The sequence below is a fragment of the Streptomyces sp. NPDC054866 genome (assembly GCF_053610745.1).
Window position 1 is genome coordinate 1 of sequence record NZ_JBSGZA010000011.1, and the last position, 56,997, is coordinate 56,997.

A 56,997-nucleotide genomic window follows, 5' to 3' on the forward strand; every position below is an offset into this window, starting at 1 on the left:
CCGCGAGTGGCGGGCGAGATAGCGCAGGTGCTCGCTCATCTCCGCCGGACCCGTCGCGCAGTTCAGGCCGATCATGTCGATGCCCAGCGGCTCCAAGGCGGTCAGCGCGGCGCCGATCTCCGAACCAAGCAGCATCGTGCCCGTCGTCTCGACGGTCACCGAGCAGATCACCGGCAGATTCGCACCCGTAGCCTCCAGGGCCCGGCGGGCGCCCAGGATCGCCGCCTTGGTCTGCAGCAGATCCTGCGTGGTCTCCACCAGCAGCGCGTCCGCACCGCCCGCGATCATGCCCTCGGCGTTCGTCTGGTAGGCATCACGCAGCACCGTGTAGGGGGCATGGCCCAGGGTCGGCAGCTTGGTGCCCGGACCCATCGAACCCAGCACCCAGCGCTGCTGGCCCGTCGACGCGGTGAACTCATCGGCCACCTCACGGGCGATACGAGCCCCCGCCTCGGACAGCTCGAAGTTCCGCTCGGGGATGTCGTACTCGCTCAACGCGGCGAAGTTCGTGCCGAACGTGTTCGTCTCCACGCAGTCGACACCGACCGCGAAGTACTCCTCATGCACCGAGCGCACGATGTCCGGCCGGGTCACGTTCAAGATCTCGTTACAGCCCTCAAGCTGCTGAAAGTCCTCAAGCGTCGGGTCCTGCGCCTGGAGCATCGTGCCCATCGCACCGTCGGCCACCACTACGCGGGTGGCGAGGGCTTCGCGGAGGGCATCGGCTCGGGTTCCGTTCGAGGCATTCGAGGAACCGGTCGAGGGGGTCGGCAACGAGGCCATGAAAGAGCTCCCTGAGGTGCGACGGCTGTCGGCTTTGCGCTTCGGAGGAAGGCGCACTCGGTCAGGGTAACGGGACGAAGGTCCACAGCGCGCGAGTGTTCACAAGGCGGACGCCCGGCGGGTCCGGCCCCTCCCGGGGGCGTGGCGCGGCGCACGGCGGGGAACAGCGAGAATCCTGCGGGGAGTCGGCGAGATCCGGCCAGAAACACAGCCTGCCGCTCTGTCGCGGGAGGTCGACAACGACCGATAGTGTTCAGCATTGTCGAACGTTGGATTCAGAGGGGACGGAGGAGGGGGCTGCGATGGCACGGAACATCCAGTCGCTCGAGCGGGCGGCCGCGATGCTGCGGCTGCTCGCGGGCGGAGAGCGACGGCTCGGCCTCTCGGAGATCGCGTCCGCCCTTGGCCTGGCCAAGGGCACGGCTCACGGCATTCTGCGCACCCTCCAGGCGGAGGGCTTCGTCGAGCAGGAGTCCGCGTCCGGCCGCTATCAGCTCGGCGCCGAGCTCCTGCGCCTCGGCAACAGCTACCTGGACGTGCACGAGCTGCGGGCCCGCGCCCTGGTGTGGACCGACGACCTGGCCCGGTCCAGCGGCGAGAGCGTCTATCTCGGCGTCCTGCACCAGCAGGGCGTCCTGATCGTGCACCACGTCTTCCGGCCCGACGACAGCCGCCAGGTCCTTGAGGTGGGGGCCATGCAGCCGCTGCACTCCACGGCCCTGGGCAAGGTGCTCGCCGCCTACGACCCGGTGGCGCACAGCGAGGCCGCGGAGGCCGAGTGGCCGGCCCTGACCACCCGCACCGTCGTGGACCCGGACGACTTCGAGGGCGTCCTCGACATGACCCGCGCGCGCGGGTACGCCGCCGACATCGAGGAGACCTGGGAGGGCATCGCCTCCGTGGCCGCCCCCATCCACGACCGGCGCCGCATGCCGGTCGGCGCGGTCGGCATCACCGGTGCGGTGGAACGGGTCCAGAAGGACGGGGAGCTGCGTCCCGACCTGATCGCGGCCGTGCGGGACTGCGCGCGCGCCGTGTCGCGGGACCTTGGCGCCGGGCGTTTCTAGGCCCTCGCCCCCGAACGTCTCTGCCCCCTGTTCAACATGCAGGGGGCACTCTTCTGCGCGAACATCGGTGAACGGCTTTCACCCCGTGGCGACCCCCGCCACGACCGATAACCCGGAACGATCAATAACGATCGTGTTTTCAATAACGGAACTCTTGACGGGCTGGTAACCCCGGGGTGAGACTCGCGTCCATCGGTCGGCATTGTCGAACACCTACCGGCATTACGCGCTAGAGTGTGACAAGGCCAAGGGCCGGCAACGACCTCACCTGAGGTCGCGGACCACCGGAGGGACCCGGGGTTCGCCTTCCCCTGGACGAAGGACAAAGGAGTCGCGGGTGTCCAGCTCCGACATCTTCATCGGCGAGACCATCGGTACCGCCATACTCATCCTGCTCGGCGGTGGCGTCTGCGCCGCCGTCACGCTCAAGGCCTCCAAGGCCAAGGACGCCGGCTGGCTCGCGATCACCTTCGGGTGGGGCTTCGCGGTGCTCACCGGCGCCTACCTGGCGGGTGGCGTGTCAGGCGCCCACCTGAACCCGGCGGTGACCATCGGTCTCGCCATCGAGGGCGGCACCAAGTGGAGCAATGTTCCGCTCTACCTCGGCTCGCAGCTGCTCGGCGCGATCATCGGCGCGATCCTGGTCTGGCTCACGTACATGGGTCAGTTCAAGGCGCACCTCACCGACCCGGCGATCCTCGCCGCGCAGCCGGTGGACGAGGGACTCGTCGACCAGAAGGCCGCGCCCAAGGCCGGTCCGGTGCTCGGCATCTTCTCCACCGGTCCGGAGATCCGGAACTACGCGCAGAACGTGCTGACCGAGGTCATCGCCACCGTCGTGCTGGTCCTGGCGATCCTCACCCAGGGCCTGAACGACAACGGCAACGGCATCGGCGTCCTCGGTGCGCTGATCACCGCGCTCGTCGTCGTCGGCATCGGTCTCTCGCTCGGTGGCCCCACCGGCTACGCGATCAACCCGGTCCGTGACCTGGGTCCGCGCATCGTGCACTCCCTGCTCCCGCTGCCCAACAAGGGCGGCTCGGACTGGACGTACGCATGGGTGCCCATCGTCGGCCCGCTGATCGGCGGCGCCATCGCGGGCGGTATCTACAACATCGCGTTCAAGTAGGACCGCGACAGCTACCGATGACCGCCTGAGACAGACCGCCGAGCAAGAAATCAGGAGCACACCGTGACCACCGACGCACACACCGCCGGGCCCTTCATCGCCGCGATCGACCAGGGCACCACATCGAGCCGCTGCATCGTCTTCGACAAGGACGGCCGGATCGTCTCGGTCGACCAGAAGGAGCACGAGCAGATCTTCCCGAAGCCGGGCTGGGTCGAGCACGACGCGACCGAGATCTGGACCAACGTCCAGGAAGTCGTCGCGAGCGCCATCTCCAAGGCCGGCATCACCCACGAAGACATCAAGGCGATCGGCATCACCAACCAGCGTGAGACCACGCTGCTCTGGGACAAGAACACCGGCGAGCCGGTGCACAACGCCATCGTCTGGCAGGACACCCGTACCGACGCCCTGTGCAAGGAGCTCGGCCGCAACGTCGGCCAGGACCGCTTCCGCCGTGAGACGGGCCTGCCGCTGGCGAGCTACTTCGCCGGGCCGAAGGCCCGCTGGCTGCTCGACAACGTCGAGGGCCTGCGCGAGCGCGCCGAGGCGGGCGACATCCTCTTCGGCACCATGGACTCCTGGGTCATCTGGAACCTGACGGGTGGTGTCAACGGCGGCAAGCACGTCACCGACGTCACCAACGCCTCGCGCACCATGCTGATGAACCTGCACACGATGCGCTGGGACGAGAAGATCGCCGAGTCCATCGGCGTGCCGATGGCGATGCTCCCCGAGATCCGATCCTCCGCCGAGGTCTACGGCGAGGTCACCGGAGGCAAGCTCGGCGACGTCCTGCCCGGCATCCCCGTCGCCTCCGCGCTCGGCGACCAGCAGGCGGCCCTCTTCGGGCAGACCTGTTTCGCCAAGGGTGAGGCCAAGTCCACGTACGGCACCGGCACCTTCATGCTGATGAACACCGGCGAGTCGGCCATCAACTCCTACTCGGGCCTGCTGACCACCGTCGGCTACCAGATCGGCGACCAGAAGCCGGTCTACGCGCTCGAGGGTTCCATCGCCGTCACCGGTTCGCTCGTGCAGTGGATGCGGGACCAGATGGGCCTGATCAACTCCGCCGCCGAGATCGAGACGCTCGCGTCGTCGGTCGAGGACAACGGCGGCGCGTACTTCGTACCGGCCTTCTCCGGCCTCTTCGCCCCGTACTGGCGTTCCGACGCCCGCGGTGTGATCGCCGGTCTGACCCGGTACGTCACCAAGGCGCACATCGCGCGCGCCGTCCTGGAGGCCACGGCCTGGCAGACCCGTGAGATCACCGACGCCATGACGAAGGACTCCGGCGTCGAGCTCACGGCCCTCAAGGTCGACGGCGGCATGACCTCCAACAACCTGCTGATGCAGACGCTCTCGAACTTCCTCGACGCACCGGTGGTGCGCCCGATGGTGGCCGAGACGACCTGCCTCGGCGCCGCCTACGCCGCCGGTCTCGCCGTCGGCTTCTGGTCCGGCACCGACGAGCTGCGCGCCAACTGGCGCCGGGCGGCGGAGTGGACCCCCCGCATGGACGCGGACACCCGCGCCCGTGAGTACAAGAGCTGGCTCAAGGCCGTGGAACGTTCCATGGGCTGGCTCGACGAAAGTGGCGAGGAGTAATCAACATGACCACCCTGCAGAGCGTCCCTGCCCTCGGGACGCATCCGGCTGCCGGTTCCCACCCGAGCCGCGCCGAGACCCGGGAGCAGCTTTCCAAGGCGACGTACGACCTCCTGGTGATCGGCGGCGGAATCCTGGGCATCTCCACCGCCTGGCATGCCGCGCAGTCGGGACTGCGGGTGGCCCTGGTGGACGCCGGTGACTTCGCCGGCGCCACCTCCTCCGCCTCCTCCAAGCTCCTCCACGGCGGTCTGCGCTACCTGCAGACCGGCGCGGTGAAGCTGGTCGCGGAGAACCACTTCGAGCGTCGCGCGGTGTCGCGTCAGGTGGCCCCCCACCTGGCGAACCCGCTCACCTTCTACCTGCCCGTCTACAAGGGCGGCCCGCACGGCGCCGCCAAGCTGGGCGCGGGCGTGTTCGCGTACAGCGCCCTTTCCGCGTTCGGCGACGGCGTCGGCCACCTGCTCTCGCCCTCCAAGGCCGCGCAGGACGTGCCGGAGCTGCGCACGGACAACCTCAAGGCCGTCGCCGTGTACGGCGACGACCAGATGAACGACTCCCGCATGGCTCTGATGACGGTCCGCGCGGCCGTCGAGGCCGGCGCCGCCGTCCTCAACCACGCCGAGGTCACGGGCCTGCGCTTCACCAAGGGCCGGGTCACGGGCGCGGAGCTCAAGGACCGCATGGACGGCGCCGAGTTCGGCGTCAACGCGCGGCTCGTGCTCAACGCGACCGGACCGTGGGTCGACCACCTGCGCAAGATGGAGAATCCCGACGCGGCCCCCTCCATCCGCCTCTCCAAGGGCGCGCACCTGGTCCTCAAGCGCACCGCCCCCTGGAAGGCCGCGCTGGCCACGCCGATCGACAAGTACCGCATCACGTTCGCCCTGCCGTGGGAGGACATGCTGCTTCTCGGCACGACCGACGAGGTCTACGAGGGCGACCCGGCGGACGTCAAGGTCACCGAGGCGGACACCGCTCAGATCCTGGACGAGGCCGCGTTCTCCATCCGCGACCAGCAGCTGTCCCGCGATCTGATCACGTACTCCTTCGCGGGTCTGCGGGTGCTTCCCGGCGGTCCCGGCGACACCTCGAAGGCCAAGCGCGAGACGGTCGTCACCGAGGGCGCGGGCGGCATGCTGTCCGTCGCTGGCGGCAAGTGGACGACCTTCCGCCACATCGGCCGTACGGTGATGAAGAAGCTGGAGTCGCTGCCGGGTCACCCCCTCGGCGACGACTACGAGCCGATCTCGCAGCTGCAGAAGCGTCTGCCGCTGCCCGGCATCGCCAACCCGCGCGCGGTCGCGCACCGTCTCCTTGTCGACGGTCCGGCGCCCGGCCCGCGCATGGCCGCCGACACCGCCAAGCACCTGGCGACGCACTACGGCTCGCTCTCCTTCGACATCGCCCGCCTGGCGAACGAGAACCCGGCGCTCGCCGAGCGCGTATCGCCGGACGCCCCGGAGATCTGGGCGCAGGTCGTCTACGCCCGTGACAACGAATGGGCCGAGACGGCGGACGACGTGCTGCGCCGCCGTACGACGCTGACGATCCGCGGCCTGGACACGGACGACGTCCGCGCCAAGGTGCAGGACGTGCTCGACAACAAGTAGGCAGAGTAGGCAGTGGCTTGACCGAGGGGCGGCTCCCGCTGGGGGCCGCCCCTTCGGCGTACCACCCGGCCGGGCTGCCACACCACGTACATACGTGTGCAACAGGGCGCCGGAAGAGTGGGGCCCATGAAGTTCCAGGTGCTGTCGATCATCGGTCACGCCCCGCACCCGCTGACCGGTCAACTCTCTTCATCCGCCGACCGGTTGGCGGACGTGATCGAGGTCGGCGTGGCCGCCGAGCGACTCGGCTACGACGCGTACGCCGTGGGCGAGCGGCACGCGGGCGCCTTCCTGTCGTCGAGCCCCACGGTCGTGCTGGGCGCACTCGCCGCGCGGACCACCCGTATCAAGCTGCTGACCGGTGTCACCGTCGTGGCGATCCTCGACCCGGTGCGGGTCGCCGAGGACTACGCGACACTGGATCAGATCTCGCGCGGACGCGTCGAGTTGGTGATCGGCAAGGGTGCCGAGGCAGGGCACTTCGCTCTCTTCGGACTCGACGAGGAGCGGCAGTGGGATCTGCAGAAGGAGAAGTACGAGCTCCTTCGCCGCCTGTGGACCGAGGAGAACGTCGACTGGGAGGGCGAGTTCAGGCCCGCACTGAAGGACGTGACGACGGTCCCGCGCCCGTACGCGGGCCCACCGCGGATCTGGCACGGCTCCGCGACGTCCCTCAACTCCCCTGATCTGGCGGCCAAGCACGGCGATCCGCTCTTCACCGCCAACGCCGTCCAGCCGCGTGCCGCGTACGCGAAGCTGATCGCGCACTACCGCGAGCGGTTCGAGGAGTACGGACACGACCCCGCGCGCGCCCGCGTCGCGGCGGGCTCGGGAGGACTGCTCATCGCGGACTCCGCGGAGCAGGCGGTCTCGCGCTACCGCGAGCTGTACGAGGCGAAGGTGCGCCAGGCCTTCAAGCCGCACCTGGAGGGGAAGGCGGGCTACAACACGCCCTTCCGCACGATCGAGGAGGCGATCGCCGACGGGCCGCAGCTCATCGGCTCGCCGCAGCAGATCATCGACAAGATCCTCGGCTGGCACGAGGTGTACGGGCACGACCTGCAGTCGGTCACCGTGGACGGCTTCGGCCTGGGGCGGAGCGAGCAGATCGAGACGCTCCAGCGGTTCGCGGAGGAGGTCGCACCGGTGGTCCGCGGGGCCGCGCCGTCCACGCTGTGGGACGGCGCGTAAGCGCGGCTGACGTCTGCTGACCGGGGAGTTACGATCCCCCGTACCCACCTTGTCCCCTTCTGGAGCGAGCCATGACCCTCCTGACGACCTGGCCGGAGTCCGGCCCCGAGACCGTCGTACGCCGCACGGCGGACCCGGTCGAGATCGCCGCCGCGCTCGCCCCCATCGGCGTGCGCTACGAGCAGTGGCCGGTGCGCGATGACGTGCCCGCCGACGCGGACAGCGACACCGTCTTCGCCGCGTACCGCGCGGAGATCGACCTGCTGAACGCCGAGGAGGGCTTCCAGACGGTCGACGTGGTCGCGCTGCACCCCAGCGACGACCCCGAGTGGCCCGAGAAGGCGAAGGCGGCCCGGCAGAAGTTCCTCGCCGAGCACACGCACGACGACGATGACGAGGTGCGGTTCTTCGTCGCGGGCTCGGGCATCTTCTATCTGCACGTGGGAGGTGAAGTGCACGCGGTCTACTGCGAGAAGGGCGATCTGCTCGGGGTGCCGCGCGGCACGACGCACTGGTTCGACATGGGCACCTCCCCCTCGTTCACGGCGATCCGCTTCTTCCACGAGGAGGACGGCTGGATCGGCACGTTCACGGGCAGCCCGATCGCGGACCGCTTCCCGGACTTCGACGCGATCCACGCGGGGTACGTCGCGTGACCGCTCAGTTCGACGCGGGCTCCGTCGACGCCGTGGTGCTCGACATCGAGGGCACCACGAGCGCCACCGGGTTCGTGGTGGATGTGCTGTACCCCTACGCGCGCGAACGCTTCGGGGCGCTGCTCGCCTCGCGGGGCGATGAGCCGGAGGTGGCGCGGGCCGTCGCGCAGGTGCGGGAACTGGCCGGTGAGCCGGACGCGGATGCCGGGCGGGTCGAGAAGATCCTCGCCGAATGGGTCGACGCCGATCGCAAGGCGACTCCTCTCAAGACGCTCCAGGGAATCCTCTGGGCGGAGGGCTTCGCGCGGGGCGAGCTGGTCTCGCACTTCTACCCGGATGTGATCGACGTGCTCCGGGGGTGGGCGGCTGCCGGGGTGCGGTTGTACGTGTACTCGTCCGGGTCCGTGGCGGCGCAGCGGGCGTGGTTCACGTACTCGCCCGAGGGCTCCCTGATGGACCTCGTGAGCGGCTTCTACGACACCGAGAACGCGGGCCCCAAGCAGGAGCCGGACTCCTACCGGGCCATTTCGGCCGCTGTCGGGGTGGACCCCGGCCGCGCGCTCTTCCTCTCCGACCGGCTCGGGGAGCTGGACGCTGCGCGGGACGCCGGGTGGCGGACCGTGGGGGTACGGCGGGCCGGGGAGCCGTACTTCGCCGCTGGGGTGGGCGGGCATGCGGAGGTTTCGGCCTTCGATGAGATCAGGCTCGGGTCTGCCGCGTCGGAGTCGGAGGTGGATCTGGAGGAGGCGGGGGCTGTCCTCGCTGCCGAGGCCGCGCGCTTCGCTTCGTTCGGGTGGATGCGGGGTACGTCCGGGAACCTGTCCGTGGTCCTCTCGCGTACGCCGCTTCAGCTGGCCGTGACGGCGAGTGGGCGGGACAAGGGTGAACTCACCTCCGCGGACGTGGTGTTGACGGACGCGTCCGGTGCGGCGCTGGGCGCGGGGCGTCCCTCTGCGGAGGCGGCACTGCATGCGCGGGTCGCTGCGCTCACCGGGGCGGGAGCTGTCGTCCACGTCCATACGGTGGCGTCTGTGGCGATGGGGCAGCGGAAGCCGGGCGGTGTGGCGTTCCGGGATCTGGAGATGCTGAAGGGGCTTGGGCACGGGACGCATGAGGTTGCTGTGACGCTGCCGGTGATTGAGAACAGCCAGGACATGGGGGTGCTCGGGGATCGGCTTGAGGCGGCGCTTCAGCCTGGGATGCCTGCGGTGGTTGTCGCTGGGCACGGGCTTTATGTCTGGGGGGCGGATCCTCGGGAGGCGCGGCATCGTACTGAGGTGGTGGAGTGGTTGCTGGAGCTGGAGCTGACGCGGGGCTGAATTTCCCCAACCCCGCCCCTTCCCGAAAACCCGCTCTGGCGCGGGGGCCTTGGTTGCCGTCAATCACCGGCTTCGCCGAGTTCGTCCTCAAACGCCGGACGGGCTAGAGATAGCCCGGCCGGCGTTTGAGGCCATCTTGTACGGGGTCTGGGGCGGAGCCCCAGGTAGGCCCGGGGCGCAGGCACGGTTTTCGGGAAGGGGCGGGGTGGGGAAGGAATTGCTCTTAGCTCAGCCCGGTCGACGGCAACTCGCCCCCGGCGACCTCCAGCACGCCCCGCTCCGTGACCAGCGCCGTCACCAGTGAGCCCGGCGTCACGTCGAAGGCGGGGTTGTGGCCCCGCGACCTAGCCGGAGCAGTACGGACACCGGACCACTCCAACACCTCATCCTCACCCCGCAGTTCAATGTGGATCTCGGAACCCGTCGCCGTGGCGAGGTCCACCGTCGTGGTGGGCGCGGCCACCATGAACGGAATGCCTGCGTACGCGCACGCCAGCGCGATCCCCACCGTCCCCACCTTGTTCGCCGTGTCACCGTTCGCGGCGATCCGGTCCGCGCCGACGATCGCCGCGTCCACCTCACCCCGCAGGATCGTGCCCGCCGCCGCCCCGTCCGCCTGGACGAAGTGCGGTATCCCCTCCTGGACCAGTTCCCACGCGGTGAGCCGCGCGCCCTGGAGCAGGGGGCGGGTTTCATCGGCGTACACGGTCTCCAGGCGGCCACGGCTGTGGAGTTCGCGTATGACCCCGAGCGCCGTGCCCCAGCCCGCCGTGGCGAGCGCGCCCGTGTTGCAGTGGGTGAGGATCCTCAGCGGACGGTCCTCGGACACCGGCAGACGCTTGACCAACCAGTCAGCTCCGTACGCGCCCATCGCATGGTTCGCCTCCAGGTCCTCCCGCACGATCGCGTCCGCCTCCGCGAGCACCGCCGAAAGGCCCGCGTCGATCAGCGAGGCGACCCTGTCCACGCACACCATCAGGTTCACGGCCGTGGGCCGCGCCGCACGCACCCGTGCCACCTCCGCGTCCAGACGCGCGCGGTCCCAGCCCTCGCGTTCGCCCTGGGCCATGGCGAGCGCGACGCCGTACCCGCCGGCCGCGCCGATCGCGGGAGCGCCGCGGACGACGAGCCGCACGATCGCGTCGATCAGCTGGTCGACGGTGGTGACGTCGAGGCGCTCCAGGGCGTGCGGGAGCGCCGTCTGGTCGATGAGGGAGAGGGACGGGGCGCCGCCCTCCGCGGTCTCGGTCCAGGTGACAGCGCGCAGATCCTGGCTCGTCATGGTGCTCAACTCCGGGGAAACAGGGGCGTTTGTGGCCATGCGGGGAGGGGTGCCGTCACCGTACCTGACGTGCTCGAACCATATTTCGAGACGTTCGTGCGGCTGTCCGAAATCCGGTGTTACCCTCACCGCCACCCAGGACGGATCGACCCACGGTGCGAGGAGGACGGCCATGCGCGACGCCAGCAACGGCACGGACGTCATGCGCTGCCCCGCCGTGGCCGTCGGCGGCGGCCGAATGTGCCGCTGTCGCTCCTGCCGCCGCTGAGCGACGCCGCTCCGCACCGTCCGACTCCCCGCCACGGCCTGGGCTCACCAGGCACCTTCGAGAAGGCGCTCCCCTATGTCTCTCTCCACGCGTACCTCCCTGCGCATCACCGCCGCCACCGCCGCCACAGTCGGTGCCGTCCTCCTCGCCACCGGCTGCAACGCGGCCGCCGGCAAGGGCGGTTCCACCGGCGACAAGGGGGCCAAGTCGTTCACGCTCGTCACGCCCGACCCCGTGGCGCAGAACGAGTTCCTCAAGCTGGCCGTCAGCGGGGTGAAGTCGGCGGCGAAGGCGCAGGGTGCCGGGGCGCCGAAGGTCTTCCAGAGCAGCGACACCTCCTCGCAGCAGCAGAACGTGCAGTCGGCCGTGGACTCCGCGCCCGATGTCATCGCGCTCGTCGGCTTCGAGTTCGCCGACATCGCGGCCCAGCAGGCCGAGGCGCACCCCGAGCAGCAGTTCCTGCTCGTCGACGCGTGCACGAAGAAGACGTACAAGAACGTCACTTGCGCGGTCTTCCGCGAGCACGAGGCGGTGTATCTCGCGGGCGCCGAGGCCGGTCTCCTCACCAAGAGCAAGAAGGTGGGAGCCGTCGACGTCCTCGACACCCCGCAGTTCCGCCGCTACAGCGAGCCGTTCGCGGCCGGTGCGAAGAAGGTGGAGGCGGGGGTCAAGTCCCGCACGCTCTTCGTCGGCGGGCAGTCGCCGTTCAATGACGCGGCGCGTGCCAAGGACCAGGCGGCCACGCTCGGTTCCGGCGGGGTCGACCAGGTGTTGGCCGCCGCCGCGGGCGGCAACACCGGAGTCTTCCAGGCCGCGAAGGCCAAGGGCTTCGAGGCGTACGGCGTCGACGCGAACCAGTGCGTCGGCAACCAGGGGGTCGTCGTCGACAACGTACTGAAGAAGACCGATGTCGCCGTCGAGAAGGGCATCGCGCAGATCCTCAAGGGCAAGGGCGGCACCACGGTGTCGTACGGCCTCAAGGAGGGCGGCATGTCGCTGACCGGCCTTGAGCCCGGTGTCGCGGACTCCAAGTGCCTGATCGCCGACCACAAGGACGTGCTCAAGCGCGTCGAGTCGCTGCGGGACGAGATCGTAGCGGGGAAGCTGAAGGTCGATGACCCCGCGGCCTGAGTCCACCGTGGTCCCCACGGCCGCCTCCCCCGCCGTCGAACTCCGCGGCATCACCAAGGAGTACCCGGGCACCCTCGCCAACGACCGGGTGGACCTGACCGTCGCGCGCGGTGAGATCCACGCCCTGATGGGCGAGAACGGCGCGGGCAAGTCGACGCTGATGTCCGTGCTCTACGGACTCCAGCGGCCGGACGCCGGGCAGATCCTGCTCGACGGGCGCGAGGTGACGTTCGCGAGCCCGAGCGAGGCGATCGCGGCGGGGCTCGGCATGGTGCACCAGAGCTTCAAGCTCTTCCCGTCCTTCACGGTCGCCGAGAACGTCGTGTACGCCGCCGAGCCGCGCCGTTTCGGTCTGACGGACCGGGCCGAGGCGTTGCGGCGCGTGGGTGCGCTCGCCGATGAGCACGGCCTCGCGGTGGACCCGGCGGCGAAGGTCGGGGACCTGCCGGTGGGTGTGCGCCAGCGCGTGGAGATCCTCAAGCTCCTTTACCGCGGCGCTCGTACGCTGATCCTCGACGAGCCGACGGCGGTCCTGACCCCGGCGGAGGCCGACGGCCTGTTCGGTGTCCTGCGGTCCCTCGCGGACGACGGGCGCACGGTCCTCCTCGTCACCCACAAGCTGCGCGAGGTGATGGAGGGCAGCGACGCGGTGACGGTCCTGCGGGACGGCCGGGTCGCGGCACGCATGCGGACCGCGGACACCACCGCGGACGGGATCGCCGCGGCGATGACCGGGCGAGCGGTGGAACTGGACCGCGTGCACCCGGCGGGGGCGCCGGGCAGTGAGGTCCTTCTCGTCGATTCCCTGTCGACGGAGGCGGAGACGGTGCGCGCGGTCTCGCTCTCCGTCCGCGCGGGCGAGATCGTGGGCATCGCGGGAGTGGCGGGCAACGGCCAGAGTGAACTGGTCGAGGCGATCGCCGGGTTGCGGCCGCCCTCCTCCGGGCGGGTCACGCTCTCCGGCCAGGACATCACGGACGCGTCGGCGGCGGGGCGCCGCGCGGCGGGTCTCGCGTACGTCCCCGAGGATCGTGTGGCGGTCGGTACGGCGCCGGCCGCGACGATCGCGGAGAACCTGGCGATGGGCCATCACCGGGGGCACGGCCTCCTGCGCCCGTCCTGGCTCCGCGAGCACGCGCGGGTCCTGATCGAGCGCTTCGGCATCAAGGCGGCCTCGTCACGCCACACGGCGGGCTCGCTGTCGGGCGGCAACCTCCAGAAGTTGGTGATCGGCCGCGAACTCGCCCACGATTCCCCCCTGTTGATCGTCGAGCAGCCCACGCGTGGCGTCGACATCGGCGCCATCCAGACGATCCACGACCAGTTGATCGCCCACCGCGACGCGGGCCACGCGATCCTCCTGGTCTCCGCCGAACTGAGCGAGATCCGCGGCCTTTCGGACCGTGTCCTCGTGATGTACGAGGGCCGGGTGGCCGCGGAGTACGCCCGCGAGGACGCGGACGAGCGAACCCTCGGCCTCGCCATGGCGGGCGGGGCCCTCCAGGAGGCCGTGTCTGCCGCGTCTGCCGCGCCTGGCACCGGCACCGGGGCTGCGGTTGCGGCCGCGGACCCGCCTCCCCGCGAGAGCGACGACCGCCCCGCCCCCGTGAAGGAGGTCCCCTGACATGGCGGCCAAGACACAGAACCCCGGCTCCGGGGCGTCGCTCGGCGCGCGCGTCCTGCGCGCGCCCGCACTGCACTCCGTCATCGCCGCCGTGATCGTCGGCGCGCTCTTCCTGATCGGAACGGGGGCCGACCCCGTCGGGGCGTACGGCTCCGTGGTCAGCGGGGCACTCGGGCCCGACGGCATCGGGTCCACGCTCACCACCGCGACCAGCATCATCGGGCTCGCCGTCGCGCTCGCGATCCCCATGCGGGCGGGGCTGCTCAACCTCGGCGGGGACGGGCAGTTGGTGCTCGGCGGGATCGCCGCCGCTGCCACCGGGCTCTACTCACCGCTGCCCGCGCCCCTCACCGTCGCCGCCGCGCTCCTCGCGGGGATGGCGGCCGGGGCGGGTTACGCGGCGCTCGCCGCCGTGTGCCAGAACCGGTTCGGGGTGCCGCTGCTCGTCAGCAGCCTCCTGCTGGGCTATCCGGCGATGTCCTTCGCTTCCTATCTCGCGCGCTTCCCGTTGAAGGAAGAGGGGTCGAGCCTCCCGCAGACGCGGCGGCTGCCCGAGGGGGTCGAGCTGCCCGCCTTCGGGTCGTCGACCGTCACCGTCGGTCTGCTCCTCGTGGCCGTCGCGGCCGCCGTCTTCCTGTTCGCCGACGCCCGCACCGCCACCGGTTACGAGATCCGCATGACGGGGCTCAATCCGCGATTCGCCGCGTACGCGGGGGTCGACAGGCCACGGCTCACGCTGCGGCTCATGGCGCTCTCCGGCGCCGTCGCGGGCCTGGTCGGCGCCATCGGCGTACTGAGCTTCCCCTATCGCTTCATCGACGGGTCACTCACCGCCGCCGGGCACACCTGGACCGGTCTCACGGCAGCGCTGCTCGCCGCGGCGGCGCCCCTCGGGACGGTCCTGGCCGCCCTGTTCTTCGCGGCGCTCGAAGTGGGCGGGCTCGCCATGGAGCGGACCACCGAAGTGCCGCGCGAGCTGACGCAGGTTCTCCAGGCCGTCGTCATCGTCTTCCTCGCGGCCCGGCTCAACCTGACGTGGCGACGGGCCAGGAAGAAGACAGCGGAGCTGCCCGACGCCACGAAGGACGACACGAAGGAAGTGAGCGTGCGATGAGCATCGACTCCGCGCTGTTCCACTCGGCGCTCCTCGCCCTCACCCCGATCCTCCTCGCCGCGCTCGGCGGCGCGATCTGCGAGCGCGCGGGCGTCTTCAACATCGGCCTCGAAGGCATGATGCTGATCGGCTGCTTCAGCGGCGTCGCGGGCAGCTGGTTCACCGGGAGCGCCTGGCTCGGTGTCGTCTTCGCCGCCCTCGCTTCGGCGGCGTACTCGATGATCCTGGCCGTCGGGACGATCTCGCTGCGCGGGGACGCCGTCGTACTCGGCGTCGCGCTCAATCTCCTCGCGGTCGGTCTGACCGGGTTCCTGCTGCGGACGGTCTTCGGCGTCCAAGGTACCTTCTCCGACCCGGAGTTGGCCGGTCTTAGCGGCATCGACATCCCGTTCGCCGGGGCGATCCTCTCCGGGCACTCCGCGCTCGTCTACCTCTCGTGGGCCGCCGTCGCCGTGGCCGCGGTGTTCCTGGCCCGCCACCCGTGGGGCCTTCGGCTGCGCGGCGTCGGCGAGGCTCCCGACGCGGCGGCGACGCTGGGGGTCAGCCCCGCCAAGTATCAGTACGCAGCCGTGCTGACGTCGGGTGTCCTGTGCGGTCTCGCGGGCGCCCAACTCGCTCTCGGCAACGTCACGTTGTTCTCCGAGAACATGACGGCCGGGCGTGGTTGGATCGCCGTGGTGGCCGTGATGCTGGGCCGCGCCCTGCCGCTCGGCGTCCTGCTCGCCGGGCTGCTCTTCGGCATCGCGGAGGCCGTCGGCTTCCGTCTCCAGGGGCTCGGCATGCCGCAGCAGGCGACCGACGCCGCCCCGTACGTGGTGACCCTGGCCGCCCTCTTCCTGTCCACGGCGCGCAGGCGCCGCCGCAAGCAGCCCCTGGTAGGAGCACCTTCATGACGACCGACGCCCGTACGCCCAGCGACGCGCTGCCCATCACCCGCGTCCCCCGCACCGGCCTGCCGAGCCAGGCGGTCGTGGTCGGCGACCCGGCGCGCGCCGCCGCCGTCGCCGACCTCCTGGACGACGCGAAGGAGGTGTCGTACCACCGCGAGTACCGCACCTTCACCGGCAGTTGGCAGGGCACCCCGGTCGTCGTCGCCTCGCACGGCGTCGGCGCCCCCGGCGCGATCCTCCTCTTCCAGGAGCTCGCGGAGGCGGGCGTCAGCACCATCGTGCGGCTCGGCACGGCGGGCGCGATCCGCCCCGGCATCCGCGACGGCGACCTGGTCATCGCGGACGCGGCGGTACGCGACGACGGCGTGACGCAGCAGCTGATCCCCGCCGAGTACCCGGCGTTCGCGACTCCGGAGGCCGTCATCGCGCTCCAGCGGGCGGCCCGCGCGGCCGAAGCCCCGTACCACCGTGGGGTGGTGTGGACGCGGGCCGCGTTCCAGCCTGGCTTCCTGCCGCTGCCCGGTGAGGCGTACACGGCAGCCGGGATCGCGGCCATCGAGATGGAGCTCTCGGCGCTGTACGTCTTCGCGTCCACGCACGGCCTGGTCGCGGGCGGCGCGCTCGTCGTGGACGGCGCCAACGCCGATGAACTCGTGGACGAGGAAGCGCCTTTCTCGACAGGTGGCTACAACCCGCACCGCAACGTGGTGGCCGAAGGAGTCGACCGAGGCGCCCGGATAGCCTTGGACGCGCTCCGGCTCCTTGCCGCCACGGAGCACTGAGCAGCCACCCGAACGACCCTGTGGAGAACGGAACCGATGCACCCCACTGACCTGCCGGCCCAGGACCGGGGCGGCTCCATAGATCTCCTGGTCCACGGCGGCGACGTCCTCACCGTCGACGCGTCCGGCACCGTCGTGAAGGACGGCGCCGTCGCCGTGCGCGACGGCCGGATCATCGACGTCGGCCCGGCCGAGCGGCTGCGCGCCGCCTACGAAGCCGCCGAAGAGCTGGACGCCGGCGGCTGTCTCGTCCTGCCGGGTCTGATCAACACGCACACGCACCTGGCGATGACCCTGTTCCGCGGCATCGCCGACGACCTGACGCTGCAGGGCTTCCTGGCCCGCGTGATCCCGGCCGAGGCGGCGCTGCTCTCCCCCGAGACGGTGACGGCGGGCATCCAGGGCGCGATCGCCGAATCCGTACGGGGCGGGGTCACCGCCGCGCTCGACATGTACTGGTTCCACGAGGCGGCCGAGGCCGTGGCCCGCGATGCCGGGTGGCGCCTCCTGACAGGGCCCACGTTCATGGACGTGCCGGGCCCGCCGGACGGCCGCCCCTACGCCGACCGGCTCGGCTGGGCGGCGGCGGACCTGGCGGCGCGCACCCCGGCGCCGGGCACACGCCCGGTGGTCTTCGCGCACTCCGCGTACACCCTGGTGCCCGAGCAGCTGACGGCGATCAGCGCGCTGGCCCGCGAGCACGGCGCCCTGCTGCACATCCACGCCGCCGAGAACGCGGGCGAGGTGGAGATGGTCACCGAGCAGCACGGCATGCGCCCGGTGGAGCTGCTCGACTCGCTGGGCGTGCTCGGCCCGGACACGCTGCTCGCGCACGCCGTCGACCTCACGGACGCGGAGATCGGGACCCTGGCCCGCACCGGCACGTCCGTAGCGCACTGCCCGGTGTCGAACCTGAAGCTGGGCTGCGGCATAGCGCGCGTCCCCGACCTGCTCGAGGCCGGCGTCACGGTGGGCCTCGGCACGGACGGCGCGGTGAGTTCCAACACCCTGGACCTCCTCGGCGCGGTCAAGGTCGCGGCGCTCGTGCACAAGGCGGGCGGCGACCCGACGGCGGTCGGCGCCGAGCAGGCCGTGCGGATGGCGACCATCGAGTCGGCGCGGGCACTGGGCCTCGGCGACCAGCTCGGCTCCCTGGAGCCCGGCAAGCGCGCGGACCTGATCGTCCTCGACCTCACCCGGCCGCATCTCACGCCGCGGCACGACCCCTGGTCGATGCTGGCGTACGCCGCCGCGTCCAGTGACATACGGGACACGGTCGTCGACGGCCGGGTCCTGATGCGGGACCGTACGCTGGTGACACTGGACGAGCGGCGCGCGCTGCGGGCCCTCCAGGACGCGGCGGGCTCCGCGGCGCCCGTCCCCACGAGCACGAATAGCACTACAAGCACGACCGGCACCTCCGAAGTGGCAAGCACCGTATGACCGTCGAACCCACCCGCGGCTTCACCGGCCGCGCCCGCGCCGCCGACCGCGACCCACGGCTCCCTCCCGGGCAGTACGACGCGGCGGACGGCTGGCCCGTCCTGTCCGCCGAGGTGACGCCCCAGCTGGCGGCCGCGGACTGGACGTTCCGCGTGGACGGCCTCGTCACCACCCCGCACACCTGGACGTGGGACGAGGCGCACGCGCTGCCCGCCTCCGAGTACCGCGGCGACATCCACTGCGTGACCAGCTGGTCCAAGTTCGGGGTGCGCTTCGGCGGGGTGAGCCTGGACGCGTTCCTGGACGCCGCCGGGCCGCGCCCGGAGGCCACGCACGTCGTCGCGTACTCGCACACGGGGTACACCACGAACCTCCCCCTCTCCGACGTGACGGGCGGGAAGGCGTGGATCGTCTGGGAGTACGGGGACGGCCCGCTGCCGCCGGAGCACGGCGGTCCGGCGCGCCTGATCGTGCCCCACCTCTACTTCTGGAAGAGCGCGAAGTGGGTGGCGGGGCTGCGGCTGCTCGACCACGACGAGCCGGGCTTCTGGGAGCAGAACGGCTATCACCACCGGGGGAACCCCTGGCGGGAGGAGCGTTACTCCGGTGACTGAGACTTTTGTGCCGCCGACGCGGTTCGCGGTGCCGGGGCGGATCGCGGTGAGCAATCGCGCGGCGTCCGAGTGGCAGCAGGCGACCGTGGTGGACGTCCGCAGGGAGAACGCCGCCGGAACCGTCTCGACCTTCCGTCTGAAGGTGTCCGACTGGCAGGGGCACCTGCCGGGCCAGCATCTGATGCTGCGGCTGACCGCGCCCGACGGGTATGTCGCACAGCGCCACTACTCGATCGCTTCAGCCCCGGATGACGCTTCGGGGAGCGGCGAGATCGAGCTGACCCTGGACCACGTGCCGGGGGGCGAGGTGTCGGGGCATCTGCACACGGTCGCCCGCGTGGGCGACGTGGTGGAGGTGCGGGGGCCGCTGTCGGGCTTCTTCGCGTGGCCCGGCGACCGACCGGCTCTGCTTCTCGGGGCGGGGTCGGGCGTGGTCCCGCTGATGTCGATGCTGCGGCACTGGCGGGGGGCGGGGCGTCCGGTGCCGCTGCGGCTTCTCGTCTCGGCGCGTACGCGTGAGGATCTGATCTACGCGGATGAGTACGGAGACGAGACGACCGTGGTGCTGACGCGGGCGGAGGGCCGGCTTCGCGCCGAACACTTGGCGCCGTTCCTCGGCGCCGGTCAGCCCGAGGGGGGCTGGGAGGCGTACATCTGCGGCTCGAACGGGTTCGCCGAGCACGCGTCGCGACTGCTGGTGGCCGGGGGCCAGCCGGTGGATCGCATCCGCATCGAGCGGTTCGGGTAGGGACGGCACGCCGCTGGTCGTACGAACACAGAACGCGCACAGGAACAGGGATATCGCCCGGACCCAGGTACACAACAGCCCAGGAACACGCCATAATCATCCGATACATCGGATGTCTTCTGTCTTGTGAGGCGAGGTCCCCATGGCTGTCACCGACGAAGCCATCGAAAAGATCAAGGGCATGATCGTCTCCGGCGCGCTGCGCCCCGGCGACCGGTTGCCCAAGGAGAGTGAACTCGCCGCCGACCTGGGCCTTTCCCGCAATTCTCTGCGCGAGGCGGTGCGCGCACTCTCGCTGATCCGCATCCTCGACGTACGACAGGGCGACGGCACGTACGTGACGAGCCTGGACCCGCAGCTCCTGCTCGAAGCCCTGAGCTTCGTCGTCGACTTCCACCGCGACGACACGGTCCTGGAGTTCCTCGCGGTGCGCCGCATCCTGGAGCCCGCCGCCACGGCGATGGCCAGCGCCCACATCACCGAGGCCGAACTCGACGTCCTGACGGCGCAGTTGGACGCCCTCGGGGCGGCTCCTTCGGTGGAGGAGCTGGTCGCCTGCGACCTGGAGTTCCACCGCGGCATCGTGCAGTCGTCCGGCAACTCGGTGCTCTGCTCGCTCCTCGACGGCCTCTCCGGACCCACCACCCGGGCCCGCATCTGGCGCGGCCTCACCCAGGAGGATGCCGTGAGCCGCACCCTGCACGAGCACCGCGCGATCCTCACCGCGCTGCGCGACCGCGACGCGGAGGCGGCCAGGTCATGGGCGACGGTGCACATCGCGAGCGTGGAGCAGTGGCTGCGCTCCACGCTGTGAAGCACGGGGGCCGTGGGAGTGCGCGGGCCTCCCGCGGGGCAGTGATCCGGTCATCGAAGCCCGCGCAAGGGGGCTGCGGAGGGCCCCGCCGGACGCCGTAAGGTTGGGGCGTACGTAAAGGACGTCGGAAGGAGGCCTGGGTGATCGAGCTCGAGGGGGTACCCGAGCTGGTCGACCCGGTCATGGTGGCCGCGTTCGAGGGCTGGAACGACGCCGGCGACGCCGCCTCCACCGCGGTCGCGCATCTCGACAAGGAGTGGAAGGGCGAGGTCTTCGCGGCGCTGGACGCCGAGGACTACTACGACTTCCAGGTCAACCGCCCCACGGTCTTCCTGGAGGGCGGCGTCCGCAAGATCACCTGGCCGACGACCCGGCTCTCGGTGATCCGCGTGGGCGGTGACAAGCCGCGCGACCTCGTGCTGGTGCGTGGGATCGAGCCGTCGATGCGCTGGCGGTCGTTCTGCAACGAGATCCTCGGCTTCGCCCATGAGCTGGGCGTGGAGCTCGTGGTGATCCTGGGCGCACTGCTCGGCGACACCCCGCACACCCGCCCCGTCCCGGTCAGCGGTGTCACCTCCGACCCGGACCTGGCCCGCACCATGGACCTGGAGGAGACGAAGTACGAGGGCCCGACGGGCATCGTCGGCATCCTCCAGGAGGCGTGCACGCACGCGGGCGTCCCGGCGGTGAGCCTGTGGGCGGCCGTCCCGCACTACGTCTCGCAGCCGCCGAACCCGAAGGCCACGCTGGCCCTCCTGAACCGCCTCGAAGACCTCATCGGCCTGCGGATCCCCCTCGGCGACCTCGCCGAGGACGCGCGCGCCTGGCAGGTGGGCGTGGACCAGCTGGCGGCCGAGGACAGCGAGGTCGCCGAGTACGTCCAGTCGCTCGAGGAGGCGCGGGACACGGCCGAGCTGCCCGAGGCGACCGGCGAGGCGATCGCCCGCGAGTTCGAGCGCTATCTGCGGCGGCGCGACGGCGGCGGTCCGCCGCAGCCCGGCGGCCACGCGACGGAGGGCGGCGACGCCGCCCCGTATCTGCGTGACAGCCCCGGCGACCGCACACGGCCGCCGAAGCCGCAGACGCGTCCGGACACGGAACCCGGAGCGGGGACGGGGACTGGGACTGGGACTGGGACTGGGACTGGGACGGGTGAGGAGAGCAGCGGCGAGTCCGAATCCGGACCGTCTGATTCCTCCGAGGACTGACCAGTACGCAGAGCGCGCAGAGCGACGTGGGGCGGCATCCGCAAGGGTGCCGCCCTTCTGCGTGGCGCCCGTCCCGCCTGTGGCCGGATTGAGGCGTGACATCGCCTTCCGGACGAATTGCACGGGGTTCCCAAGTTGCCTTGATTTCAAACGCAGTTGGGGCAAAGGGGGTGGACGGCCGCGCCCGGCGGTAGCAGGGTGTGCCCCGGAATGCGCGGCCACAGCGCACAGCACGGCACCCGAAGCGTCGAAGGGAGCGGTGAAGCGATGACCGACCAGGTAGAGCCGGCAGCGGGCCCCGGAGCCAGTGGCCCAGGACCCGACGGGGCGGGATTCACCTACCGCGCGTCCGAGCAGGAGCTGATCGTCGTCGCACGGCCCGAGGCCCGGCTGCGCGCCCAGGCCGAGGGCGTCCGCTCGGCGGCGGGCTCCGACGTGTCGGCCCTGAACATGTTCCTCAGCGACGAACAGCTCGCCCTGGAACCGCTGTTCGGCAACGAGGACCGTCTGCGGGGCCGGGAGCACATCGTGTCGGACGACGGCGACGACGTCCCCGACCTGGCGCTCTTCTACCGCGTGCGCGGCGGCGGGAGCAGGGCGCAGGAGCTGCGCTCGCGCATGGCGGCGCTGCCGGGGATCGACACGGCGTACGTGAAGCCCGGCGCCGTACCCGCGTCGCTCGGCTCGACGGACCGGCCGCAGCCCCCGCCCCAGCGCCAGGCGGGCCCGTTCGGGTCGCCCGACGCCGGCGAGTCCGGGCGCCGCAAGGAAGGCGCCCCCGTCACCCCCGACTTCACCGGCCGCCAGGGCTATCTGCGCCCGGCGCCCGAAGGCGTCGACGCGTACTGGGCGTGGCAGCGGCTCGGCGGTTCGGGCGAGGGCATCACGGTGATCGACATCGAGGGCGCCTGGCAGCTGAGCCACGAGGACCTGACCGGCAAGCTCGCCGGGGTGGTCATCGGAACGCCCCTTCAGGACCTGGCCTGGCGCAACCACGGCACCGCGGTGATCGGCGTGATCGGCGGCGACCGCAACTCCGTGGGCATCACCGGCATCGCGCCGGAGGCCATGACCGCGGCGGCCTCCTTCCAGCCCCTCGGCACGGCGGCCACGATCCACGCGGCGGCGGAGCGGCTCGGCCCCGGCGACATCGTCCTGATCGAACTGCACCGTCCGGGACCGCGGTTCGACTTCGAGCCGCGCGACGACCAGCGGGGCTACATCGCCCTGGAGTGGTGGCCCGACGACTACGCGGCGATCCGGCACGCCACCGCGAAGGGCGTCATCGTCGTCGGGGCGGCGGGCAACGGAGCGGAGTCCCTGGACGACGCGGTGTACGAGCGCAGGCCCGACGAGTTCCCCGAGTGGTGGCGCAACCCCTTCAACCCCTCCAACCGGCCCTCGCGCGCCGTCCTGGTCGGCGCGGGCGCGCCGCCGCCCGGTACACACGGCCGCGATCACGGCCCGGACCGTTCGCGCCTTGGGTTCTCCAACTACGGCGCCCGCGTGGACGCGCAGGGCTGGGGCCGCGAGACGACCACGACCGGCGGCTCATGGAACCAGCCGGGCGACTTGCAGGGCGGCGCCGACGAGATCGCCTGGTACACGGACACGTTCTCCGGCACCTCGTCCGCCTCACCGGTCGTCGTCGGCGCCCTGGCCTGTCTGCAGGGCATGCTGAAGGCCGCGGGCCAGCAGCTGATGACGCCGGACCGGGCGCTTGCGGTGCTGCGCTCGACGGGTTCGCCGCAGCAGGACGCGCCGGGCCGCCCCGCCTCGCAGCGGATCGGCAACCGTCCCGACATCAAGTCGGCGGTCACGAACCTGCTGCCGTCGGCGGTGGGCTCGGGCCGGGCCGAGCGCTACTGGGACGAGTTGCTCCCCTATCCTCCCGAACTCCCGCCGCGCCTGCGGCTGTTCGTCGCCGGAGAGTGGCGCAACCTGAACGACCCGACCCCCGACATCCGCCAGGCGGTGCACGCCGCCTTCGCGGGAGGACACCCCGACGTACGCGTCTGGTTCTCGGACGACGAGGTCGTCGGCCTGGTCGTCACGGGCTGAAGCACTCACGTGAAGCACCACAACCATTGAGGGAAGGTGGCATTCGCATGAGCACCACCCCGTACATGAGCCCCATGGAGCAGCAAGGCCAGCAGTACGGTCCACAGCAGCAGTACGGCCCCCAGCAAGGGCAGGGCCAGGGACAGGGCCAGCAGCAACAGGGCAGGCAGGGTCCGAGCACGGCGCCTCCGCAACAGCAGGGCGGCTCCCAGCAGTTCGGCCCGCAGCAGCAGCTCCAGCAGCTGGGCCGGCAGCAGCCCTACCAGCAGCTGCTCCAGCAGCTCGGCCAGGAGAGCGTCCCGCAGGCGCAGGCGCCGGAGATCTCCACCCAGGCGGTCTCGTCGGGCATCGCCACAGCGTTCTGGGACGTCGTCCAGCCGCTGCCCGGCCAGTCGTCGGTCCTCTACTTGATGATCGACAACGCCTGGAAGGCGTTCATCAACCCCAGTCAGAACACCCACGTCGCGGTCCAGGAAGCCTTCGCCCACGGGCAGCAGGTGATGGGCTACTACGACACGACCAACCCGTCCTATCTCGTGGCCATCGTGATCACCACGAAGTGACACGGGGGCGGTGACGGACCGCGGCGCCGGGCGGAGTCCTTCCCGCCCGGCGCCGCTCCCTGCCGCGAACCGGCGACCGGCTCACGCGCAGGCTTACGCGCAGCTGAACTTCGCCGCCGCCCAGTCCCCGTGGTCCCCGCTCTTGGAGCCGTTGGTGTCGGTCACCTTCAGCTCCACGTGCCGGGCCCCGCTCACGTCGACGTCCACCGGCACGGTCGCCGACGCCCCCGTCACCTTGGGCGAGGTCCACAGCACCTTGCCGTCGGCCTCGACCGAGAAGGCCACCTCTCCGTAGCCGTTGATCTCGTCGTCGATGCCCACGTCGGCAGTGAGCCTCGCGCACTGGCCGCCCGTGTAGACCTCGATGACGGAGTCGGCGTGGGTGCCGAGCCCCTTCTCGTACGTCTTGCCCGCGAGGGTCAGCGTGCGGCCGTCATCGGCGCCCGACTCGCCGTTGCTCCGGTCGCGTTCGGCGGGCCCGTAGCCGTTGGTGGACTTCAGCCACACCATGTCGCTCGCCCAGGTGTCACCCATCGGCGCCGGCGGCATGACGGCGACCGCGATCCGCTGGGTGGTTGTGCGGTCCTGGCCCGCCGCGCGGTGGCGGGCCGTGGCGTTCAGCGGCTGTTCGCCGGGTTCGGCGACCTTGTGCGGGGTGACGGCGACCTCGACGCGGCGGGTGGTGCCCGCCGCGACGCGGTCGGCGTGGGCGGTGCCCGCGGTCCAGCCCTCCGGCACGTCCAGAGTGACGTCGACGCCGGTGGCGTCCCGCGTCCCCGCGGTGATGTCGACGGCGACCTTGCCCGCCGTGCCCGCGCCGAGCTCCTGTCCGGCGGGGGCGCTCAGCGTGGCGCTGGCGCCGGGCACGGCACCGCCGACCGCGCTGGTGTCGTCGAGCTCGATCTCGAACGCCCGGTCCGTGCGCAGCGCCGCCGTCTTCACCTTGACGACACCACCCCGGTCGTCCCGGTCGTAGAACCAGCCTTGCGCCGCCTTCTCGTACGCCGTCTTCGACGTGAACCGGGGCAGTTTGTCGCCGCTCAGCTCCACGCGGCTCGGCGCGTCTCCGGTGTGCAGGGTGAACGCGTAGGGCCGCTCGGTCTGCTTGCCGCTGTACTCCCCCTTGCTCGCGCCGATCCGCACCCGCACGTCGCCCGCGCCGGAGCGGGGCGCGTCGACGTCGGCGCGCTGGGTGGCGTACTTGCCGTCCCGGTGCTGCCGGGTCACGCCGTCGTCCTCGTACAGCTCGAAGGAGGACCTGCCCTGCGGGTAGATGTCCCAGGCGAGCGGCGAGTCGGCGGTGCGGTCCTTGTAGGACCTGATGCCGCCGGGCCACATCGGCACGGTGGCGCCGCCCTTGACGAAGAGCGGCAGGGTGTCGAGGGGCGCGCTGTAGCCGTCGACGGTCGTCGGGCCCTGATACGTACGGCCGCTCCAGTAGTCGGTCCACGTCCCCTTGGGGAGGTAGATGCCGTCCCGGACGGTCGTGTCCTTGTAGACGGGCGCGACGAGGAAGTCCTCGCCCGCCAGGAACTCGTACTTGGCGGCGTCGGTGGCGGCCTTCGGGTCGTCGGGGTGTTCGAGGGCCAGCGGGCGCACGGCGCCGACGCCCGTCTTCGTCGCCTCGTGGCCGTGCGAGTAGAAGTAGGGCAGCAGCGACTCGTGCAGCTTGAGGTACTTGCGGTTGATGGAGGTGTACGGCTCCCCGTACCGGAAGGGCTGCTTATCGGTTGCCGCCCAGCCGTCCATCGTCATCGTGACCGGCAGGAACGACTTCCATTGCAGATCACGCGCGTACGTCTTGGCGCTGCCGCCGAAGATGCCGTCCACGTCACCGGTCGTGTAGGCCAGGCCGGACATGGTCGCGCCCGCGTACGTGGGGATCTGCCAGCGGATGTACTCCCAGCTGCCGCTCTGGTCCCCCGACCACTGCACTCCGCAGCGCTGGGCGCCCGACCAGCTCTCGGGGGCCCAGGTGAAGCCGCGGGCGTCGCTGTTGTCCTCGATGCCCTTGTAGGCGTCCTTGCAGCCGTCGAGCGCCTTCTTGTAGCCGTCGCCGACCCAGGCGACGTCGAGCTTGGCGACGCGCTGGCCCGCCTCGACCTGCTCTGCGATCGTGTCGAGGCCGTCCTCGGTCCACAGGCCGAGCTGCATGTCGCGGTCCTGGAGGCCCTTGGCGGTCTCGGCGAGGTCTTCGTAGCCGCAGCCGTAGCCGTCGTTGACGAGCATCCAGCCGTTCGGCATGTCGTGCTTCAGGTACTCGTCGGCGACCTTCAGGGAGTCCAGGGTGTGGCGTTCGCCCTGGTTGGCGTTGTGGAGATAGCAGTCCGCGTCACCGATCTCCAGGCCATAGACGGGCGGCAGGAAGGGCTTACCGGTGAGTTTCGTGTACTGCCCGATGACGTCCTTGGCGGCGTCGCTCCCGCGGCCCGCGAAGTAGTAGGCGTCGAAGCGCTGTTCCTTCGCGGTGGCCGTCACCGGCTCGGCGAAGTCGTAGGTGTTGGGGGCGTAGGTGTTCCGGAAGACTCCGTAGCCCTTGGAAGACAGGTAGAAGGGCACGGAGTTGGGGTGCCCGCCGTCGTCCCAGTTGTAGTCGACGCTCACCTCGACCTTCTTGCCGCGGTGCGAGGTGTTGCCGCGCCCGTTCTGCATTCCGGCGCCGTAGTACTGCTCGTCGGCGCCGCGGGCCAGGCTCTGGGTGGTGGCGTCCTTCGTCCAGCTCAGGCCCTTGGACTCGGCCCAGACCTGGGTGCCGTCGGCGCGGTACAGGGCGAAGCGCAGCGGCGACTTGTAGGCGCGCAGGGTGACTTCGGAGGTGCCGAGTTCGTAGCGGTCGCCCTTGTCGGCCCATTTGGTGCGGGGCGGTTCACCTTGCGGCAGGACGATGTCCTTGCCGGTGGGGTCGGTGAAGTCGCCTTCAGGGGCGAGTTCGAGCCGGAACGTCTCCTTCGATACGAAGCTGACGCGGGCCTCCGCCTTGCCCGCCGTGAGGCGGTAGACGGAGCCGTCGGCGGCGAAGTCCGTGACGTCCCCGACCGTGGTCGCGGGATCGTCGGCGGCCTGCGCGGCGCTGCCGCCGGGACCGGCGAACACGGCGAGAAGGCCGAGCAGGGCGGCGGCGACGGCCGCCCGTCTGAGGCGCGTGGGTGATCTCATGCCCGGTGGTCTAGCGCCTCGACGGGCGCCAGGGCCATGGACTTTGATGGGCCGCTCCTGGATTTCCGGGAGCGGCCCATTTCGGTGAAGCGGTGGCCTGGGAGCTACGAAGCGGTGGCCCGGGAGCTACTGGAGCTACAGGGCCACGCCGAGCAACGCGTCCACGGCACGCGATACGACGCCGGGGGCGCCCTCGTCCGTGCCTCCCTCGGCGTCCTGGCGTGCGGCCCAGCGGTCCACGGCGGCGAGCGCCGCGGGAGCGTCCAGGTCGTTCGCGAGGGCGTCGCGGATCTCCTCGACCAGCGCCTCGGCGTCAGGTCCGTCGGGACGCGAGACGGCGGCACGCCACCGGCCGAGGCGCTCCACGGCCTCGGTCAGGACGGAGTCGGTCCACTCCCAGTCGGCGCGGTAGTGGTGGGCGAGCAGCGCGAGGCGGATGGCGGCCGGGTCGGTCCCGTCCCGCCGCAGCTTCGACACGAAGACGAGGTTGCCCTTGGACTTGGACATCTTCGCGCCGTCCAGGGCGACCATCCCGGCGTGGACGTACGCCTTGGCGAAGGGGTACTCACCGGTGAGGGCCTGGGCGTGCGACGCGCCCATCTCGTGGTGCGGGAAGGCGAGATCGGAGCCGCCGCCCTGCACGTCGAAGCCCATGCCCAGGTGGTCGAGGGCGATGGCCACGCACTCGATGTGCCAGCCGGGGCGGCCACGGCCGAGCGAGGCGCCGTCCCAGCTCGGCTCGCCCTCGCGGGCGGCCATCCAGAGCATCGGGTCGAGCGGGTCCTTCTTGCCCGGACGGTCCGGGTCACCACCGCGCTCGGCGGAGAGCAGCTTCATCGCGGCGGCGTCGAGACCGGACACCTCACCGAAGTGGGGGTCGGACTCGACCGAGAAGTAGACGTCGCCCTCCAGCTCGTAGGCGGCGCCCATGTCCCGGAGCCGTTCGACGAGCGGCACGATGCCGGGTATGGCCTCGACGGCGCCGATGTAGTGCTGCGGCGGGAGCAGCCGCAGGGCGGTCATGTCCTCGCGGAACAGCGCGGTCTCGCCCTCGGCGAGCTCGACCCAGTCCTTGCCGTCGCGGATGGCACGTTCCAGGAGCGGGTCGTCCACGTCGGTCACGTTCTGGACGTAATGAACCTGCCGCTTGGTGTCGAGCCACACGCGCTGCACGAGGTCGAACGCGTTGTAGGTCGCCGCGTGACCCATGTGGGTGGCGTCGTACGGAGTGATGCCGCAGACGTAGATACGGGCGACGGGACCGGGGTCAAGGGTGACAAGACCACCGGTCGCGGTGTCGTGGATCCGGAGGTCGCGGCCCTTGCCAGGCAGGGCGGGGACCTCAGAAGCGGGCCAGGCATGCATGCCATGAGCCTAACCGGACGGAGCGTCCGTATACGAGTGGGGGGCCTGCGGGCGTGGGCGCCTTGGGCGGGGCCACTGCACCACCGCTTCGCGGCGGATCTTTTCCCACCCACCCACCCGATCACCCGGCAGCAAGCCAGCCCGATCGCCCGCCCCCGTTGTGGGCAGGCGTTCCGCAGGGCGGAACGGGTGGGCACAACGCCGAAGCCTCGGGGGACCGGTTAAACCGGCGGCCACGGGATGGCCGGCCACTCCCCGCCGGGTGCGGGGTGCTTCCCGGACGCCAGCAGGGCGTCCACCCTGGCGCGGAGCGCGTCCACCTCGACCCCGGTGATCAGCTTCCCCAGCCGCAGGGCAAGCGGCGCCTCGCCCGTGAGCCCGTCCCGCAGGGACTCAAGCACCGCCACCGCCTCGGCGGAAAGCGGCTCCCCCGCCCACCCCCACAACAGCGTCCGCAGCTTGTCCTCGGCGTTGAAAGTGACCCCGTGGTCGATGCCGTAAAGGCGGTCCCCGTCTGCCAGCAGATGCCCGCCCTTGCGGTCCGCGTTGTTGATCACCGCGTCAAGGACAGCGAGCCGCCGCAGCCGCTCGTCGTCCGCGTGCACGAGGAGCGCCGTCCGCCCCTCCCCCACGTCCGCGAAACCGATCGCCTTCCAGCCCTCGGACGGCTCGTCCCCCTCGACGAGGGCGAGCAGCTCGGGCCCCCGCTCCTGAGAGCCCTGCTCCTGAGAGCCCTCGATCCACAACTGGACCATGCCCTCGCCGTGCGGCCCGTCCCGCAGGACGGTCGGCGGGACCAGGCCCCACCCGGTCGCCTCGGAGACCTCGTACGCGGCCATCTCCCGCTGTGCCAGCGTCCCGTCGGGGAAATCCCACAGGGGGCGCTCCCCGGCGACCGGCTTGTAGACACAGGCGGCTTCCTGGCCCTCGTACGAGACGGAGCAGTAGAGCACGGCGTTCGAGGCCTCGCGGATCCGTCCACGGACGGTCAGCTCGCCCCGGGTGAGCAGTTCCACGGAGTCGGCGCCGGAGTCCGGGCTCACGCTCCCCGCCGGTATCCGTTCTGCCGCGGGCATACGTGTCCTTCCGGGTCGAGCGGGAGGCTGCACAGCGGGCACGGCGGCCGCCCCGCGTTCACGACGTCGAGGGCGCGCTTGGCGAACGCGCGCGCCTGGGCCCCGGTGAGCCGCACGCGCAGCATCGGCGGCCCGTTCTCCTCGTCCTGCAGAAGCCTTTCCTCGGCTTCGGCGAGATCCTCGTCGGACTCGGCGTCGAGCTCGACCAGAGCCTGCGCCTCGACGATCATCCGCTCCTCCTCGCCGTCCCAGGCGAGCGCCATCGTGCCGACGCGGAACTCCTCCTCGACGGGTGCGTCGAGGGGCGCGCTGTCACTGACCTCGCTGGGGGCGACGGCGGGCACGGGGGTGTTGCCGCCGCTGCGCCGCACGACCTCGTCGAGCAGCTCTTCCATGCGTTCGGCGAGCGCGGCCACCTGGGTCTTCTCCAGGGCGACACTGGTCACCCTGACCCCTGCGGAGGCCTGGAGGAAGAAGGTACGCCGTCCGGGGAGCCCGACTGTTCCGGCCACGAAGCGTTCCGGCGGGTCGTAGAGGAACACCTGACGCGACACGTCCTGTCTCCATTGGGATCGACTGCGGTTGATCATTTGCGCCTGTTCGGCGCGACGACTGCACCCTACTGCGGGTGACGATCACGGTGCTCCCGCATCGCCACCCACCGCCGCGTCACTGCCCGACGGCTCCGCGCGGGGCGCGAGCGACCCGAAGTCGCCGGTGTCCCCCAGGCGTACGAGGAAGGGGCGCAGGCGCGTGAAGCGGATGGCGGTGACGGAGCAGGGCTCCACGGAGATGCGCTGGAAGAGGTCGAGGTGGAGTCCGATGGCGTCCGCGACAAGGGACTTGATGATGTCGCCGTGCGAGCACATCAGGTAGACGGCGTCGGGGCCGTGATCGCGCTCCACGCGCGCGTTCCACTCGCGTACCGCCTCGGCCGCCCGCGTCTGCATGGCGCGCATGGACTCGCCGCCCGGGAAGGCGGCGGCCGACGGATGCTGCTGTACGACCTCCATGAGCGGCTCGTCGGAGAGCTCGGCCAGCTTGCGGCCGGACCAGTCGCCGTAGTGGCACTCCCCGATGCGGTCGTCGGTGTGCGCCCGCAGGTCCGGCCGCGCGGCGAGCAGCGGTGCGACGGTCTCCTGGCAGCGCTGCAGCGGGCTCGTGACGACTTCGGCGAGCGGCAGGTCCGCGAGGCGTCCGGGGAGCGCGGCGGCCTGTGCGGCGCCGCGCTCGTCCAGGGCCACGCCGGGGGTCCACCCGGCGAGCAGGCCCGCGGTGTTGGCGGTGGATCGTCCGTGCCGGACGAGGATCAGCGTGGGCATGCGGGCCAGCCTAAGCCGACGCGGGGGTGCGCCCCGAGCGGAGGTTCGGAAGAATGCGCTCCGTGATCGTGGACTGCGCGATGTACCGGGACGGGCTCCGCACCGAGTGCGATGCGGACTTCTCGGATGCCCTCGGCGAGGCACGCGGCGCGGGGGACGCCTTTGTCTGGGTGGGCCTCCACGAACCGACGGAGGCGGAGTTCGACGAGGTCAGCAGGGAGTTCGGGCTGCATCCGCTGGCGGTGGAGGACGCCTTGAAGGCGCATCAGCGGCCCAAGCTCGAGATGTACGACGACTCGCTGTTCGTGGTCCTGAAGCCGGTCGTGTACGAGCCGGACAGCGACGCCGTCTCGTCGGGCGAGGTCATGGTCTTCATCGGCGACGCCTTCGTGGTGACGGTCCGGCACGGCGAGGGCTCGCCTCTCGGTGCCGTACGCCATCGCATGGAGGCGGAGCCCGAGATGCTCAGGCACGGGCCCACGTCCGTCCTGTACGCGATCGCCGACGCCACGGTCGACCACTACCTGGACGTCGCGGGCGAGCTGCAGACCGACCTGGAGGAGCTGGAGGCGGAGGTCTTCTCGCCCGACAGCGGGGGCAGCCGCAACACGGCGTCGCGGATCTACCGGTTCAAGCGGCAGATCGTCGAGTTCCGCCGGTCCACCGGACCGTTGGCGATGCCCATGATGCGCCTCTCCGGAACGGGTCCTTTCGCGCCTGACGTGCCCTTCGTGAAGGACACCGCCCAGCCGTTCTTCCGGGACGTCAGCGACCATCTGACGCGCGTGAACGACTGGGTGGACAGCCTCGACCGCCTGGTGTCCGACATCCTCTCCGCGCACCTGGCGCAGATGAGCGTGCGGCAGAACGACGACATGCGGAAGATCTCGGCGTGGGCTGCCATGGCAGCGGTCCCGACGATGATCGCGGGGGTCTACGGCATGAACTTCGACCACATGCCCGAGCTGCGCTGGGTGTGGTCCTACCCGGCCGTGATCCTGCTGATGGTCGCGATCGAGATCTCCCTCTACCGGCTGTTCAAGCGCCGCGGCTGGCTCTAGGGGCCTTCGGGCGGCTCGGCTCAGGCGAACGACGTGGCGGGCCCGCCCAGGGCGTCACGTCGCTCAGGCATCTTCAGGGACACCATCCGCCGCCAGCCGCCGAGACGTTCGTACGCGTACATGCCGTTGACCCCCGCGGCGAGCGCCGCGGACTTGGGTTTCGGCCAGTCCAGGATGCGTCCCATGTGGCCCATCACGGCGAGGCTCACGTCCCGGTACACGCGCGTCTCGGCACGGGCGCACTCGTGCAGGGTGTCCAGGATGGTCCGCCCGTGTCCCTGGGCCGCCAGGCGCAGCAACTCCTCGTGGCAGTACGCCAGGTGGTTGTCCTCGTCGTGGCAGATCATCTTGATGGCCTTGCCGACCTCGGGGTGGTCGCCGAAGTACGTGACGAGCATGTCCATCTGGTCGGCGGCGCGCTGTTCGGTGACACGGCTGTGCGAGAGGTAGACGACGACGTCCCGCTCGGTGAGCGGCTCCTCGCGGCGGAGCTTCTCGTGCGCGAGGCCGATGCCCTGCCGCTCGAGGAGCATGGTGTAGTCGGTCTCGGGCGGTACCGGGACGGGCTCCAGGCCGCGCTTCTTCAGGAGGGCGTTGAAGATGCGCCCGTGCTTGTCCTCGTCGGCGCCGTGCCGGGTGACTTTGTGGGTGAGGTCGCGGTAGCTCTCGGGCAGAAGGGCCGCGATGCGCCCGTTCTCCCAGCCGCCCTGCGACTCCCCGCTGGCGGCGATGGAACAGAAGAGCTGGAACGACTCGTCGTTGTCGAGGATCTCCTCGAAGACACTCCTGGCCGAAAGCATCAGTGGCACCTCCATGTCCGCCGCGCGAACCTCCGCAAAGAACAAGTCAAATGCGGTGGCGCGGGTGTGGCAACAGCTACCGCGGAGAGCTCCGCCAAACGAAGGACAGTTGGCCCCGGACGGGCCCGTAACCGAGGGGCGCCATGACGCGTTGTGCCCCGTGACGGCCGTGGCGGGGAAGACCCCCGAGCCCCCACCACGGCCGCAGAACTTCTCCCCCGGGTTACGCCAGTCCGGCGCGCTCCAGCGCCTGCGTACCCGCGCGCAGGGCCGCGATCCGCTCATCCAGCGTGAAGCCGGCCGGCGCCAACGTCAGCGTGGTGACCCCGGCGGCCGCGTAGGCCTGCATCCGCTCGGCGATGCGGTCCACGGAGCCGAGCAGCGTGGTCGAGTCGATCAGCTCGCGCGGCACGGCGGCCGCCGCGCCCTCCTTGTCGCCGGACAGGTACTTGTCCTGGATCTCGGCCGCTTCCTTCTCGTAGCCCATGCGCTGGGCGAGCTGGTTGTAGAAGTTCTGCTTGCGGCTGCCCATGCCGCCCACGTAGAGGGCTGTGTACGGGCGGAACATGTCCGCGAGGCCGCTGACGTCGTCGCCCACCGCGAGCGGCACCGTCGGGACGACGTCGAAGCCTTCCATCGTCTTGCCGGCCTTCTCGCGCCCCGCGCGCAGGTGGCGGATCGCGGTCTCCTCCAGGTGCTCGGCCGAGGGGAAGATCAGCAGGGCGCCGTCGGCGATCTCGCCGGTCTGCTCCAGGTTCTTGGGGCCGATCGCGGCGACGTAGAGCGGGATGTGCTCGCGCTGGGGGTGGACGGTGAGCTTGATGGGCTTGCCCGGTCCGTCAGGCAGCGGGAGCGTCCAGTGCTCGCCCTCGTAGCTGAGGCGCTCGCGCGTCATCGCCTTGCGGACGATCTCGACGTACTCGCGGGTGCGGGCCAGCGGCTTGTCGAACTTGACGCCGTACCAGCCCTCGGAGACCTGCGGTCCCGAGACGCCGAGGCCGAGGCGGAAGCGGCCGCCGGAGAGCGAGTCGAGCGTGGCGGCCGTCATGGCGGTCATCGCGGGCTGCCGTGCCGGGATCTGGAAGATCGCGGATCCGATGTCGATGCGTTCGGTCTGCGCGGCCACCCAGGACAGCACCGTCGCGGCGTCCGAGCCGTAGGCCTCGGCGGCCCAGCAGACCGCGTAGCCGAGCTTGTCGGCCTCCTTGGCGACGGCGAGGTTGTCCGCGTCCATCCCCGCGCCCCAGTAGCCGAGGTTGATCCCGAGCTGCATGGCCGAATCCCCTTACTGAGCAGTAACGTCCCTGTGCCGGGGACTGTAGCGCGTGGGTGCGCGGCCCGTCAGCGGCGGGCGTGCGGGTGGCCGGGGGGGTGAGCGGGTTTTCCACAGGCACGGGTTTGTCCACAGCCCCTCACGCCGCTGGAGCACGGCCAGTAATCTCAGCGCCCATGGAGCAGAGGCATCTCGGCCGTACCGGCCTTCGCGTGTCCCGGATCGGACTCGGCACCCTCACCTGGGGGCACACCCAGGAGAGCGACGCCGCCGATCTGCTGAAGGTGTTCTGGGAAGCCGGCGGCAGCCTCATCGACACGGCTGATGTGTACGGCGACGGGGAGGCCGAGTATCTGCTCGGCCGCCTCATAGAACGGCTCGTGCCGCGCCGCGACCTGGTCATCGCGACCAAGGCCGGCAGCGTGCCCGACCCCGACCGCCGCTTCGACGGCTCACGGGGCCACCTCCTCTCGGCGCTCGACGCGTCCCTGGCCCGCCTCGGTACGGATTACGTGGACCTGTGGCAGCTGCACGCCTTCGACCCCTGCACGCCCCTGGACGAGACGCTCCAGGCCCTGGACATAGCCGTCAGCAGCGGCCGGGCACGCTATGCGGGCATCTCGAACTTCTCCGGCTGGCAGCTCGCCAAGGCCGCGACGTGGCAGCTCGCCGCCCCGGGGACACGGACCCGCCTGGCCAGTACGCAGATGGAGTACTCCCTGCTGCAACGCGGCGTCGAGCGGGAGCTGCTGCCCGCCGCGATGGACCTCGGCGTGGGCCTGCTGCCCTCGTCGCCGCTCGGCCGCGGGGTGCTCACCGGGAAGTACCGCCACTCCACCCCGGCCGACTCGCGCGGCGGCTCCGAGCACTTCGCGCCGTTCGTCGCGCCCTATCTCGACGACGCCGCGGGCCGCATCGTCGACGCGCTCGCCACGGCTGCGGACGGCCTCGCGGCCACGCCCCTCCAAGTAGCCCTCGCCTGGGTGCGCGACCGCCCCGGAGTGACCGCGCCGATCGTCGGCGCGCGCAACGCGCAGCAGCTCACGGCCGCATTGTCAGTGGAGACCCTTAGTCTTCCTGACGAGATCTGCCAGGCGCTCGACGACGTGTCGGCGCCCGTGCACCGCTACCCCGATCAGGACTGGAGCACGCTGTGAGTACGGAGCCGGAAACCGCTGCCGCGCAGGAAGCGGAGGGGGCCGCTGCCGCGGAGGCGAACGGGGCGGGCGCCCCTGAGCCCGAGGGCGCGGCCGACACCGCCGGCACCGACGAGGCGGCCGAAGCGGGCGGCTCCGCCGGGCCTGAGGACGCCGCCGAAAGCGACGCCGCCGCCGAGGGCGAAGCCACCGCGGAGAGCAAGGAACTCTCCGAGACCGAGGCGGAGATCGCCGCCCAGCGGGAGCTCCAGGAGCGGATCGCCGAGCGGAAGGCCGCCAAGCAGGGGCCGGTCGACGCCGGGGCCAAGCTCAGCGGCAAGGCCGCCGATCTGCTGGCCGCCGTGCGCGCGGTGGAGAGCGGAGAGAAGCCGGTCGCCAGCGCCTTCAGCGAGCCCGAACCCACGCCCCGCAAGGCCGCGCCGGAGCCCGTGCGGCGGCCTCAGCCCGTCGCGGCGGCCGCCTCGGGACCCGGCGACGAAGCCGTGGAAGCGGTCCGTGCCGTCCTCGCCGACGGAGGGGCACCCGCCACCCTCGCCGCGCGGACGGCGGCAGTGCTCGGCGAGGGCGCCGATGCCCAACTGCGCGAGGACCCCTGGCAGTTGCTGCGGGTCGGCGGCGTGCGCACGGAGCAGGCCGACGGATTCGCGCGGGCGCTGCTCGGCGCGGAGTGCGGGCCCGACGACGAGCGCAGGGGGCGCGCGATCACCGCCTGGCTCCTGGAGCAGGCGGCCGTCGCGGGACACACGGCCCTGGACGCGGCGGCGCTCACCGCGGCGCTCGGCCAGCGCGCCGTGCCCGATCCGGACGCGGCGGTGCAGAGCGCCATCGCGGAGGGCGACATCCTGGTCTTCCAGGACGCCATCGAGACGCCGGGGGCCCCGGCACCCGTACAGGAAGAGGGCGACGGCGAGGGTGAGGAGACCGAGCAGCCGGTCCGCGTCCTGGTCGGCCTGGAGCAGTACGCCCTCGCGGAGGAGAGCCTCGCCGACGGGCTCGCCCGCGTGATCAACTCCCTGCCCAAGGAGGAGAGTTCGGGCCCGCAGGCCGCCGACTGGGAGTCCGCGGCGGGCGAGGCGTCCGGTTCCACCGCCGAGCTGATCCGCGCGGTGGCCGGTCACGGGCTCGTCCTGCACACCGGCGGCGAGGCGGCACGCGCCGAGCCCGCCGCGCTGGTGAGGGCCGCCGCGGGTCTCGGCCTGCGGGCGTGGGCGGCCACGCACAGCGCCGGGGGGCGCGGTCGCGTCGCCGGGCTCATCGGTTCGGACGAGACGGGCGCCGCGACCGTGGCGGGGCTGCTCTCCGGGGCCGAAGGCCCGGGGCGGGACAGGGACGGAGCGCTCGCCCTAGACCTCCTGGTGGTCCTGGACGCGCCGCAACTGGACGTGGAGACCGCCGCGATGCTGGTGGAGTCCCTGCCCGACGGCGCCCGTCTGGTGCTGAGCGGCGACCCGGGGGTGCTGTGGTCGGCGGGCCCCGGCCGCGTCTTCGCGGATCTCCTCGCGGCACGCTGCTGCCCCCAGGTCGTCTCGCGTGTCCCTGACCCCGGGCCCATCGGGGAACTGGTCTCCGGCATCGGCATCGGCGAGCTGAACCAAGTCGAGGCGCCGGGCAAGGAAGTCGTGATCGTCCCCGTGCGCGACGCGGGCGAGGCGGTCCACCGCACGGTGCAGCTCGTGGCGGACTCGGTGCCGCGCGCGATCGGGGTGCCCACGGAGGACACCCAGGTGATCACTCCGGGGCACGGCGGAGCGGCGGGCACACGCGCGTTGAACACCGCGCTCAAGGAGCGGCTGAACCCCGGCCCCGGCCGGTTCGGCGGCTTCGACCCCGGCGACCGCGTCGCCCACGTCCCTGCGCCGGGGCGTACGACTGTGGGCCGCGTCCTGCGGGCCGACGCGGAGGGGCTGCATCTGGAGTGTGACGGCGCCCCCGTCGTCGTACCGAAGGAGCAGGTGGAGCAGACGGTGCGGCACGCGTGGGCCCTCACCGCGCACCAGGCCGTGGGCCTGAGCTGGCCCGCGGCGGTCGTGGTGCTGCCCGGTGACGCGACCGCGGCCTTGAGCAGGCCTTGGGTCTACACCGCGTTCAGCCGCGGTGAGCGGCACCTCTCGGTGGTCCAGGGCGCTGAGCAGGCGCTGCCGCGCGCGGTGGCGGAGATCCCCGCGAAGGCCCGTACGACCCGCCTCCAGACCCTCCTGCGCCCGCAGGTCCCCGCCACGGCCTGAGCCGGGGCGGGGCCCTGAGGGGTCAGCGATCCGCGTCCAGGGGGCTTCTGACGTCCACCTCGTCGACGTCGTCCACCTCAACGTCGTCGTCGGTTTCGTCGGCGTCGTCGATCTCGTCGAGTTCCTCAAGGACCGCCACGGCGTCGGGATCGACGCGGAGATGGACGTCGGCGTCGGCGTCGATCCCGTCGTCGTCCGGCTCGTCGTCGAAGACCGCGCTGACGTCGAACCGGCACACGACTCGGTGCGGGTCCGCCTGGTCGAAGGGGGTGTCGAGCCACTCCCCCGGCTCGGCGGGTTCGTCCGCCGCGGTGACCCAGAGCGTGGAGTCGCCCTCCTCCAGGCCGAACTCCTTGTGCCGGGAGGCGATCTCGTCCGGTTCGAACTCACCGAAGAGGACGCCGAGCGCGGCGTGCACGCTGCTGCCGGCCGCCGCGGCCGCGGGACTCTCGCCCGCCGTGCCCGCGTCGAGGTCCGCGACCCGCTGGGCCTGCGCCAGGAGCCGCTGCGGCTCCGCCACGGCATAGTCCCTGCGGATCAGCACGCTGAGCGCGTTCGCCTCCTCCGGGCCCTGGTACGGCGGCAGCACGCCGCTGTCCGAGCCGGGGATCTCGAAGGGGGTGACCTCGTCATAGCGGTCGTAGAGGAGCTCGTCGTACTCCTCGGCCGCGGCGGCGAGCTCGTTGAACGCTTCGTAGACGGCCGGGTCGTCCTCCCCCGACCTGCGTTCGACCGCGGCAAGGTGACGGTCGAGCGCGGTCTTGACCGCCTCGGCGGCGGCGCGTACCTCGGCAGCGGTGGGCTGCGCAGCATCAGACATAGTGCAGACGCTATCCGTACCGGGCCTGTACTTGCACAATAGATGCGATGCCGGAATACGAATTTGTCGACGTGTATGTGCCGCGCGGGGTCACCCGCAAGGAAGCAACGCGCCTGCTGACGGACCACGCAGAGTACGGACACTGGGAGTTGGACCGCCTGAGCCTGCACGCCGACGGCAGCCGCAGAGTGCGGCTGAAGCGGCGGATCATCCGCCAGCTGCGGGCCACTTGGTGATGTGAGAGAACGAGAAGGGAGGGCGCCCCGACCATGCGGGACACCCTCCGTTCTCCGTACCGGATCAGGCGCCGACCAGCAGCCTGATCCTGATCAGGCGGCCGACCGCGTCCTGCGGTACAGCACCGTGCCCGCGAGCAGCATGCCCGCGCCCACCGGCAGCACGACACCGACCGGCAGCTCGCTGCCCGTCTGAGCGAGCGTCTCCGAACCCTCGGGCTGCGCGATGCTCTGCGCCCCCGGCTGGTTCGGCATCGCCCGGTCGTCCCCCGGCTTGCCACCCGGCGTACCAGGCTTCCCCGGCTCTCCCGGCTTCCCCGGCTCTCCCGGCTTCCCCGGCTGTTCCGGCTCCCCCGGCCCGCCGGGCTTCTCCGGCGTCTCCGGCTTCTCCGGGCCGCCCGGCGGCTGCTCCGGCTTCGTGGGCGGCTTCCCGCTGCCCGGCGGAGTTCCCTCGCCCGAGTCGTTGACGCAGTCGTTGCCGCCGGTCGCGTTGCCGAGACCGCCGATGGTGACGCTGTTGCCGCAGACGTTCACCGGCACGTCGACTGGGAGCTGGACGTTGTTGCCCGAGCCGACGCCGGGCGAGTCACTGGTGTGCCCGTCCGCCGACGACCCGCCTCCCGAGGGCTTGTCCGAGCCGCTGCCGCCGTCGTCGGAGGTGTTGACGCAGTTGTTGCCCGCCGCGGGGTTGAGCACCCCGACGACGTTGACGCTGTTGCCGCAGACGTTCACCGGCGCGTCGACCGGGAGCTGGACCGAGTTGCCGGACAGCACGCCCGGAGAGTCCGATGCGCCCCCGCGGGCGCCCGAGTCGGCTTGCGCGTATCCACCGCTGATGGCGAGCACGCCCGTCGCGGCCGCCACCGTGATCAGGCCTTTACGAGTGACCTGTCGCATAGGTATTCCCTGCCTTCGACCTTCAGGAATGCGTACGCGCCTCGGGGCGCGCACACGGAATGCCCGAAGGCCCCGGAGTGCATGGCGTGCACTCCGGGGCCCAGGGACTCAGACCCTCATGGGGTGAGGCACTGCAACGTCACTTGTTGACGCAGGTGTTGCCGAAGGCGGGGTTCAGCAGCCCGATCACGGAGACCGTGTTGCCACAGACGTTCACCGGCACGTGGACCGGCGCCTGCACGACATTGCCCGAGAGCACGCCGGGGGACTTCACGGCGGCACCCTGAGCACCGGCGTCGGCAGCGGCGATACCCGCACCCGCGAGCACGAGACCACCAGTAGCAGCCGCAGCAGCGACGATCTTCTTGATCATTATTCCTCCTTGTTGGCAATGCGATCCCAGCCGCGGACCGCACCACCTGTAACGAGGAGGACGTATTGGGGCTACGAGCGTATGGTCGCTTTCACTCTTTTCAGTCAAGTACGCACGCGCTGACGATTATTGAAGCGTTCAGGACGCGTCGATGAACCGGTCGAGCACGCGTACACCGAACTTCAGGCCGTCCACCGGCACCCGCTCGTCCACACCGTGGAACATGCCCGCGAAGTCCAGCTCCGGCGGCAGCTTCAGCGGCGCGAAGCCGAAGCCGCGGATGCCGAGGTCGTCGAAGGACTTGGCGTCGGTGCCGGCGGAGAGCATGTACGGCACGGCGCGGGCGATCGGGTCCTCGGCCTGGAGCGCCGTCTGCATGGCGTCGACGAGCGCGCCGTCGAAGGTGGTCTCCAGGGCCTTGTCCGCGTGCACGTCCGTCCGCTTGACGTTCGGGCCGAGGAGCCGGTCCAGGTCGGCGAGGAACTCGTCCTCGTACCCAGGCAGGAAGCGGCCGTCGACGTGCGCGGTCGCCTGACCGGGAATGACGTTGACCTTGTAGCCCGCGCCCAGCTGGGTGGGGTTGGCGGTGTTCTTGAGCGAGGCGCCGATGAGCTTGGCGATGCCGCCGAGCTTGGCGAGCGTCTCGTCCATGTTCTCGGGGTCGAGCTCGGTGCCGAGCGCGTCGCCGAGCTCGTCCAGGAAGTGCCGCAGCGTCTTGGTCACCCGCACCGGGAACTTGTGCCGCCCCAACCGGCCCACTGCCTCGGACAGTTCGGTGATGGCATTGTCCTTGTGGATCATCGAACCGTGGCCCGCGGTGCCGTCCACGGTCAGCTTCATCCAGTGCATGCCCTTCTGGGCCGTCTCGATGAGGTAGAGCCGCAGGTCCTCGTTGACCTGGTAGGAGAAGCCGCCGACCTCGCTGATGGCCTCCGTGACGCCCTCGAAGAGCTCCGGGTGGTTGTCGACGAGGTAGCGCGCGCCGTACGTGCCGCCGGCCTCCTCGTCGGCCATGAAGGACAGCACGATGTCGCGCGGGGGCTTGCGGCCGGTGCGCATGCGTTCCCGGACGACCGCGAGGGTCATCGCGTCCATGTCCTTCATGTCGACGGCGCCGCGGCCCCACACGCAGCCGTCCGCGATCTCCCCGGAGAAGGGGTGGTGCTTCCAGTCCTGGGCGTTCGCCGGTACGACGTCGGTGTGGCCGTGGATGAGCAGCGCGGGCCGGGAGCGGTCCTCGCCCTCGATGCGGGCCACCGTGGAGGCGCGGCCGGGGTGCGACTCGAAGATCTGGGGCTCCAGTCCCACCTCGGCGAGCTTCTCCGCGACGTACTCGGCGGCCTTGCGCTCCCCCGGGCCCGAGTGATCGCCGTAGTTGCTCGTGTCGATGCGGATCAGATCGCGGCAGAGATCGACGACCTCGTCCTCGCCGGTGACGGCCCGCGGCCGGTCCGCGTCGCCCGCCCTGTCGGCCCTGCTCGGCTCGCTCACGATGGTTCCTCCCGCTATCGCTGCTGGTGGTCCTCTTCATCCTCCCGCGTCCACCCTCCGACGCCCAAGGCCGGGCACCCGCCGACATACGCCGTTCACGTGCCTGACCTGTGTGATCAGAGGCCCCCGAATGTTTGCTATGGTTTTCCACGTCGCCGCGGGAAACCGCGACAGACCACCGGTCCGGGTGGCGGAATGGCAGACGCGCTAGCTTGAGGTGCTAGTGCCCTTTATCGGGCGTGGGGGTTCAAGTCCCCCCTCGGACACAGAGAAACACCGCGAAGAGCGGGCCAGGGAATCCTGGCCCGCTCTTCGTTTTGGCCGGGTTCACCCCTGGCCGTCCCAGAGGCCCCCGTGGCGCCGATGCGCCGGGGTGAGGCCCTGGGTGAAGTACTTGTCGTAGTACTCGTTCTCCACGTGGTGGGCCTGCAGCCAGACTCCGGGCACGTGGATCGCGTCCGTGTGGGCGGGGAAGCGGCGGTGCGTGCGGAGGATGTACGTGCAGATGTCGCGGGCGCACTCGATCACCCGCTCCTCGTACTCGCTCGCCTCGGCGAGGTAGCGCTGGCCGTAGTCCTCCCGGTAGATGCGGGTGAAGACGTCCTTGTCGCCGTAGACGCCGCCGGGGCCGAACTTCTCGCGGATCACCGAGTCCACCGCGTCGGACATCGACGCGAAGGCGGGCGGGCACATCGCGGAGATCAGCTGCTCGCCGCCGGGTGCCTTCAGGCCCACCGGGTGCGAGCGCACGTTGGCGTACTTGGGGAGCGGGATGTGCCAGCGCCACACGTCGGCGGGGCGCCAGCGCGGGGTGACGAAGGTGAAGCCGAGCATCTTGCCGTAGGCGCGGGAGAACTTCGGGTCTCCCAGGGCGATCTGGGGGTTGATGGAGGCGTGGATCCAGGCGCCGAGGCCCATCGCGTCCGCCACCAGCATCAGGTTCTGGAGCAGCAGGTCCGCCTCGATCTGGGTGCGCAGCGGGCCCAGTGCCCCGAGCGGCAGTTTCAGTTTCTCGTTCAGGAAACCGTTCTTGATCCACTTCTTGACGCCTGCCGGGCGGTAGAAGTTCCGGTCGTCCACCAGCGTGGGCCGTGCCCCGTCCGGCTGCGTGAGCAGGTACATCAGGGCGTTGATGTACTGGTGGGACAGGTCCACCACGGGGAACAGGATCGTCGTGCCCGGCAGGTTGGACAGGAAGCGGTTCGAGTCCAGGTAGGCCGGGAAGTCCCGCAGGCCCTCCGCCACGTCCAGTCGGTGGTCGAGGACCTTGACCTTGGCCTCCCGTGCGCGGGCGGTCAGGGTCGCGTCGTCGAAGGGTTCCTCCGGCGCGGGCGGCAGCTTCCTCAGGTAGTACGTGCCGGTGTCGTTGATCAGGAAGAAGTGCGTGCCCTGCGCGTTGTCGGGGCTGCCCGCCGTGCGCCCCGCCATGGTCAGGTTCGGCTTCGCCATGATCGGCTTGCCGTTCCGCGGGTCCTCGAAGGGGCGGTCGGGCATGGTGAGACCCGTGCAGCCGGTGAGGGCGATCAGGACCGCCTCCTCCAGCTCCGTCAGCGGCTGCGGAGGGTCCTTGGAGACGTAACTCATCGATCCCGCGGGGACGGTGGCGCCGCGGCTCACCCGGTGGGTGCGGCGGCGCCAGACCGTCTCCAGGAGGGGGCGTACGAAGAGGTCGGCGAGCCCGGGGTGGTGGCCGTTCGCCCGGCTTTCGGGCCCGGGCTCAGTCGGAGGCATCGCCGGCTCCGTCCCGAACCGGCTTGACCTGCCGCCACGGCGCGAACGCGCTCGCGTCGCGGGGCAGCAGCCCGGCGAGTTCCGGGGCGTGCCGCTGGATCACGGACTTCATGCCGCTCTTCTCGACCCATTCGATGCCGAGCGGTGTGTAGATCTCGGGGCGGTAGTCGACGGTCAGGAAGCGGTCGCTCTGCAGGCGCCGCGTCGCCATCAGGATGAAGATGCGGAAGGCCGTGTCGCTGAAGCCGAAGCCGGTCGGCGGGTTCTCGGCGAACAGGCCGACCACGGTGTCGATCTCGTCGACCGAGCTGTAGACGTCCTTGAGGCGCGCGACGGTCTCGGGGTCCTGGCTCAGGTCCTCGAAGCGGCGGATGCGCGGCTTGTGCAGGCCCACGCGGAAGTCGTTGTAGCGCGGCACGCCCCGCCTGCGGGTGCGGACCAGGTCGACGACCGACAGGTCGATGATCTCGCCGTCGCGCTCGAAGCGCTGGAGCGCGCGCGGGAAGTTGTTCAAGGTGATCGCGCCGGGGTGGGCGATGCCGAACGAGTAGAGGGTGTCGGCCAGGCCCGTCTTGCGGATCGCGGCCTCCGCCGCGCCGCCCTGGATGTCCTGGAAGGTCAGGCTCTCCAGGCGCTGCCCGAAGTGGTGCTCGCGCATCACGTAGTCGTCCGGGATCAGCGGGTGCATGCGGTAGACGGTGACGAAGTCCTCGGTGAGGGAGTACGGCGCCGCGTGGTGGTCCGGCAGCGTCTTGGGGATGCCGGTCAGCGAGTGGGACTCCAGGAGCCACAGGCCGAGCTTGTTGAGCCAATTGTTCGGCGGGCCCTCCCAGTTGGTGTGCAGGCCGAGGTCGATGGCCTCGGTGGCGAGGATCGCCGGGGTCCACTCCACCGTGTGGATCTTGGCGATGAGCGCGGAGACGACCAGGCGCGCCGCGTGATAGATGCTGTCCTCGCTCATCGCCGGGTACTCGCGGCGCATGGCCGCGCAGACCGCGTTGTGTTCGCGGGCGAAGAGCGTGTGCATGGCGCTGAGGCCGAGCCACCAGCTCTCGTTGAAGCCGGTGAGCGGGATGCCGTTCTGGCCGATGGGCAGATGGCCTTCCTCCAGGCGGAGGTTCGCGCTGCCGTCGGGCTCGCGCAGGAACTTCGCGGTCTGCTCGTCGGCGCCGTACACCTCGGAGCCGTCCCACCAGTGGGACGCGGTGTTGGCGAAGAGGATCGGCGGCTTGTTGCCGGGGAGCTGAATGCCTTCGTTCTCGGCGAAGCGCATCACGTTCTCGGGAGGCCCGCCGGGGGTGTTGTGCCAGGTGCTGCCGGGCGGCAGCGGGACCTCGACGGACTTGGTGCCGACTGGGTAGCGGCCGTGGTTGACCCAGTCGTGGACCTGGAACTGGATCCAGGCGGCGGCCAGGATGTTGAGCGAGGTCGCCGGCACGAAGGTGTCGCGCTGAAGGAGTTGGCGGCTGACGGTGACCGGGTTCGGGGTGTCGAAGAGGTCGGGCCGGTAGTCCGGCTTCAGGTTGCGTCCGAAGGCGGCGCCCACGGCTCCCATGGAGGGCGCGGAGAGGTCGTTGTGCGTCCCGTCGTACGACCGGGCCGTGCGCAGCCGCTCGTCGACCGGCGCCGGAACACGGACGGCCTTCGGCGGGGCCTCGTGGACGTCGGTGTCGATGAGGTTGAGGCGCCGGAGCGCCTTGCGCAGGAAGACCAGGTTGAGCAGGCTCGCCTCCAACGGCAGCCTGTGCCACGGCACATAGCGGTTCAGCGCGGCGAAGAACCGTCCGATGGGGATGCCGAGCACCGTGTTGCGCAGCGGCTCCGGGGTGCTGAAGCGCAGGCCCTGACGGTGGGCGGCGCTCGCTTCGTACGCGGCCTTGCGGGCGCGGTTGAGATTGCCGAGGGGGCGGAATTCGTCGGTCGTGTACCAGGGGTTGAAGGCGAGCTCCTCGACCCGCCCCGCCGCCGCCTGTGCCTCGGCGGTGGTGAGGTCCTGGCGCGGAATGGTGAGGCGTCCGACGGGCACCGCGGGGGCGACGGTGTCCTTCCACTCCACGGAGCCGTCCTCGATGGGCGTGCGCTGCTCGTCCACGTACCGCTGGACGCACAGGTCGAAGGCGACGTCCGACGTGACGAGGCGGTGCGCCAGTTCGCGGTGCAGGAAGCCGGGGTCGCGGCGCTCGGGCTTCGGCTCGGGGGCGCTGCCCACGACGGGGCGCAGGAGGTAGCGGACGGGGCCCGCCTCGCCCCAGAGGATGGCACCGCGGCTCCAGTACGTCTCCCTGGCTAGGCTGTTGACCTTTTGCCGGGTGGCGGCCTGGATGTTGCGCCGCATTCGGGTCGCGGTGGAGAGCCCGACGGCCAGCGGGAGCTTCACGAACAGGCCGAAGGCCTTCTCCAGCGTGCTGTTCGCGCCCCCCATGGCCTTGGCGAAGGCGACGAACTCGCGGGCGTCGCGGGCGTGCGACACCGGGAAGTTGGTGGCGAGCAGGTCGTGGCTCTCCTCGTCCGACACCGTCACGCGCACGGCCACGCCCCGCAGATCAGCCGCGGCGTCGGGCTGCCGGGTGCCGCTGGCGTTGGAGAGCCGCACGGTGGCCGCGTAGTCGGCGCCAGGCCTGGCGAAGCCGCTGCGCAGGGCCTCGGGCAGGTCCTCGTGGAAGGTGAGGCGGGCGTTCTCCACACCGAGCGCGGGTTTCGCGTGCTGGGTGCGCGCGAGAGAACCGGCGCCGCTGGTGCGCCGGTTCTTCGCCTGGACTTTCATGATCTCGCGGGCCAGGCGCTCGAAGAGGCGGCGCTCCGCCTCGGGGCTGCCGCCCACGTATCGCTCGTAGGTCTGCTCGTACTGTCCGCTGTCGGCCATCAGGAGCTTCCTTCGCACGCAGGCGTACGGGACGGGTGGGCTCGGCCCTGTCCGACGGCAGGACCTTGAGGCCCTGTCCGACGACAGGGCCTAGGACGCTACTGGCGGCACCGGGCGGCCGCAGCGCGGGTTCCCGCCTATGTGCGGGGCGCCGCCCGGGCCTCGAACAGGCAGGCGGGCGACGGTGTTTGGGCCCGTCGGGCGCCCTGGGACGGCCGTGCGGCGCGGCGCGGGTGATCGTCCGGGATTCCCACGGGCGTCTTCTCTCACAGCAACCCCAGGAGCGGAGGTGCGCCGATGGCCGGTCCGTGACGGGTGGGCCGGGCCCTTACACGCGTGAGTTGACTGCGGATCGGGCCGGTGGTGTGCTCGCAACTCCGTTGCCGTCACCGCCCGTTCCGGGGGAACCATGCGGGACCACCACGCCAAGGCTCCGTCCTTCACCGATCTGCGTCCGTACAAGGCCAGTACCGACACCGGCCCCGGCCCGGACTTCCCGGTCTATCCCGACCTGGTGGAGCGGCTGGTGGAGGCCAAGGCCCACCCCGATCCGGACGGCGTGGTCCCGCACGCCCTCGCGACCTGTTCGGCCTACGCCTACGCCGGGTCCGCCGAGGAGGCCGACGCGGCGACGTTGTCCATGATCATGGCGCGGCTCGGCCTGGAGGAGAACGACTGCCGGGTCTTCGAGCAGCGGGTGGGCGCGATGTACATCGCCTCGGCGGCGTACCTCCTCCAGGACAAGGACCGGCGGGTGGTGATCCTCTGCTACCGCGGCACGCAGCCCGAGGACATCATCAGCATCCTCACCGACGCCGACGTACGGCCCGAGACGCTCCGCGTGGACCTCGGCGGGGAGCGGTACGACGTCCACGCGGGCTTCTACCGCAACATGAGGGCTTCCCGGTACCTGGTCATGCAGGCCCTGGAGCGTGCGCTGCGCGGCGAGTCGGTCAACCCCGACGAGCAGGGCACGGTGGGCGACGGGATGGAGGCGCTCTACATCACCGGGCACAGCCTCGGCGGTGCGATGGCGGCGCTGATGGGCGTCGTGCTGATCCACGAGCCGCGCTACGCCGCCGTCGCGGAACGCCTGAAGGCCGTCTACACCTTCGGCCAACCCATGCTGGGCGGGCCCGAGTTGGCCCGCGCCTGCCACGCGGTCTGTGATCCGCGGGGCGTCCACGTGCTGCGCGACCGGCTCATCCGCTACATCTACGATCGCGATGTCGTGCCCGCGCTGCCGCCTCGTCCGGTCGGGCCGTACGCACCCTTCGGCCGCGAGTTCCACTACCGGCGCAGGCGGAGCGTGGTCGAGGGCGCCGTCTCGCTCACGGCCGACGCGATGATCGAGGCGCTGTCCCTGCCGGGCGATCTGCTCGGGGGACGGCTGCCTGCCATGGCGGGGCGCAGGGCGAAGTCGGTGGGGCGGGCCCTTGCCGAGCTGGCGCGGGGGCCCGGCCGTGCGCACGGCTGGACCGAGGTGCAGGATCCGGCGCCGCACTACCCGCAGATGGACAGTCTCGCGGGGCTCGCGGTGGTGGCACCGCTCGCGTTCTTCGCGGCCCGGCTCGCGCTGACGCGGAACGTCCCGTTCACGTACTCCTTCGAGGACCACGGGCCGGGGCACTACGTGAACGCGCTGGCGCCGCCGGGGGTCATGAGCGAGTTCGGGGACATCCGGTGACGGGCCGCCGGGCCGCGGCTAGTCGATGAAGGCCCCGTCGACGTACACCCAGGCTCCGTCGAGGCGCTCGAAACGGCTCCGCTCGTGGAGGGCCTCCTTGCGGCCCCCGTCGGTGTAGCGGGCCCGGAACTCGACGGTGCCTGTGGTGTGGAACGCGGTGCCGTCCGCCGTGTCCAGGATCTCCAGGCCGACCCAGCGAAGACCCGGGTCGAACTCCACGCGCGGCGGCCTGGTGCGCGGGTGCCAGGTGCGCAGGAGGTAGGCCTCGTCCTTGACGGCGAAGGCGCAGTAGCGGGAGCGCATCAGCTCCTCGGGCACGGCGGCCACGGCCTCGCCCTTGTGCAGCCTGCCGCAGCACTTCTCGTACGGCTGGGGGTGGCCGCAGGGGCAGGACGGGGTACTGGGGGCGCGTCGGGACATGCGGACCATTGTCCCCGACGCTACGGGGCGAGAATGTCCAGCTCGTGCAGCGCACCCACGGCGATCTCCCGCGTGAGCTCCTCCGCCCGCGCGGCGTCGCCCTCGCGCACCGCCTCCGCGAGCCTGACGTGCAGGGTGACGGCCGCCGGGTCCGGGTCCTCGAACATCACCTGGTGGTGGGTGCGGCCCGCGAGGACCTCCGCGACGACGTCACCGAGGCGGGCGAACATCTCGTTGCCCGACGCGTTCAGGACGATGCGGTGGAAGTTGATGTCGTGGAAGAGGTAGCCCTCCAGCTGCTGGCCCCGCGAGGTGGCGACCATGCCGAGGGCGCACTCGGTGAGGGCCGCGCACTGCTCGGGGGTGGCGTGCTGGGCGGCGAGCCCGGCGGCGGCCGGTTCGATCGCCGAGCGCAGGACCGTGAGCGAGCGCAGCTGGCGCGGCCGGTCGGCGCCGGCCAGACGCCACCGGATGACCTGGGGGTCGTAGACGTTCCACTCCTCGGTGGGCCGCACGGTCACACCGACCCGGCGCCGGGACTCGACGAGGTGCATCGACTCCAGGACCCGCACCGCTTCTCGTACGACGGAGCGTGACACCTCGAAGCGCTGGGCCAGCTCGTCCGTGCGCAACACGCTGCCCGGCGGGTACTCGCCGCCGGTGATGGCGGGCCCGAGGCTTTCCAGTACGCGAGCGTGCAGCCCACGGGCCTGATCGGTCATGTCGTCAGGGTATGTGGGGACCCTCGGGAACAAAAAGTCAGACTTTTGTGTCACAGCCTCTTGAATTTGTCAGACCTAATGGGTTTCAGTGACGTGAACGAGCCACGGGCCTCCCCCGACCCGTGGCTCGTTCCGGACCGATGGCTCGTTTCGGACCGATGTCGAAGAAGACAGCGAGGCAGGACAGCGATGAGCACCCCCTACGTCGTCGTGGTCATGGGCGTGGCAGGAACCGGCAAGACAACGATCGGTCCCCTGCTCGCGGCACAGCTCGGCGTTCCCTACGCCGAGGGCGACGACTTCCACCCCCCGGCGAACATCGCCAAGATGTCGGCCGGGACCCCGCTGACCGACGACGACCGCTGGCCGTGGCTCGATGCCATCGGTGCCTGGGCCCACGGCAGGGCCGGGCTCGGCGGTGTGGTCAGCAGCTCGGCGCTGAAGCGCGGCTATCGCGATCGCTTGCGGTCCGCCGCCCCCGGCATCGTGTTCGTCCACCTCACCGGTGACCGGGCCCTCATCGAGGACCGGATGTCCCACCGGCAGGGCCACTTCATGCCGACGGCCCTGCTCGACTCGCAGTTCGCCACGCTGCAGCCGCTAGGCGCGGACGAGGCGGGCGTCGCGGTCGACGTCACCGGCAGTCCGGAAGAGATCAGCGAGCGGGCCTTCGAGGCGCTCGGCCGGCTCGACCAGTAGTTCCCCTGTCCCCCGCACCCCCCTCCCCTGACGTACAAGGAAGCCACCGTGACCAGTCTCAGCGTTGAGATGCTGGCAGCGGACGCCGCCGAGCCGATCACCTCCGCTGGCCATTCCCAGCTGGGTATCGCCGTCCTCGCGGGCATCGCCGTCATCGTCCTGCTCATCACGAAGTTCAAGCTGCACGCGTTCCTGGCCCTGACCATCGGCTCGCTCGCCCTCGGCGCCTTCGCGGGCGCCCCGCTCGACAAGGCGATCGCCAGTTTCACCGAGGGTCTCGGCTCGACGGTCGCGGGCGTGGGTGTGCTGATCGCGCTCGGCGCGATCCTCGGCAAGCTGCTCGCCGACTCCGGCGGCGCGGACCAGATCGTCGACACGATCCTCGCCAAGGCGGGCGGGCGTTCGATGCCGTGGGCGATGGTCCTGATCGCCTCGGTGATCGGGCTTCCGCTCTTCTTCGAGGTCGGCATCGTGCTGCTGATCCCGGTCGTCCTGATGGTCGCCAAGCGCGGCAACTACTCACTGATGCGGATCGGCATCCCCGCCCTGGCCGGTCTGTCCGTGATGCACGGTCTCATTCCGCCGCACCCCGGTCCGCTGGTCGCGATCGACGCGGTGGACGCGAACCTCGGGATCACGCTGGCCCTCGGCGTGCTCGTCGCCATCCCCACGGTGATCATCGCCGGGCCCGTCTTCTCGAAGTACGCGGCGAAGTGGGTGGACGTCCCGGCTCCCGAGAAGATGATGCCGCAGCGTCCTTCGGAGGACCTGGAGAAGCGTCCCGGGTTCGGCGTCACGGTCGCGACCGTGCTGCTGCCCGTCGTGATGATGCTGGCCAAGGCGCTGGTCGACATCATCGTGGACAACCCCGAGCACACGGTGCAGCGCGTCTTCGACGTCATCGGCTCGCCGCTGATCGCGCTGCTCGCGGCGGTCATCGTCGGCATGTTCACGCTGGGCCGTGCGGCCGGGTTCACCAAGGACCGGCTTTCGACCACCGTCGAGAAGTCGCTCGCGCCGATCGCCGGTGTGCTGATGATCGTGGGTGCGGGTGGCGGCTTCAAGCAGACCCTCATCGCTTCCGGTGTCGGCGAGATGGTCCTGGACATCTCCAAGGACTGGTCGATCCCGGCGCTGCTGCTGGCGTGGCTGATCGCCGTGGTGATCCGGCTCGCCACGGGGTCGGCGACGGTGGCCACCATCTCGGCGGCGGGGCTTGTGGCACCGCTGGCCGCGGACATGTCCGACGCGCACACGGCGCTGCTCGTGCTGGCCATCGGAGCGGGTTCGCTCTTCTTCTCGCACGTGAACGACGCGGGGTTCTGGCTGGTGAAGGAGTACTTCGGGATGAGCGTCGGGCAGACGATCAAGACGTGGTCCGTGATGGAGACGATCATCTCCGTGGTCGCGGGTGGGTTCGTGCTGTTGCTGTCGCTTGTGATTTAGCTGGGGTCAGGGCGGGTTCTTTTCCCCGATCCCGCCCCTTCCCGAAACCATGGGGCTCCGCCCCCTGGACCCCCGAAAAGATGTCCTCAAACGCCGGACGGGCTGGAAATCCAGCCCCTCCGGCGCCTTCACTTCCGCCACAGCGGATGCTCCCGCTCCGCCCACTCCGGGTCCACCGACCCGGTCCGCATCCCCCTCCGCGCCTCCGGGTCCGCCCACGCCATCCCCACATGCCCGGCGATCACCACACCGAGCGCCAGGGCCAGCCAGTCGTGGACGAACGTGCTTCCCGTGCGCCAGGCCAGCGGGGCGAGGTCCGTGAACCACATCAGCAGGCCCGTGCCCAGCATCACCAGAACCGCTCCGGCGAGCCAGCCCGCGTACAGCTTCTGGCCCGCGTTGAACTTTCCCGCCAGGCGGTGCGGGTTCCGGCGCCGCAGCCAGGCCTTGTCGTGCGGGCCGAAGCGGTTCAGGAGGCGCAGGTCGCCGCGGAAGGCGCGGGACGCGAGGCCCGCCAGGAAGGGGGCCGGGAGCAGCAGGCCCGACCACTCGTGGACGGTCACCACGAGGGCGCGGCGCCCCACGAGCTCGGCCAGCTGAGGAACGTACAGGCACGCCGCTGTCGCGACGCAGATCCCCATGAGCAGTGCCGTCGCCCTGTGCACCCACCGCTGTGCTGGGCTGAACCTCCTTACCCGCGACGCCACTTCAGGCCGTGGGCTCGTCGTCCCTGCCATTCGAATCACCCACCCACGCGTCGACGTCGTAGCCGCGCTTCTCCCAATAGCCCGGCTCCACCTCGTCCGTGAGCGTGATCCCGGAGAGCCACTTCGCCGACTTGTAGAAGTACATGGGGGCGACGTAGAGGCGGGCAGGCCCGCCGTGGCTGTGGCTCAGGTCCTTGTCCTGCATGCGCAGCGCCACCAGGACGTCCGCCCGCCTCGCCTGCTTCAGCGTCAGGCTCTCGCTGTACGTCCCGTCGAAGCACGTGAAGCGGACGGCCCGGGCGGTGGGGCGTACCCCTGCCGCGTCCAGCAGGCGGGAGAGGCGTACGCCCTCGAACGGCGTGCCCGGCACCCGCCAGCCCGTCACGCACTGGACGTCGCGCACCAACCGGGTCTGCGGCAGGGCGCGCAGCTCGGCCAGTGTGTACGTCGTGGGGCGATCCACCAGGCCGTCGATCTTCAGGCGGTACGTCGACGCGCTCTTGTGCGGGACTGAGGCAGCCACCGAGTAGTAGCGGAATCCGCCGCCGTTGGGGAGCAGGTTCGTCAGGCCCGTGGGGTCCTTGTCGGACGCGGCGCCCAGGAAGGATTCCAGGCCCCGCTGGAGCTGCGGCGCGGCGGCCACGCCCGCGACGCCGAGGCCGAGCATGCCGAGGACCAGGCGGCGGCCGACCGGTGTCCCGGAGCCGCCGTCCTCTTCGGGCGGGTGCGGAAGGGGAGTTGTCACCCTTCGATTCGAGCACCCGCGGCCCCCGGGGTACAGGGACCACGGGTGTCCGTCAGCGTTTCGTCACACCTGGCCCCGGACGCCCGGGTCCTCCGCGGCCTTCTCCAGCTGGAACGCCTCGTTGCCCAGGCCGATCCGCGCGTGCGCCTCCGGCTTGGTCGAGCGCAGGATCGCGCCGTAGACCACGCCGATCAGGGCAGCGAGCAGGATGATGCCGGGCAGTACCCAGCTGAGCGCCGAGCCGGGGCCCGCGCCGACCAGGACGTCGAAGTCCTTGACGGTGTAGCCCGCGATGACGAGCAGGCCGACCGCGGCGAGCGCGGAGGCCGTGATGCGCCAGGCCTGGGCCCGTGCGGCGCCGCGTCGTACGAAGAAGACGATGACAGCGACGGAGGCCGTGGCCATCAGGAGGATGACGCCCAGGGCGCCGATGTTGCCGCCCCAGGTGAACAGGTGCAGGACCGGCGCGGTCGGGTCGCCGAACGGGCCGTCGTCGGTGACCGCGAAGGCCACCACGATGACGACGGAGATGACCGTCTGGAGCAGGGAGCCGGTGCCGGGCGCGCCGGTGGAGGTGTTGGTCCTGCCGAACGCGGCGGGCAGCAGACCCTCGCGGCCCATGGCGAAGGCGTAGCGCGCGACCACGTTGTGGAAGGAGAGGATCGCCGCGAACATGCCGGTCACGAACAGGACATGGAGTACGTCGGTGAAGGTGCCGCCGAGCCGGGACTCGGTGAGCCCGAAGAGCAGCCCCGCGCTCTGTTCCTGTGCGGCGGGGACGATACCGGAGGGGCCGGCGGCGACCGTGAGCGCCCAGGAGCTGATCGCGAAGAAGATCGCGACGAAGCCGACGGCGAAGAACATCACGCGGGCCACGACGACCTGGGGGCGGCTGGTCTCCTCCGCGTACACGGGAGCCTGCTCGAAACCGGTGAAGGCGGCGATGCAGAAGCAGAGCGAGGTGGCGACGCCCGCGCCCGTGAGGGTGTCCGGGTTGAACGCGTGCAGGGACAGGCCTTCCTTGGCCGGGTCGGCGATGGCCGCGATGTCGAAGATGACGACGAGCGCCACCTCGATGAGCAGCAGCACACCGAGCACGCGCGCGTTCAGGTCGATCTTCAGCCAGGCGAGTACGCCGACGACGGCGACGGTGACAAGTGCCGGTATCCACCAGGCCACTTCGATGTCGAAGTAGGTGTGGAGCAGTCCGGAGACCTCGAAGCCGAGGAGGCCGTAGAGGCCCGCCTGCAAGACGCTGTAGGCGACGAGCGCGACCAGCGAAGCACCCGCGCCGGCGGTACCGCCCAGGCCCCTCGATATGTACGCGTAGAAGGCGCCCGCGTTGTGGACGTGACGGCTCATCTCGGCGTATCCGAAGCTGAAAAGACCGAGGACGACGCCGAGGATGAGGAAGAGCAGCGGCTGTCCGACGACGCCCATCACGCCGTACGTGGTGGGCATGACGCCCGCGACGACCATGAGCGGACCGGTCGCCGCGAGCACGGAGAGCAGGAGGCCCGCCGTGCCGAGCCGGCCGGCGCGCAGTGCGGTCTCCTGGCCCTTGTACGTGCTGATCCCGCTGCCGTCGGCGGCGCCCTTGGCGCTCGCGGGTCTCGTGTCGCTCGTGCTGCTCGAACTGCCCGTCGCCATGGCGCGGTTGTCCTTTCGCGTGTGCCGGTTGGTGCGGTGGGTCAGGCTGAGCCGAGCGCGGCGTCGCGCGCGGCGGTGAACGCCTTGTACGGGTCCCGGTCCGGGTACGACCAGGGGGCTCGGGTCGCGTGCCGCCCGATGCGGTGGAAGAGGGCGGCCGCCTCGGCCGCCCGGCCCTCGCAGAACTTGGCGTGGGCGAGGAAGTTGAGGTCGACGTGGCTGCGCGGGTGGGCTGTGCTCTCGGGGCTCATGGGCATCTGCCACTCCAGCCACCAGTCGAAGGCTGCCTTCATGACCTGCCGGGCCCGGCGTCCCGTCCAGTGCTCGGAGGCCGCGGGGTTCACGGGTTCACTGCCCGCGGCGGCCAGGACGCGGTAGCGCTCGGCGTGCGCGATGACGGGCAGGACCGCCAACGGCGAATCGGCGGGGGCTTGTTCGGCCGCCCACGCGGCGAAGTCGTACACCTCGTGCAGCGGGTCCTGGCCCGCGGCGGGGCGCCGTTCGGCGAGCCTGGCGACCATCAGGTGGTGGGCGTGGTGGTGCTCGGGGTGCCGGTGGCGGACCTCGTCGAAGAGCCGGACGACGTCCTCCTCACGGCCGAGGGACCGCTCCAGGGTGAGCAGCGCGAGCCACGGCGTGGGGTCGGCGGGCAGCAGCGCGGCCACTTCGCGGCAGGCGTCCCGCGCCTTCTCGGAGCGTCCCTTGCCGCGCAGCGCGAGGTGCACGGAGGCGTAGGCGAGCAGCACGACGGCGTCGGTGCTCTCCGGCTCGGCGAGCCGCCAGTCACGGGCCCAGGCGGTGGTGGTGTGCTCCTGTGCGAGTACGTCGAACCGGTGGCCCCTGCGGTCCCAGTCGTCACCGGTGGCGGCGAGCAGCGCGCGGACCTCGGTCCAGCGGCCCTGGGCCAACGCGGTGCGGGCACCCGCGAGTTCGGTGTCGTCGAGTGCGGAGTCGAAAACGTAGGCCGCTCGCTTGCGGGAACGGCCCAAGGGGGGTGGGGGTGGTGACACCGCGGGACTTCCTCCCCGGCGCGGCTCGCGTGCGGATGATCACGCACAGCAAAGCGGTAGGCAGCCCTCCAGTCAAGGTCTGCCTAACTCAGGGGTCTTCACCAACTCGTTTCAGAATCCGCAGACTTCACCCCCGACCTGCGGAGTTGCCCGGAAGGACACGATTCGGACAAGCGGCGACGATCACTGCGCGATGCGACGAACGCACCCTTCAGCTCGCGGACTTGGCGGCTCAGCTCACGGACTTGGCGGCCGCGCGGCCCGCCGTGCGGCCCGAGAAGAGGCAGCCGCCGAGGAAGGTGCCTTCGAGCGAGCGGTAGCCGTGCACTCCCCCGCCGCCGAAACCGGCCGCCTCGCCCGCCGCGTACACACCGGGGAGCGGTTCTCCGCCCTCGGTCAGGACGCGCGAGGAGAGGTCGGTCTCCAGGCCGCCGAGGGTCTTGCGGGTCAGGATGTTGAGCCGCACGGCGACGAGCGGGCCCGCCTCGGGATCGAGGATGCGGTGCGGGGCGACCGCCCGGATGAGCCGGTCGCCGAGGAACTTGCGGGCGCCGCGGATGGCGGTGACCTGGAGGTCCTTGGTGAAGGGGTTGCGGATCTCCCGGTCGCGCGCGGCGATCGTGCGGTGCAGCGCGGCCTCGTCGATGAGGGGCTCCTTGGTGAGCGCGTTCATGCCGCGCACGAGCGAGGAGAGGTCCTTCTCCACGACGAAGTCGACGCCGTTGTCCATGAACGCCTTCACCGGCGCGGGCACGTCGGCGCGCGCCCTGTCGATGACGCCGCGCACGGACTTGCCGGTGAGATCGGGGTTCTGCTCCGACCCGCTGAGCGTGAACTCCTTGCCGATGATGCGCTGGTTGAGCACGAACCACGTGTACTCGTAACCCGACTTCATGATGTGTTCGAGCGTGCCGAGAGTGTCGAAGCCGGGGAAGAGCGGCACGGGAAGACGGTCGCCGCGCGCGTCGAGCCAGAGCGAGGAGGGGCCCGGCAGGATGCGGATGCCGTGGTTGTCCCAGATGGGGTTCCAGTTCTGGATGCCCTCGGTGTAGTGCCACATGCGGTCGCGGTTGATGAGCCGCGCGCCGGCCTCCTCGGTGATGCCGAGCATCCGCCCGTCGACGTGCGCGGGCACGCCGGAGACCATGCGCTCCGGCGGAGTGCCGAGCCGCTCCGGCCAGTTGGCGCGTACGAGGTCGTGGTTGCCGCCGATGCCGCCTGACGTGACGATCACCGCCTGGGCCCTGAACTCGAAGGACCCGGTGACCTCCCGGCTGCTGGCCTTGCCGCGCTCGGCGTCGGAGGGTTCGAGGACCTCGCCGGTGACGGTGTCCACGCTGCCCGCACTGCGCGAGAGGCCGGAGACCCGGTGGCGGAACTTGAGCTGGACGAGGCCGCGGGCCACGCCTTCCCTGACGCGGCGCTCGAAGGGGGCGACGAGTCCGGGGCCCGTGCCCCAGGTGATGTGGAAGCGCGGCACGGAGTTGCCGTGCCCCTGCGCGTCGTAGCCCCCGCGCTCGGCCCAGCCCACCACGGGGAAGAACCGCACGCCCTGCCGGTGCAGCCAGGCCCGCTTCTCACCCGCGGCGAAGTCGACGTACGCCTCGGCCCATTTGCGGGGCCAGTGGTCCTCGGGGCGGTCGAAGGCGGCCGTGCCCATCCAGTCCTGGAGGGCCAGGGCGTGCGAGTCCTTGATGCGGAGCCTGCGCTGCTCCGGCGAGTCGACGAAGAAGAGCCCGCCGAAGGACCAGTGCGCCTGGCCGCCGAGCGACTGCTCGGGCTCCTGGTCGACGAGGATGACCCGGCGGCCCGCGTCGACGAGTTCCGCGGTGGCCGCGAGACCGGCGAGGCCCGCGCCGATCACGATGACGTCTGCGTCGTAGGCCATCCGGGGGTTCCTCCTAAGCAGGGGCTTACTGGTGAGTCAGATCCTGGGCAGCGAAGTGACCGGCGTCAACCGTCCGGCTCGGATGTCTGCGCAGATGTCTGCGCGGATGTCTGCGCGGATGTCTGCGCGAGTCTGCTCGGGTGCCTGTTCGGACACCCCCTCGGATGCCTCGTGGGGCGGAGCTCCCCGGGGAGGGCTATCGTCGGCCGGGTAGCCGCCAAACCCCCACTTTCTGCCCCGCCTCGAGCCCGTCCCCCGTCTTGAGG

48 protein-coding genes and 1 tRNA gene are annotated in these 56,997 nt (G+C 70.9%); 27 read left to right on the top strand and 22 right to left on the bottom strand.

Features of this window, described 5'->3' with window-relative positions; genetic code table 11:
- On the bottom strand, nt 1-783 hold a 783-nt coding region (locus tag ACWGI2_RS37865; RefSeq protein WP_453700404.1), incomplete at its 3' end, for a homocysteine S-methyltransferase family protein.
- Between the two features lie 302 nt (nt 784-1,085).
- Here ACWGI2_RS37865 and ACWGI2_RS37870 point away from each other — a divergent pair.
- The 7 genes from ACWGI2_RS37870 to mtnC all read left to right on the top strand — a co-directional run bounded on the left by ACWGI2_RS37870 (nt 1,086) and on the right by mtnC (nt 9,369).
- Nucleotides 1,086-1,850: an IclR family transcriptional regulator gene (locus ACWGI2_RS37870; protein ID WP_453399395.1), complete on the top strand. Its 765-nt coding sequence runs from the start codon at nt 1,086-1,088 to the stop codon at nt 1,848-1,850.
- A 337-nt stretch (nt 1,851-2,187) separates the two neighbouring features.
- A complete protein-coding gene (locus ACWGI2_RS37875; RefSeq protein WP_453399394.1) occupies nt 2,188-2,979 on the top strand; it encodes an MIP/aquaporin family protein in 792 nt (263 codons plus the stop codon).
- Nucleotides 2,980-3,042: 63 nt separating this feature from the next.
- Nucleotides 3,043-4,590, top strand: coding sequence for a glycerol kinase GlpK (gene glpK / locus ACWGI2_RS37880; protein WP_453399393.1), 1,548 nt, complete (start codon nt 3,043-3,045; stop codon nt 4,588-4,590).
- 5 nt (nt 4,591-4,595) lie between these two features.
- Complete coding sequence (locus ACWGI2_RS37885) at nt 4,596-6,203, top strand: FAD-dependent oxidoreductase (RefSeq protein ID WP_453399392.1); 1,608 nt, start codon at nt 4,596-4,598, stop codon at nt 6,201-6,203.
- Nucleotides 6,204-6,329: 126 nt separating this feature from the next.
- Nucleotides 6,330-7,394, top strand: coding sequence for an LLM class flavin-dependent oxidoreductase (locus ACWGI2_RS37890; RefSeq protein WP_453700406.1), 1,065 nt, complete (start codon nt 6,330-6,332; stop codon nt 7,392-7,394).
- Between the two features lie 71 nt (nt 7,395-7,465).
- Nucleotides 7,466-8,050, top strand: a complete 585-nt coding sequence (locus tag ACWGI2_RS37895) for a 1,2-dihydroxy-3-keto-5-methylthiopentene dioxygenase (protein ID WP_453700408.1) — start codon at nt 7,466-7,468, stop codon at nt 8,048-8,050.
- A gap of 35 nt (nt 8,051-8,085) precedes the next feature.
- The gene (gene mtnC, locus ACWGI2_RS37900) at nt 8,086-9,369 is read left to right on the top strand and encodes an acireductone synthase (RefSeq protein WP_453700608.1); all 1,284 of its coding nucleotides are present in this window, start codon (nt 8,086-8,088) and stop codon (nt 9,367-9,369) included.
- 223 nt (nt 9,370-9,592) lie between these two features.
- On the opposite strand, the gene mtnA is transcribed toward mtnC, so the two are convergent.
- Nucleotides 9,593-10,651 (bottom strand): S-methyl-5-thioribose-1-phosphate isomerase, encoded by a 1,059-nt coding sequence (gene mtnA / locus ACWGI2_RS37905; protein ID WP_453700409.1) that lies wholly within the window; start codon nt 10,649-10,651, stop codon nt 9,593-9,595.
- Nucleotides 10,652-10,994: 343 nt separating this feature from the next.
- Here mtnA and ACWGI2_RS37910 point away from each other — a divergent pair, with 343 nt between their 5' ends.
- From ACWGI2_RS37910 to ACWGI2_RS37965, 12 genes are all read left to right on the top strand, one after another.
- Nucleotides 10,995-12,050: a BMP family ABC transporter substrate-binding protein gene (locus ACWGI2_RS37910; protein WP_453700411.1), complete on the top strand. Its 1,056-nt coding sequence runs from the start codon at nt 10,995-10,997 to the stop codon at nt 12,048-12,050.
- The gene (locus ACWGI2_RS37915; protein WP_453700412.1) at nt 12,034-13,674 is read left to right on the top strand and encodes an ABC transporter ATP-binding protein; all 1,641 of its coding nucleotides are present in this window, start codon (nt 12,034-12,036) and stop codon (nt 13,672-13,674) included. The genes ACWGI2_RS37910 and ACWGI2_RS37915 overlap by 17 nt, the downstream gene beginning before the upstream one ends.
- A 1-nt stretch (nt 13,675) precedes the next feature.
- Complete coding sequence (locus ACWGI2_RS37920; protein ID WP_453700414.1) at nt 13,676-14,788, top strand: ABC transporter permease; 1,113 nt, start codon at nt 13,676-13,678, stop codon at nt 14,786-14,788.
- Nucleotides 14,785-15,681 (top strand): ABC transporter permease, encoded by an 897-nt coding sequence (locus ACWGI2_RS37925; RefSeq protein WP_453700416.1) that lies wholly within the window; start codon nt 14,785-14,787, stop codon nt 15,679-15,681. Before ACWGI2_RS37920 ends, ACWGI2_RS37925 begins: the two co-directional genes overlap by 4 nt.
- Nucleotides 15,678-16,460 carry a nucleoside phosphorylase gene (locus ACWGI2_RS37930; protein ID WP_453700418.1) on the top strand — a complete coding sequence of 261 codons (783 nt, stop codon included), beginning with the start codon at nt 15,678-15,680 and terminating at the stop codon, nt 16,458-16,460. The genes ACWGI2_RS37925 and ACWGI2_RS37930 overlap by 4 nt, the downstream gene beginning before the upstream one ends.
- A gap of 36 nt (nt 16,461-16,496) precedes the next feature.
- Nucleotides 16,497-17,903, top strand: a complete 1,407-nt coding sequence (locus tag ACWGI2_RS37935; protein WP_453700419.1) for an amidohydrolase — start codon at nt 16,497-16,499, stop codon at nt 17,901-17,903.
- Nucleotides 17,900-18,517 (top strand): sulfite oxidase-like oxidoreductase, encoded by a 618-nt coding sequence (locus tag ACWGI2_RS37940; RefSeq protein WP_453399381.1) that lies wholly within the window; start codon nt 17,900-17,902, stop codon nt 18,515-18,517. The genes ACWGI2_RS37935 and ACWGI2_RS37940 overlap by 4 nt, the downstream gene beginning before the upstream one ends.
- Nucleotides 18,510-19,265: a ferredoxin reductase gene (locus tag ACWGI2_RS37945; protein WP_453700420.1), complete on the top strand. Its 756-nt coding sequence runs from the start codon at nt 18,510-18,512 to the stop codon at nt 19,263-19,265. The genes ACWGI2_RS37940 and ACWGI2_RS37945 overlap by 8 nt, the downstream gene beginning before the upstream one ends.
- A gap of 142 nt (nt 19,266-19,407) precedes the next feature.
- Entirely contained in the window at nt 19,408-20,079 is a 672-nt protein-coding gene (locus ACWGI2_RS37950) for a FadR/GntR family transcriptional regulator (protein ID WP_160504034.1), read from the top strand.
- Nucleotides 20,080-20,219: 140 nt separating this feature from the next.
- Nucleotides 20,220-21,287, top strand: a complete 1,068-nt coding sequence (locus ACWGI2_RS37955) for a PAC2 family protein (protein ID WP_453700422.1) — start codon at nt 20,220-20,222, stop codon at nt 21,285-21,287.
- Nucleotides 21,288-21,554: 267 nt separating this feature from the next.
- Nucleotides 21,555-23,348, top strand: coding sequence for a S8 family peptidase (locus ACWGI2_RS37960; protein ID WP_453700423.1), 1,794 nt, complete (start codon nt 21,555-21,557; stop codon nt 23,346-23,348).
- A 47-nt stretch (nt 23,349-23,395) separates the two neighbouring features.
- Nucleotides 23,396-23,911: a hypothetical protein gene (locus tag ACWGI2_RS37965; RefSeq protein ID WP_453700424.1), complete on the top strand. Its 516-nt coding sequence runs from the start codon at nt 23,396-23,398 to the stop codon at nt 23,909-23,911.
- A 93-nt stretch (nt 23,912-24,004) separates the two neighbouring features.
- Here ACWGI2_RS37965 and ACWGI2_RS37970 read toward each other — a convergent pair whose 3' ends face one another.
- The 5 genes from ACWGI2_RS37970 to ACWGI2_RS37990 all read right to left on the bottom strand — a co-directional run bounded on the left by ACWGI2_RS37970 (nt 24,005) and on the right by ACWGI2_RS37990 (nt 30,830).
- Entirely contained in the window at nt 24,005-27,067 is a 3,063-nt protein-coding gene (locus ACWGI2_RS37970; protein WP_453700425.1) for an NPCBM/NEW2 domain-containing protein, read from the bottom strand.
- 135 nt (nt 27,068-27,202) lie between these two features.
- Nucleotides 27,203-28,432, bottom strand: coding sequence for a cysteine--1-D-myo-inosityl 2-amino-2-deoxy-alpha-D-glucopyranoside ligase (gene mshC, locus ACWGI2_RS37975; protein ID WP_453399375.1), 1,230 nt, complete (start codon nt 28,430-28,432; stop codon nt 27,203-27,205).
- Between the two features lie 221 nt (nt 28,433-28,653).
- Nucleotides 28,654-29,508 carry an SCO1664 family protein gene (locus ACWGI2_RS37980; protein ID WP_453700426.1) on the bottom strand — a complete coding sequence of 285 codons (855 nt, stop codon included), beginning with the start codon at nt 29,506-29,508 and terminating at the stop codon, nt 28,654-28,656.
- Nucleotides 29,472-30,062, bottom strand: coding sequence for a DUF3090 domain-containing protein (locus ACWGI2_RS37985; protein ID WP_453399373.1), 591 nt, complete (start codon nt 30,060-30,062; stop codon nt 29,472-29,474). The genes ACWGI2_RS37980 and ACWGI2_RS37985 overlap by 37 nt, the downstream gene beginning before the upstream one ends.
- Before the next feature lie 81 nt (nt 30,063-30,143).
- Nucleotides 30,144-30,830: a histidine phosphatase family protein gene (locus tag ACWGI2_RS37990; protein ID WP_160504050.1), complete on the bottom strand. Its 687-nt coding sequence runs from the start codon at nt 30,828-30,830 to the stop codon at nt 30,144-30,146.
- A gap of 62 nt (nt 30,831-30,892) precedes the next feature.
- Here ACWGI2_RS37990 and corA point away from each other — a divergent pair, with 62 nt between their 5' ends.
- The gene (gene corA, locus ACWGI2_RS37995) at nt 30,893-31,891 is read left to right on the top strand and encodes a magnesium/cobalt transporter CorA (protein WP_453399641.1); all 999 of its coding nucleotides are present in this window, start codon (nt 30,893-30,895) and stop codon (nt 31,889-31,891) included.
- Nucleotides 31,892-31,911: 20 nt separating this feature from the next.
- On the opposite strand, the gene ACWGI2_RS38000 is transcribed toward corA, so the two are convergent.
- Both ACWGI2_RS38000 and ACWGI2_RS38005 read right to left on the bottom strand, forming a co-directional pair.
- On the bottom strand, nt 31,912-32,691 hold the full coding sequence (locus tag ACWGI2_RS38000; protein ID WP_453399372.1) for a ferritin-like domain-containing protein: 780 nt from the start codon (nt 32,689-32,691) through the stop codon (nt 31,912-31,914).
- Between the two features lie 223 nt (nt 32,692-32,914).
- Nucleotides 32,915-33,964: an LLM class F420-dependent oxidoreductase gene (locus tag ACWGI2_RS38005; protein WP_453700427.1), complete on the bottom strand. Its 1,050-nt coding sequence runs from the start codon at nt 33,962-33,964 to the stop codon at nt 32,915-32,917.
- Nucleotides 33,965-34,140: 176 nt separating this feature from the next.
- Here ACWGI2_RS38005 and ACWGI2_RS38010 point away from each other — a divergent pair, with 176 nt between their 5' ends.
- Both ACWGI2_RS38010 and ACWGI2_RS38015 read left to right on the top strand, forming a co-directional pair.
- Nucleotides 34,141-35,121 carry an aldo/keto reductase gene (locus ACWGI2_RS38010; RefSeq protein WP_453399370.1) on the top strand — a complete coding sequence of 327 codons (981 nt, stop codon included), beginning with the start codon at nt 34,141-34,143 and terminating at the stop codon, nt 35,119-35,121.
- Nucleotides 35,118-37,346, top strand: a complete 2,229-nt coding sequence (locus ACWGI2_RS38015) for a helix-hairpin-helix domain-containing protein (protein ID WP_453700429.1) — start codon at nt 35,118-35,120, stop codon at nt 37,344-37,346. The genes ACWGI2_RS38010 and ACWGI2_RS38015 overlap by 4 nt, the downstream gene beginning before the upstream one ends.
- 22 nt (nt 37,347-37,368) lie before the next feature.
- Here ACWGI2_RS38015 and ACWGI2_RS38020 read toward each other — a convergent pair whose 3' ends face one another.
- Nucleotides 37,369-38,166: a hypothetical protein gene (locus ACWGI2_RS38020; protein WP_453700430.1), complete on the bottom strand. Its 798-nt coding sequence runs from the start codon at nt 38,164-38,166 to the stop codon at nt 37,369-37,371.
- A gap of 47 nt (nt 38,167-38,213) precedes the next feature.
- On the opposite strand from ACWGI2_RS38020, the gene ACWGI2_RS38025 reads away from it, so the two are divergent.
- Nucleotides 38,214-38,402, top strand: a complete 189-nt coding sequence (locus ACWGI2_RS38025; RefSeq protein WP_190082655.1) for a DUF5703 family protein — start codon at nt 38,214-38,216, stop codon at nt 38,400-38,402.
- A gap of 93 nt (nt 38,403-38,495) precedes the next feature.
- Here ACWGI2_RS38025 and ACWGI2_RS38030 read toward each other — a convergent pair whose 3' ends face one another.
- The 3 genes from ACWGI2_RS38030 to ACWGI2_RS38040 all read right to left on the bottom strand — a co-directional run bounded on the left by ACWGI2_RS38030 (nt 38,496) and on the right by ACWGI2_RS38040 (nt 41,163).
- Nucleotides 38,496-39,299, bottom strand: a complete 804-nt coding sequence (locus tag ACWGI2_RS38030) for a chaplin family protein (protein WP_453700432.1) — start codon at nt 39,297-39,299, stop codon at nt 38,496-38,498.
- A gap of 139 nt (nt 39,300-39,438) precedes the next feature.
- On the bottom strand, nt 39,439-39,672 hold the full coding sequence (gene chpH, locus ACWGI2_RS38035; protein ID WP_453399366.1) for a chaplin ChpH: 234 nt from the start codon (nt 39,670-39,672) through the stop codon (nt 39,439-39,441).
- Between the two features lie 138 nt (nt 39,673-39,810).
- Complete coding sequence (locus tag ACWGI2_RS38040) at nt 39,811-41,163, bottom strand: M20/M25/M40 family metallo-hydrolase (RefSeq protein WP_453399365.1); 1,353 nt, start codon at nt 41,161-41,163, stop codon at nt 39,811-39,813.
- Between the two features lie 181 nt (nt 41,164-41,344).
- Between ACWGI2_RS38040 and ACWGI2_RS38045 the strand changes: the two genes are divergently transcribed.
- Nucleotides 41,345-41,429 (top strand) — tRNA-Leu (locus tag ACWGI2_RS38045).
- A gap of 61 nt (nt 41,430-41,490) precedes the next feature.
- On the opposite strand, the gene ACWGI2_RS38050 is transcribed toward ACWGI2_RS38045, so the two are convergent.
- Complete coding sequence (locus tag ACWGI2_RS38050) at nt 41,491-42,894, bottom strand: hypothetical protein (protein ID WP_453700434.1); 1,404 nt, start codon at nt 42,892-42,894, stop codon at nt 41,491-41,493.
- Nucleotides 42,881-45,757 (bottom strand): peroxidase family protein, encoded by a 2,877-nt coding sequence (locus tag ACWGI2_RS38055; protein ID WP_453700436.1) that lies wholly within the window; start codon nt 45,755-45,757, stop codon nt 42,881-42,883. Before ACWGI2_RS38055 ends, ACWGI2_RS38050 begins: the two co-directional genes overlap by 14 nt.
- Nucleotides 45,758-46,166: 409 nt before the next feature.
- Between ACWGI2_RS38055 and ACWGI2_RS38060 the strand changes: the two genes are divergently transcribed.
- Nucleotides 46,167-47,444 carry a lipase family protein gene (locus tag ACWGI2_RS38060; protein WP_453700437.1) on the top strand — a complete coding sequence of 426 codons (1,278 nt, stop codon included), beginning with the start codon at nt 46,167-46,169 and terminating at the stop codon, nt 47,442-47,444.
- 18 nt (nt 47,445-47,462) lie between these two features.
- On the opposite strand, the gene ACWGI2_RS38065 is transcribed toward ACWGI2_RS38060, so the two are convergent.
- Together ACWGI2_RS38065 and ACWGI2_RS38070 are read right to left on the bottom strand one after the other, a co-directional pair.
- Entirely contained in the window at nt 47,463-47,864 is a 402-nt protein-coding gene (locus tag ACWGI2_RS38065) for a YchJ family protein (protein WP_160504083.1), read from the bottom strand.
- A gap of 20 nt (nt 47,865-47,884) precedes the next feature.
- Complete coding sequence (locus ACWGI2_RS38070) at nt 47,885-48,586, bottom strand: FadR/GntR family transcriptional regulator (RefSeq protein WP_367040271.1); 702 nt, start codon at nt 48,584-48,586, stop codon at nt 47,885-47,887.
- A 189-nt stretch (nt 48,587-48,775) separates the two neighbouring features.
- On the opposite strand from ACWGI2_RS38070, the gene ACWGI2_RS38075 reads away from it, so the two are divergent.
- Complete coding sequence (locus tag ACWGI2_RS38075; RefSeq protein ID WP_453700438.1) at nt 48,776-49,285, top strand: gluconokinase; 510 nt, start codon at nt 48,776-48,778, stop codon at nt 49,283-49,285.
- 48 nt (nt 49,286-49,333) lie between these two features.
- Nucleotides 49,334-50,731 (top strand): GntT/GntP/DsdX family permease, encoded by a 1,398-nt coding sequence (locus ACWGI2_RS38080; protein WP_453700439.1) that lies wholly within the window; start codon nt 49,334-49,336, stop codon nt 50,729-50,731.
- A gap of 128 nt (nt 50,732-50,859) precedes the next feature.
- Here ACWGI2_RS38080 and ACWGI2_RS38085 read toward each other — a convergent pair whose 3' ends face one another.
- The 5 genes from ACWGI2_RS38085 to ACWGI2_RS38105 form a co-directional block, all read right to left on the bottom strand.
- Nucleotides 50,860-51,468, bottom strand: a complete 609-nt coding sequence (locus ACWGI2_RS38085) for a cytochrome b/b6 domain-containing protein (RefSeq protein ID WP_453700440.1) — start codon at nt 51,466-51,468, stop codon at nt 50,860-50,862.
- Nucleotides 51,440-52,105, bottom strand: coding sequence for a molybdopterin-dependent oxidoreductase (locus tag ACWGI2_RS38090; protein WP_453700610.1), 666 nt, complete (start codon nt 52,103-52,105; stop codon nt 51,440-51,442). The genes ACWGI2_RS38085 and ACWGI2_RS38090 overlap by 29 nt, the downstream gene beginning before the upstream one ends.
- 141 nt (nt 52,106-52,246) lie before the next feature.
- Nucleotides 52,247-53,833 (bottom strand): APC family permease, encoded by a 1,587-nt coding sequence (locus ACWGI2_RS38095; RefSeq protein ID WP_453700442.1) that lies wholly within the window; start codon nt 53,831-53,833, stop codon nt 52,247-52,249.
- A 41-nt stretch (nt 53,834-53,874) separates the two neighbouring features.
- Complete coding sequence (locus ACWGI2_RS38100; RefSeq protein WP_453700443.1) at nt 53,875-54,843, bottom strand: hypothetical protein; 969 nt, start codon at nt 54,841-54,843, stop codon at nt 53,875-53,877.
- Between the two features lie 232 nt (nt 54,844-55,075).
- A complete protein-coding gene (locus tag ACWGI2_RS38105; protein ID WP_453700445.1) occupies nt 55,076-56,731 on the bottom strand; it encodes an FAD-binding dehydrogenase in 1,656 nt (551 codons plus the stop codon).
- Between the last annotated feature and the right edge of the window lie 266 nt (nt 56,732-56,997).

Bases quoted from the DNA above. Each gene is read 5' to 3' on its own strand.
- ACWGI2_RS37925 (WP_453700416.1), top strand. From the start codon at position 14,785: ATGAGCATCGACTCCGCGCTGTTCCACTCGGCGCTCCTCGCCCTCACC.
- ACWGI2_RS37870 (WP_453399395.1), top strand. From the start codon at position 1,086: ATGGCACGGAACATCCAGTCGCTCGAGCGGGCGGCCGCGATGCTGCGG.
- ACWGI2_RS37965 (WP_453700424.1), top strand. From the start codon at position 23,396: ATGAGCACCACCCCGTACATGAGCCCCATGGAGCAGCAAGGCCAGCAG.
- ACWGI2_RS38095 (WP_453700442.1), bottom strand. From the start codon at position 53,833: ATGGCGACGGGCAGTTCGAGCAGCACGAGCGACACGAGACCCGCGAGC.
- mshC (WP_453399375.1), bottom strand. From the start codon at position 28,432: ATGCATGCCTGGCCCGCTTCTGAGGTCCCCGCCCTGCCTGGCAAGGGC.
- ACWGI2_RS37960 (WP_453700423.1), top strand. From the start codon at position 21,555: ATGACCGACCAGGTAGAGCCGGCAGCGGGCCCCGGAGCCAGTGGCCCA.
- ACWGI2_RS37915 (WP_453700412.1), top strand. From the start codon at position 12,034: ATGACCCCGCGGCCTGAGTCCACCGTGGTCCCCACGGCCGCCTCCCCC.
- chpH (WP_453399366.1), bottom strand. From the start codon at position 39,672: ATGATCAAGAAGATCGTCGCTGCTGCGGCTGCTACTGGTGGTCTCGTG.
- ACWGI2_RS38085 (WP_453700440.1), bottom strand. From the start codon at position 51,468: ATGGCAGGGACGACGAGCCCACGGCCTGAAGTGGCGTCGCGGGTAAGG.
- ACWGI2_RS38075 (WP_453700438.1), top strand. From the start codon at position 48,776: ATGAGCACCCCCTACGTCGTCGTGGTCATGGGCGTGGCAGGAACCGGC.
- ACWGI2_RS38010 (WP_453399370.1), top strand. From the start codon at position 34,141: ATGGAGCAGAGGCATCTCGGCCGTACCGGCCTTCGCGTGTCCCGGATC.
- ACWGI2_RS38020 (WP_453700430.1), bottom strand. From the start codon at position 38,166: ATGTCTGATGCTGCGCAGCCCACCGCTGCCGAGGTACGCGCCGCCGCC.
- ACWGI2_RS37935 (WP_453700419.1), top strand. From the start codon at position 16,497: ATGCACCCCACTGACCTGCCGGCCCAGGACCGGGGCGGCTCCATAGAT.
- mtnA (WP_453700409.1), bottom strand. From the start codon at position 10,651: ATGACGAGCCAGGATCTGCGCGCTGTCACCTGGACCGAGACCGCGGAG.
- ACWGI2_RS38055 (WP_453700436.1), bottom strand. From the start codon at position 45,757: ATGGCCGACAGCGGACAGTACGAGCAGACCTACGAGCGATACGTGGGC.
- ACWGI2_RS37990 (WP_160504050.1), bottom strand. From the start codon at position 30,830: ATGCCCACGCTGATCCTCGTCCGGCACGGACGATCCACCGCCAACACC.
- ACWGI2_RS37950 (WP_160504034.1), top strand. From the start codon at position 19,408: ATGGCTGTCACCGACGAAGCCATCGAAAAGATCAAGGGCATGATCGTC.
- ACWGI2_RS38000 (WP_453399372.1), bottom strand. From the start codon at position 32,691: ATGCTTTCGGCCAGGAGTGTCTTCGAGGAGATCCTCGACAACGACGAG.
- ACWGI2_RS37980 (WP_453700426.1), bottom strand. From the start codon at position 29,508: ATGCCCGCGGCAGAACGGATACCGGCGGGGAGCGTGAGCCCGGACTCC.
- ACWGI2_RS38065 (WP_160504083.1), bottom strand. From the start codon at position 47,864: ATGTCCCGACGCGCCCCCAGTACCCCGTCCTGCCCCTGCGGCCACCCC.
- ACWGI2_RS37930 (WP_453700418.1), top strand. From the start codon at position 15,678: ATGACGACCGACGCCCGTACGCCCAGCGACGCGCTGCCCATCACCCGC.
- ACWGI2_RS38050 (WP_453700434.1), bottom strand. From the start codon at position 42,894: ATGCCTCCGACTGAGCCCGGGCCCGAAAGCCGGGCGAACGGCCACCAC.
- ACWGI2_RS37890 (WP_453700406.1), top strand. From the start codon at position 6,330: ATGAAGTTCCAGGTGCTGTCGATCATCGGTCACGCCCCGCACCCGCTG.
- ACWGI2_RS37940 (WP_453399381.1), top strand. From the start codon at position 17,900: ATGACCGTCGAACCCACCCGCGGCTTCACCGGCCGCGCCCGCGCCGCC.
- ACWGI2_RS38030 (WP_453700432.1), bottom strand. From the start codon at position 39,299: ATGCGACAGGTCACTCGTAAAGGCCTGATCACGGTGGCGGCCGCGACG.
- ACWGI2_RS38105 (WP_453700445.1), bottom strand. From the start codon at position 56,731: ATGGCCTACGACGCAGACGTCATCGTGATCGGCGCGGGCCTCGCCGGT.
- ACWGI2_RS37910 (WP_453700411.1), top strand. From the start codon at position 10,995: ATGTCTCTCTCCACGCGTACCTCCCTGCGCATCACCGCCGCCACCGCC.
- ACWGI2_RS38090 (WP_453700610.1), bottom strand. From the start codon at position 52,105: ATGCTCGGCCTCGGCGTCGCGGGCGTGGCCGCCGCGCCGCAGCTCCAG.
- ACWGI2_RS38060 (WP_453700437.1), top strand. From the start codon at position 46,167: ATGCGGGACCACCACGCCAAGGCTCCGTCCTTCACCGATCTGCGTCCG.
- ACWGI2_RS37885 (WP_453399392.1), top strand. From the start codon at position 4,596: ATGACCACCCTGCAGAGCGTCCCTGCCCTCGGGACGCATCCGGCTGCC.
- ACWGI2_RS38005 (WP_453700427.1), bottom strand. From the start codon at position 33,964: ATGCAGCTCGGGATCAACCTCGGCTACTGGGGCGCGGGGATGGACGCG.
- ACWGI2_RS37920 (WP_453700414.1), top strand. From the start codon at position 13,676: ATGGCGGCCAAGACACAGAACCCCGGCTCCGGGGCGTCGCTCGGCGCG.
- ACWGI2_RS38070 (WP_367040271.1), bottom strand. From the start codon at position 48,586: ATGACCGATCAGGCCCGTGGGCTGCACGCTCGCGTACTGGAAAGCCTC.
- ACWGI2_RS37895 (WP_453700408.1), top strand. From the start codon at position 7,466: ATGACCCTCCTGACGACCTGGCCGGAGTCCGGCCCCGAGACCGTCGTA.
- ACWGI2_RS38025 (WP_190082655.1), top strand. From the start codon at position 38,214: ATGCCGGAATACGAATTTGTCGACGTGTATGTGCCGCGCGGGGTCACC.
- ACWGI2_RS37970 (WP_453700425.1), bottom strand. From the start codon at position 27,067: ATGAGATCACCCACGCGCCTCAGACGGGCGGCCGTCGCCGCCGCCCTG.